The 57671-nt window shown below is 55.1% G+C and carries 51 protein-coding genes (2 of these 51 cut by a window edge); 31 read left to right on the forward strand and 20 right to left on the reverse strand.

What is annotated here, in order from left to right:
* Window positions 1-340, forward strand: the 3' portion of a protein-coding gene (locus ABLV08_RS04905; RefSeq protein ID WP_032712782.1) for a hypothetical protein. 104 nt of this gene lie to the left of the window's left edge; only the last 340 of its 444 coding nucleotides appear in the window; its start codon lies off the left edge, out of view; the stop codon is at window positions 338-340.
* Window positions 341-639: 299 nt separating this feature from the next.
* Here the strand turns inward: ABLV08_RS04905 and ABLV08_RS04910 are convergent, their stop codons facing one another.
* Window positions 640-996 (reverse strand): YidB family protein, encoded by a 357-nt coding sequence (locus ABLV08_RS04910; protein ID WP_020079424.1) that lies wholly within the window; start codon window positions 994-996, stop codon window positions 640-642.
* 429 nt (window positions 997-1425) lie between these two features.
* Between ABLV08_RS04910 and ABLV08_RS04915 the strand changes: the two genes are divergently transcribed.
* The 3 genes from ABLV08_RS04915 to ABLV08_RS04925 all read left to right on the forward strand — a co-directional run bounded on the left by ABLV08_RS04915 (window position 1426) and on the right by ABLV08_RS04925 (window position 3981).
* Window positions 1426-1791: a hypothetical protein gene (locus tag ABLV08_RS04915; protein ID WP_075208683.1), complete on the forward strand. Its 366-nt coding sequence runs from the start codon at window positions 1426-1428 to the stop codon at window positions 1789-1791.
* Window positions 1792-2684: 893 nt separating this feature from the next.
* The gene (locus tag ABLV08_RS04920; RefSeq protein ID WP_015704646.1) at window positions 2685-3605 is read left to right on the forward strand and encodes a Kdo(2)-lipid IV(A) acyltransferase; all 921 of its coding nucleotides are present in this window, start codon (window positions 2685-2687) and stop codon (window positions 3603-3605) included.
* Between the two features lie 103 nt (window positions 3606-3708).
* Window positions 3709-3981 carry a DUF1471 domain-containing protein gene (locus tag ABLV08_RS04925; RefSeq protein ID WP_015367862.1) on the forward strand — a complete coding sequence of 91 codons (273 nt, stop codon included), beginning with the start codon at window positions 3709-3711 and terminating at the stop codon, window positions 3979-3981.
* Between the two features lie 110 nt (window positions 3982-4091).
* Here ABLV08_RS04925 and ABLV08_RS04930 read toward each other — a convergent pair whose 3' ends face one another.
* Window positions 4092-5198, reverse strand: a complete 1107-nt coding sequence (locus tag ABLV08_RS04930; protein WP_348855621.1) for an alkene reductase — start codon at window positions 5196-5198, stop codon at window positions 4092-4094.
* 205 nt (window positions 5199-5403) lie between these two features.
* Between ABLV08_RS04930 and cadC the strand changes: the two genes are divergently transcribed.
* From cadC to lysS, 5 genes are all read left to right on the forward strand, one after another.
* Window positions 5404-6930 carry a lysine decarboxylation/transport transcriptional activator CadC gene (gene cadC, locus ABLV08_RS04935; protein WP_015704648.1) on the forward strand — a complete coding sequence of 509 codons (1527 nt, stop codon included), beginning with the start codon at window positions 5404-5406 and terminating at the stop codon, window positions 6928-6930.
* Between the two features lie 365 nt (window positions 6931-7295).
* Window positions 7296-8633 carry a cadaverine/lysine antiporter gene (cadB, locus tag ABLV08_RS04940; protein ID WP_015367859.1) on the forward strand — a complete coding sequence of 446 codons (1338 nt, stop codon included), beginning with the start codon at window positions 7296-7298 and terminating at the stop codon, window positions 8631-8633.
* Window positions 8634-8715: 82 nt separating this feature from the next.
* Window positions 8716-10863 carry a lysine decarboxylase CadA gene (gene cadA / locus ABLV08_RS04945; protein WP_015367858.1) on the forward strand — a complete coding sequence of 716 codons (2148 nt, stop codon included), beginning with the start codon at window positions 8716-8718 and terminating at the stop codon, window positions 10861-10863.
* A gap of 60 nt (window positions 10864-10923) precedes the next feature.
* Window positions 10924-12396 (forward strand): dipeptide permease DtpD, encoded by a 1473-nt coding sequence (gene dtpD / locus ABLV08_RS04950; RefSeq protein ID WP_047076211.1) that lies wholly within the window; start codon window positions 10924-10926, stop codon window positions 12394-12396.
* 204 nt (window positions 12397-12600) lie between these two features.
* Window positions 12601-14118, forward strand: coding sequence for a lysine--tRNA ligase (gene lysS, locus ABLV08_RS04955; protein ID WP_015704650.1), 1518 nt, complete (start codon window positions 12601-12603; stop codon window positions 14116-14118).
* 58 nt (window positions 14119-14176) lie between these two features.
* Here the strand turns inward: lysS and ABLV08_RS04960 are convergent, their stop codons facing one another.
* The 6 genes from ABLV08_RS04960 to ABLV08_RS04985 form a co-directional block, all read right to left on the reverse strand.
* Window positions 14177-15565: an amidohydrolase family protein gene (locus ABLV08_RS04960; protein ID WP_015704651.1), complete on the reverse strand. Its 1389-nt coding sequence runs from the start codon at window positions 15563-15565 to the stop codon at window positions 14177-14179.
* Window positions 15566-15582: 17 nt separating this feature from the next.
* A complete protein-coding gene (locus ABLV08_RS04965; RefSeq protein ID WP_020079420.1) occupies window positions 15583-16533 on the reverse strand; it encodes a carbamate kinase family protein in 951 nt (316 codons plus the stop codon).
* 127 nt (window positions 16534-16660) lie between these two features.
* The gene (locus ABLV08_RS04970) at window positions 16661-18079 is read right to left on the reverse strand and encodes a DUF1116 domain-containing protein (protein WP_015367853.1); all 1419 of its coding nucleotides are present in this window, start codon (window positions 18077-18079) and stop codon (window positions 16661-16663) included.
* Window positions 18079-19626, reverse strand: a complete 1548-nt coding sequence (gene fdrA / locus ABLV08_RS04975) for an acyl-CoA synthetase FdrA (protein ID WP_042893725.1) — start codon at window positions 19624-19626, stop codon at window positions 18079-18081. The genes ABLV08_RS04970 and fdrA overlap by 1 nt, the downstream gene beginning before the upstream one ends.
* A complete protein-coding gene (locus ABLV08_RS04980; RefSeq protein ID WP_032714014.1) occupies window positions 19616-20479 on the reverse strand; it encodes a DUF2877 domain-containing protein in 864 nt (287 codons plus the stop codon). Before ABLV08_RS04980 ends, fdrA begins: the two co-directional genes overlap by 11 nt.
* A 39-nt stretch (window positions 20480-20518) precedes the next feature.
* Window positions 20519-21124: an ankyrin repeat domain-containing protein gene (locus ABLV08_RS04985; protein WP_042893724.1), complete on the reverse strand. Its 606-nt coding sequence runs from the start codon at window positions 21122-21124 to the stop codon at window positions 20519-20521.
* 259 nt (window positions 21125-21383) lie between these two features.
* On the opposite strand from ABLV08_RS04985, the gene ABLV08_RS04990 reads away from it, so the two are divergent.
* The 7 genes from ABLV08_RS04990 (at window position 21384) to ABLV08_RS05020 (ending at window position 26430) form a co-directional block, all read left to right on the forward strand.
* A complete protein-coding gene (locus tag ABLV08_RS04990; protein WP_348855622.1) occupies window positions 21384-21878 on the forward strand; it encodes a DUF1097 domain-containing protein in 495 nt (164 codons plus the stop codon).
* Between the two features lie 101 nt (window positions 21879-21979).
* On the forward strand, window positions 21980-22918 hold the full coding sequence (locus ABLV08_RS04995) for a LysR substrate-binding domain-containing protein (RefSeq protein WP_020079416.1): 939 nt from the start codon (window positions 21980-21982) through the stop codon (window positions 22916-22918).
* Window positions 22919-23021: 103 nt separating this feature from the next.
* Window positions 23022-23678, forward strand: coding sequence for a helix-turn-helix domain-containing protein (locus ABLV08_RS05000; RefSeq protein WP_072207326.1), 657 nt, complete (start codon window positions 23022-23024; stop codon window positions 23676-23678).
* A gap of 93 nt (window positions 23679-23771) precedes the next feature.
* On the forward strand, window positions 23772-24107 hold the full coding sequence (locus ABLV08_RS05005) for a DUF3302 domain-containing protein (protein ID WP_042893723.1): 336 nt from the start codon (window positions 23772-23774) through the stop codon (window positions 24105-24107).
* Window positions 24107-25249, forward strand: coding sequence for an HlyD family secretion protein (locus tag ABLV08_RS05010; protein WP_032712793.1), 1143 nt, complete (start codon window positions 24107-24109; stop codon window positions 25247-25249). The genes ABLV08_RS05005 and ABLV08_RS05010 overlap by 1 nt, the downstream gene beginning before the upstream one ends.
* 115 nt (window positions 25250-25364) lie before the next feature.
* Complete coding sequence (locus ABLV08_RS05015) at window positions 25365-25790, forward strand: hypothetical protein (RefSeq protein ID WP_015367842.1); 426 nt, start codon at window positions 25365-25367, stop codon at window positions 25788-25790.
* Window positions 25791-25965: 175 nt separating this feature from the next.
* Window positions 25966-26430 carry an RcnB family protein gene (locus tag ABLV08_RS05020; protein ID WP_032712794.1) on the forward strand — a complete coding sequence of 155 codons (465 nt, stop codon included), beginning with the start codon at window positions 25966-25968 and terminating at the stop codon, window positions 26428-26430.
* A gap of 89 nt (window positions 26431-26519) precedes the next feature.
* Here ABLV08_RS05020 and ABLV08_RS05025 read toward each other — a convergent pair whose 3' ends face one another.
* Complete coding sequence (locus ABLV08_RS05025) at window positions 26520-27110, reverse strand: YSC84-related protein (RefSeq protein WP_348855623.1); 591 nt, start codon at window positions 27108-27110, stop codon at window positions 26520-26522.
* Between the two features lie 236 nt (window positions 27111-27346).
* Between ABLV08_RS05025 and ABLV08_RS05030 the strand changes: the two genes are divergently transcribed.
* The 3 genes from ABLV08_RS05030 to ABLV08_RS05040 all read left to right on the forward strand — a co-directional run bounded on the left by ABLV08_RS05030 (window position 27347) and on the right by ABLV08_RS05040 (window position 30405).
* Complete coding sequence (locus tag ABLV08_RS05030; protein ID WP_032707578.1) at window positions 27347-28525, forward strand: M20 aminoacylase family protein; 1179 nt, start codon at window positions 27347-27349, stop codon at window positions 28523-28525.
* A 19-nt stretch (window positions 28526-28544) separates the two neighbouring features.
* Window positions 28545-29321: an ABC transporter substrate-binding protein gene (locus ABLV08_RS05035; protein WP_015367838.1), complete on the forward strand. Its 777-nt coding sequence runs from the start codon at window positions 28545-28547 to the stop codon at window positions 29319-29321.
* Window positions 29322-29451: 130 nt separating this feature from the next.
* A complete protein-coding gene (locus tag ABLV08_RS05040) occupies window positions 29452-30405 on the forward strand; it encodes an aldo/keto reductase (RefSeq protein WP_015704664.1) in 954 nt (317 codons plus the stop codon).
* 114 nt (window positions 30406-30519) lie between these two features.
* Here the strand turns inward: ABLV08_RS05040 and ABLV08_RS05045 are convergent, their stop codons facing one another.
* From ABLV08_RS05045 to ABLV08_RS05060, 4 genes are all read right to left on the reverse strand, one after another.
* Window positions 30520-31311 (reverse strand): MoaF C-terminal domain-containing protein, encoded by a 792-nt coding sequence (locus ABLV08_RS05045; RefSeq protein ID WP_348855624.1) that lies wholly within the window; start codon window positions 31309-31311, stop codon window positions 30520-30522.
* Window positions 31312-31336: 25 nt separating this feature from the next.
* Window positions 31337-32113 carry an SDR family oxidoreductase gene (locus ABLV08_RS05050; protein WP_325895582.1) on the reverse strand — a complete coding sequence of 259 codons (777 nt, stop codon included), beginning with the start codon at window positions 32111-32113 and terminating at the stop codon, window positions 31337-31339.
* 88 nt (window positions 32114-32201) lie between these two features.
* Window positions 32202-33935, reverse strand: coding sequence for an arylsulfatase (locus ABLV08_RS05055; RefSeq protein WP_063410603.1), 1734 nt, complete (start codon window positions 33933-33935; stop codon window positions 32202-32204).
* 45 nt (window positions 33936-33980) lie between these two features.
* Window positions 33981-35168 carry an anaerobic sulfatase maturase gene (locus ABLV08_RS05060; protein ID WP_020079410.1) on the reverse strand — a complete coding sequence of 396 codons (1188 nt, stop codon included), beginning with the start codon at window positions 35166-35168 and terminating at the stop codon, window positions 33981-33983.
* Window positions 35169-35592: 424 nt separating this feature from the next.
* Here ABLV08_RS05060 and ABLV08_RS05065 point away from each other — a divergent pair, with 424 nt between their 5' ends.
* From ABLV08_RS05065 to ABLV08_RS05085, 5 genes are all read left to right on the forward strand, one after another.
* Window positions 35593-36276, forward strand: a complete 684-nt coding sequence (locus ABLV08_RS05065) for a LuxR family transcriptional regulator (RefSeq protein WP_015367829.1) — start codon at window positions 35593-35595, stop codon at window positions 36274-36276.
* A gap of 117 nt (window positions 36277-36393) precedes the next feature.
* Entirely contained in the window at window positions 36394-37587 is a 1194-nt protein-coding gene (locus tag ABLV08_RS05070; RefSeq protein ID WP_015367828.1) for an MFS transporter, read from the forward strand.
* Window positions 37584-38699 carry a class II histone deacetylase gene (locus tag ABLV08_RS05075; RefSeq protein ID WP_015367827.1) on the forward strand — a complete coding sequence of 372 codons (1116 nt, stop codon included), beginning with the start codon at window positions 37584-37586 and terminating at the stop codon, window positions 38697-38699. The genes ABLV08_RS05070 and ABLV08_RS05075 overlap by 4 nt, the downstream gene beginning before the upstream one ends.
* 116 nt (window positions 38700-38815) lie before the next feature.
* Complete coding sequence (locus tag ABLV08_RS05080) at window positions 38816-39118, forward strand: type II toxin-antitoxin system HigB family toxin (RefSeq protein ID WP_045393363.1); 303 nt, start codon at window positions 38816-38818, stop codon at window positions 39116-39118.
* 3 nt (window positions 39119-39121) lie between these two features.
* Window positions 39122-39481, forward strand: coding sequence for a helix-turn-helix domain-containing protein (locus tag ABLV08_RS05085; RefSeq protein ID WP_015704672.1), 360 nt, complete (start codon window positions 39122-39124; stop codon window positions 39479-39481).
* A gap of 18 nt (window positions 39482-39499) precedes the next feature.
* On the opposite strand, the gene ABLV08_RS05090 is transcribed toward ABLV08_RS05085, so the two are convergent.
* The 4 genes from ABLV08_RS05090 to ABLV08_RS05105 all read right to left on the reverse strand — a co-directional run bounded on the left by ABLV08_RS05090 (window position 39500) and on the right by ABLV08_RS05105 (window position 43586).
* Window positions 39500-40054: a DUF3156 family protein gene (locus ABLV08_RS05090; RefSeq protein ID WP_348855625.1), complete on the reverse strand. Its 555-nt coding sequence runs from the start codon at window positions 40052-40054 to the stop codon at window positions 39500-39502.
* Window positions 40032-41531, reverse strand: coding sequence for an APC family permease (locus ABLV08_RS05095; RefSeq protein ID WP_032712801.1), 1500 nt, complete (start codon window positions 41529-41531; stop codon window positions 40032-40034). The genes ABLV08_RS05090 and ABLV08_RS05095 overlap by 23 nt, the downstream gene beginning before the upstream one ends.
* Before the next feature lie 374 nt (window positions 41532-41905).
* Entirely contained in the window at window positions 41906-42271 is a 366-nt protein-coding gene (locus tag ABLV08_RS05100) for a cupin domain-containing protein (protein ID WP_047081047.1), read from the reverse strand.
* A 13-nt stretch (window positions 42272-42284) separates the two neighbouring features.
* Entirely contained in the window at window positions 42285-43586 is a 1302-nt protein-coding gene (locus ABLV08_RS05105; protein ID WP_020079404.1) for an FAD-binding oxidoreductase, read from the reverse strand.
* Between the two features lie 158 nt (window positions 43587-43744).
* On the opposite strand from ABLV08_RS05105, the gene ABLV08_RS05110 reads away from it, so the two are divergent.
* The 5 genes from ABLV08_RS05110 to pheP all read left to right on the forward strand — a co-directional run bounded on the left by ABLV08_RS05110 (window position 43745) and on the right by pheP (window position 52054).
* Window positions 43745-45229: an aldehyde dehydrogenase family protein gene (locus tag ABLV08_RS05110; RefSeq protein ID WP_042893702.1), complete on the forward strand. Its 1485-nt coding sequence runs from the start codon at window positions 43745-43747 to the stop codon at window positions 45227-45229.
* 328 nt (window positions 45230-45557) lie between these two features.
* On the forward strand, window positions 45558-46862 hold the full coding sequence (locus tag ABLV08_RS05115; protein ID WP_063410604.1) for an NAD(P)/FAD-dependent oxidoreductase: 1305 nt from the start codon (window positions 45558-45560) through the stop codon (window positions 46860-46862).
* Between the two features lie 368 nt (window positions 46863-47230).
* Window positions 47231-48313, forward strand: a complete 1083-nt coding sequence (locus ABLV08_RS05120) for an SMP-30/gluconolactonase/LRE family protein (protein ID WP_015704680.1) — start codon at window positions 47231-47233, stop codon at window positions 48311-48313.
* A 59-nt stretch (window positions 48314-48372) separates the two neighbouring features.
* Window positions 48373-50571 (forward strand): TonB-dependent siderophore receptor, encoded by a 2199-nt coding sequence (locus ABLV08_RS05125; RefSeq protein WP_015704681.1) that lies wholly within the window; start codon window positions 48373-48375, stop codon window positions 50569-50571.
* Between the two features lie 106 nt (window positions 50572-50677).
* The gene (pheP, locus tag ABLV08_RS05130) at window positions 50678-52054 is read left to right on the forward strand and encodes a phenylalanine transporter (protein WP_015367815.1); all 1377 of its coding nucleotides are present in this window, start codon (window positions 50678-50680) and stop codon (window positions 52052-52054) included.
* Window positions 52055-52095: 41 nt separating this feature from the next.
* Here pheP and ABLV08_RS05135 read toward each other — a convergent pair whose 3' ends face one another.
* Together ABLV08_RS05135 and ABLV08_RS05140 are read right to left on the reverse strand one after the other, a co-directional pair.
* On the reverse strand, window positions 52096-53340 hold the full coding sequence (locus ABLV08_RS05135; protein WP_015367814.1) for a mechanosensitive ion channel family protein: 1245 nt from the start codon (window positions 53338-53340) through the stop codon (window positions 52096-52098).
* A 77-nt stretch (window positions 53341-53417) separates the two neighbouring features.
* Window positions 53418-54845 (reverse strand): MFS transporter, encoded by a 1428-nt coding sequence (locus ABLV08_RS05140; protein WP_015367813.1) that lies wholly within the window; start codon window positions 54843-54845, stop codon window positions 53418-53420.
* Between the two features lie 109 nt (window positions 54846-54954).
* Here ABLV08_RS05140 and ABLV08_RS05145 point away from each other — a divergent pair, with 109 nt between their 5' ends.
* Both ABLV08_RS05145 and ABLV08_RS05150 read left to right on the forward strand, forming a co-directional pair.
* A complete protein-coding gene (locus tag ABLV08_RS05145; protein ID WP_020079399.1) occupies window positions 54955-55824 on the forward strand; it encodes a helix-turn-helix transcriptional regulator in 870 nt (289 codons plus the stop codon).
* A 24-nt stretch (window positions 55825-55848) separates the two neighbouring features.
* A complete protein-coding gene (locus tag ABLV08_RS05150; protein WP_020079398.1) occupies window positions 55849-56886 on the forward strand; it encodes a DUF2157 domain-containing protein in 1038 nt (345 codons plus the stop codon).
* A gap of 142 nt (window positions 56887-57028) precedes the next feature.
* Here ABLV08_RS05150 and nfsB read toward each other — a convergent pair whose 3' ends face one another.
* A protein-coding gene (gene nfsB, locus ABLV08_RS05155; protein WP_348855626.1) for an oxygen-insensitive NAD(P)H nitroreductase crosses the window boundary here: on the reverse strand, window positions 57029-57671 show its 3' portion. 11 nt of this gene lie beyond the right edge of the window; 643 of the gene's 654 nt are visible here — the last part of the coding sequence; its start codon lies off the right edge, out of view; the stop codon is at window positions 57029-57031.

Consider the following 57671-nt stretch of genomic DNA (forward strand, 5'->3'; position numbering starts at 1 on the left):
GGTTACCCTTCGCGAGTTTATGGTTTTACGACTTATTGCGGATGACGCTTTTATTAAGCAAAAGGAATTAGATTTATATGTTGGTCATTTTCATGAACCGATAAGAAAAACCCTGGATTCGCTTGAGAGCAAGTTGCTTATTAATAGGGAGCATAAACGACGCTGTGGCAAGAGGGTATCTCTGGCAGACGTTACTGAGAGCGGTATTGCACTGCTAAAGAAGGCTGATACCATTTTACGAAGACAAGAAGAGATTTTTCTGGGGCATCTGCCGAGAGCAACAAGAGTTGGTGTAAATTCCACACTCGAAAATGTACTGAAAAAAACGCTCACACACTGAAAAATAGAAAAGGGGAATGGTTGATTAAAACCATTCCCCGAATGCTTTAAAAATCAAGAAAATAATCCATGCGATTAGGGATGGAAGTGCGAAACCTAATCCAGAAACAAAAATTAACACATTGAAGTATCGAACATCATAAAATTCAAGCCAGACAATAATAAATGTACTCCAGTGAAGATAATGAAAAGAAAGTCCGCACCAAAGCAATACTGCAGCGCCACCGCTATAAAGTGAGATAACCAGAATAGCAAGCAGTAGTATTGTTGTTAGCGTTTTTTTGTGATGCCCCATTGTTGCTAAGCGTTATGGGGCGCTGTGCCAGAAGTGGCGGTATCCATCACCGCTTTCGGCGTAATCATAGGTAAAAACTGCGCTACCAGGTTTGCGGCGCCTAAAATATCGGTGCCACATTTCTCTGCAAGAGGCTGGAGCTCAGAAAAATCTATAAACTCAAGGACCTGAGCCGCATCAATGCTGAGTGCCTTGTTATTGCTTTGCCATGAAGAAACAACGTGGGTAAGGTTATGTTCATTCATTTTTTGTAAGATATGTTGTATTCCACCCAAACTATTTACCCATAAAGCCACATGCTCAAGATGCGATTCAGACTGTTCATAACCAAATAGCTTTTTAAGAAAAATAGCGAGGCGCATATTTACTCCATTTTTATTGTAAATGATATGTATTGTTTAGCGTCGATTGTTAAACAGGAAGCATTCAATTAAATTGGAAGACATATATAGGTGGCGGACACATCAGCGACGAAAACTACAACGGAGGAATTTGATGTGCCCGCCGTGTTTTGCATAAGTTAATCTAATAAAAATGTCTATGAACTCAATTATATTATTATTTTCAGTCCTGATAGACAATGCTAATTCATTTAAATGGTTATTTAATAATGTGAGTTCTTTAAATTTTATTTTTAAATTGTTTATGTTGCATGTTTGTATTATCAAGATACAATAATTGTTAAATCAATAAAAACTAATGCTATTCTAACATCACTTATTAGGCCACTTGATATGAGTGGCTTTTTTTATCATTGACAGCAATAATTCTTAAAATTACAAACGAGATTTATGATAATAAAAAATCTTATGGTTTCTTTAGTCATGCTTAACTCAGTAGCAGCAATGGGAAATTCCGGGGTTCGCTTATCGTGTCATTTCAGGGAAAATGTTTTAATATCACGCTTTAGTTATCATCTTAGTACTATGTTATGGGGGGATAACTTCGAAGTGGCTTCAGGTAGCCTCAAAGGACGGACCAATAGCGGACTTAGATTTGAAGTGACTGCATTTCGCAATGGTGATGATTTGGTTTATCTGGTGGATAAAAAACAATATCAGTTTTTCTATGGGGGAAAACCTCCGGCTGATAGATGTGAAATCATTGAGCGGGTCAGTTATCCCGTGACTAGCCTTCCTTATCATAGCGCGCGTTAATCGAAATGCCGGAGATATGAAGTGTATTCTCCCTTTTCTTATTCTCCTGGCACTCGATGTAAAATGAGGTCTCCGGAAGTTCTAAAAAAATAGACCAGCTATGATGATTACTAATCCACACCAAATGATTCCGCATAATGAAAATGCCATGACCCACACGGTTGCTCGGTATCCCATTATTAATTCCCCAATGATTTACATTCTTCTGGTGTAAATTTTCGTTACAGCAACTTGTAAATGATCTATCTATGATAGTAACTATATCTTTATATTTACTATGTAATGTTCGGTTATGGCAACATAAAAAATTCAATTGTTATTTTGTAATATCTTAAAAAGTTGTTGTTAAATATGGTGTTGTGAGCCTATTTAATAATTTTAAATAGAGTATATAAAATGATAGGATTCGCTAGCATAGCGTTTTCCACATCGAAATCTTCTTTCGGTTGTGACGGAGAGAGATAGTTCATGCATGAAGTTAAAAAAACAGTTAAATGAGGAGAGTGATTTTTGATATCAATTGTCAGTCAGAGTGATTGAGTGGGCTTGCTTAACCTTCTCACTGCCGGTACACACGGTTGTAATGGTTCAAATTTGGATGTGGCGAACTTGATGAAGCGTGAGTCTACAAACTAATGTTAGTAAGCGTTTATTTTCAAATGAGAAAAAATCTCATATAATCCTCCATATCACCATCAGGTTAATTAATAATAAATTTGTTACACAGTTCGTTTAATACCAGGGCAGTGTAGAGGTTATAGTCTACACTTGTATGCGTATTACCGCACGAATAGGAAAAAACTAAATGTTGTGGATCGGGTACCTTATCCGCAAATTCGGACTGAGGCCTCCCACTGGCATGTAAATCAAGGATCCTGAAGAGCAATAGTCAGATGTCGCATTTACCCAAATTCTCTCTTTCATTATTACACCCGCGTTACTGGCCGGCATGGCTGGGCATTGGCTTATTGTGGCTGGTGGTACAACTTCCTTATCCGCTGATCTATCGTCTGGGCCATGGTCTGGGGCGTTTATCTATGCATTTTTTGCGCGGAAGGGTACGTATTGCGCAGCGCAATCTTGAGCTCTGCTTTCCTCACCTCAGCCCGGCGCAGCGTCATGAAATGTTGGTTAAGAATTTTGAATCTTTGGGCATGGGGTTGATGGAAACCGGCATGGCATGGTTCTGGCCAACCCATCGCGTCGAGCGCTGGACCGAGACCAGTGGCGTCAATGAAGTCGTTGAACTGCAGGAACAGAAGCAGGGTATTTTGCTAATTGGTATTCACTTTCTGACCCTGGAACTCGGCGCGCGGATGTTTGGCATGTTCACGCCGGGGATTGGCGTTTACCGGCCAAATGATAATCCGCTGATCGACTGGCTGCAAACCTGGGGACGGCTGCGTTCTAACAAGACGATGCTGGATCGTAAAAACTTGAAAGGTATGGTTAAGTCGCTGAAAGAGGGCGAGATCCTCTGGTACGCTCCGGATCATGATTATGGTCGCGCCAGTAGCGTATTTGTTCCCTTTTTCAATGTGGATAATGCTGCGACCACCACCGGTACCTGGATGCTGGCAAGAATGTCAAAAGCCACCATCGTTCCTTTTGTTCCGCGAAGAAAGCCCAATGGTGCCGGGTATGAGCTGATTGCGCTGCAGCCAGAGGCGACGCCGCCGCTGGATTCCCCGGAAACTACCGCCAGCTGGATGAACAAAATTATTGAGCAATGTATCCTGATGGCGCCGGAACAGTACATGTGGCTGCATCGTCGTTTTAAGACCCGTCCGGAAGGGGTACCGTCGCGCTACTAAGCGCGGTGAACGGTGAAAAATAATCCGATAAATAGCGCGCTTATTAATCTAGTGTCTATACTGAAAGAGCCTCAATTAGGCTCTAATCCAAGGAGAATGTAGGATGAAAAAGGTATTAGTCGCTTTAGCTCTTTCTGCTGTTGCCTTTGGCGCCTCGGCAGCGCAATTAATTACTAAAGAAGAAGCTTCGCATTTCAAACTGACTCACGTGGGCAGTATTTCTGTGGGGCCGTCTGGCGGGCAATTCTCTTCACCTTCTGACCTGCACGACCAGCTTTCTAAGCTGGCAGATGAGAAGGGCGGTAAATATTATATTATTACCGCGGCGCGTGAACATGGGCCGAACTTTGAAGCAACGGCGGAAGTGTATAAATAATTAATCACATTGATTAATTATACATAAACGTCGAAAGTCTTATTTTTAACCCGGCATGCCACAGCGCTGCCGGGTTTTTTATTTAAGGACTATGAAGCGATTTGCTCCGTTTACTTCCCATCGACGGTAGGGTAGTCGAGGTAGCCCTCTTTACCACCGCCGAAAAACTGCTCTCTGATTGGCTGGTTCAGCGGCAGGTTGTGTTGCAGGCGATAGGGCAGATCCGGGTTGGCGATAAACGGGCGACCAAAACCAATCAGGTCGGCCCAGCCCTTAGCCAGCGCCTCTTCGGCACGTTCTACGGTGTATTTTCCTGAATAAATCATCGTGCCGCGGAACACCTGGCGCAGCGCTTCTTTAAAGGCGGCGGGCATCACCGGCGCGTCGTCCCAGTCGGCTTCGGCGATATGGATATAGGCGATGCCGATATCATTGAGGACGCTGGCCGCCGCCAGATAGGTGGCTTCCGGCGTATCGTCTTTCGACCCCATCAAGGTGGTCAGCGGCGCCAGGCGGATACCCAGTTTCTCTTTCCCAATCGCATCGGCAACGGCCTGCGCGACTTCTTTGAGGAAACGCAGGCGATTGGTTAACGAACCACCGTACTCATCGGTGCGCTGGTTTTCTCGTGAATCAATAAACTGATTAATCAGATAGCCATTCGCACCGTGTAGTTCTACGCCATCAAAACCGGCGGCCATAGCGTTACGCGCGGCCTGCGCATATTGTTCGATGATAGTCGGGATCTCTTCGCGAGTCAGAGCGCGCGGCATCGAGTGCTGCACCATTTCACCGACGCCGTTTTCCGGGCCGCGGCCTTCGACATCGACAAAGACCTTCACCCCTTCAGCCTGAATAGCAGACGAGGAAACCGGCGCGGCATTGCCCGGCTGCAGTACGGTATGGGAGACACGCCCTACGTGCCAGAGCTGGGCAAAAATTTTGCCTCCCGCCAGGTGTACCGCAGAGGTGACTTTTTTCCAGCCGGCGATCTGCGCTTCATTATAGATGCCCGGCGTCCAGGCATAACCCTGTCCCTGTTGGCTAATCTGCGTGCCTTCGCTGATAATTAAACCGGCGCTGGCGCGTTGGGCGTAATACTCCGCCATCTGATCGGTAGCGACATCACCGGCTCCGGCGCGGGAACGCGTCATCGGCGGCATCACGATACGGTTGTTTAACGATAGGGCCTGCAAGGAATAGTGGTCGAATAACATAATGCGTCTCCTTAACGACTTGATGGACGCAGCATAGACCCTGGCTATTTTGGATTAAATGACAACGATGTTCATAGACTGTTAACTGATTTGTATATAAAGGGAGTAGCTTATGCCAAACGTGTGGGGTATTGACCACCCGCATAATTAGGTAGGCGAAATGTGGTATTATCGCGCCTTTCCCTTTTCGTCCTGGGGTTTTTTTATGCAACAACCTGTTGTTCGCGTTGGGGAATGGCTCGTTACTCCTTCTGTAAACCAAATTAGCCGGAACGGACGTCAGCTTACTCTCGAACCGCGTTTAATCGATCTTCTGGTCTACTTTGCTCAACATCCTGGCGAGGTACTTAGCCGGGACGAGCTTATCGATCACGTCTGGACGCGCAACGTGGTGACCAGCCATGTCGTCACCCAAAGTATTTCCGAGTTGCGTAAGTCACTGAAAGACGGCGATGACGGCAGCATGGAATATATTGCGACGGTGCCCAAACGCGGCTACAAGCTGACGGTCCCGGTAATTTGGTGTACGGAAGAGGGCGAAGAGTTGGCGCCGGTTGTCCCGCCAGTGGCCCCTGTCACCGTTCCTGAAACGTCGCCACCGACTATTTCTCCTTCATCTGCTGCGCCAGCGGCGGCGGCAGTGCCGGAAAAACGTAAACGGATCACCACCTTTTGGGTATGGACGCTATTCCTGCTGGCGTTGGGCAGTTGCGTCGCGTTAGTCGCTTTGTCGTCGATAGAATCGCGGCCGCCGGAAACCAAAACTCGCCTGCTGCTCAACCCGCGCGATATCGACATACACCTGGTAAACGGCAGTTCATGCAACAACTGGGCATCGCAGCATGCCTATGCGGTAGGGTTGGGCAGCCTGGTAACCACCTCGCTCAACACTTTCTCGACCTTTATGGTCCACGATAAAACCAACTACAACATCAACGAGCCCAGCAGTTCGGGTAAAACGTTAACCATCGAATTCGTTAATCAGCGCCACTATCGCGCCCAGCAGTGCTTTATGTCGGTGCAACTGGTCGATAACGCCGACGGCTCGACGATGCTCGATAAACGCTACTTTATTACCATGGATAACCAGCTCACCATTCAGAATGACCTGCTGGATAGTCTGTCAACCGCGCTAATGCAGCCATGGCCGGATCGCATGAAAGCGATGCTGAAACAGTATCAACCCGCGCAAAGCCCTTCATTAACCCGTCTTTATCAGGCCCATCAGCTGTTAATGAAAGGTGATGTTGATTCATTAGGTAAAGCCAGCGATATACTTGATGACGTCATTAAACAATCGCCGGACTTTATTTATGCATACGCCGAAAAAGCGCTGGTGGATGTATTACGTCATTCTCAGCAGCCGTTGGATGAAAAACAATTAGCGACGCTGTATGCCGAGGTTGAAAAAGTAGGTGAAATGCCCGGCATTAAAGATATGGCGATTTTCTACCAGATAAAAACGGTAGATATGTTAGGCAAAGGGAAAATAGATGAAGCGTACAGCGCGATCAACACGGGCATTGATTTAGAAATGTCGTGGATGAATTACGTGCTACTCGGAAAAGTCTATGAGATGAAAGGACAGAACCGCGAAGCTGCCGATGCCTACCTGACGGCGTTTAATTTACGCCCTGGCGAAAACACCTTGTACTGGATTGAAAACGGAGTATTCCAGACCTCCGTCACCCGCGTAGTACCGTATCTCGACAATTTCCTCGCTTCAGAATAAGTAAACCCTCATCATGCTCATGGTTTTGAGTATGATGAGGTTAAATTTATGTATCTCATGAGCACTCTGATTGTTACCTGAAATAAGCGTTATTTTCCTGCCTGGTAACACAATTTCAACACCGGAATGTCTCTCTAACTCTTTGTAAGTAGGCGATGTTTATCTTTTTTTGATATCAACATGTCATGTTTATATGTTAATCGAAAAAGGTCAAAATATCATTTGTCTGATGTTTGTAGTTATTTCACTTTATCTTTAGGATTTATCTCGTACGAATCAGTAATCTTGTTGGCAGTTGGTCGGGTCAATAAATGGTTCTCTATCATGATCTGTACCTCCCAAATAAACTTAGGAGAAAAACAACCATGAGTTCTGCCAAAAAGATCGGGCTATTTGCCTGTACCGGCGTAGTCGCCGGTAATATGATGGGGAGCGGTATTGCACTATTACCTGCGAACCTCGCCAGCATCGGTGGTATTGCCATTTGGGGTTGGGTGATTTCTATTATTGGCGCGATGTCTTTGGCTTATGTTTATGCCCGACTGGCGACCAAGAACCCGCAGCAGGGTGGCCCAATTGCGTACGCAGGGGAAATTTCTCCGGCCTTCGGTTTCCAGACCGGCGTCCTTTATTATCATGCAAACTGGATTGGTAACCTGGCAATCGGTATTACCGCCGTCTCTTATCTCTCTACGTTCTTCCCAATTTTAAATAACCCGGTGCCAGCAGGTATTGCCTGTATTGCCATCGTGTGGATCTTTACTTTCGTTAATATGCTCGGCGGGACCTGGGTAAGCCGTCTGACCACTATTGGTCTGGTACTGGTGCTTATTCCGGTGGTGATGACAGCGGTCGTCGGCTGGCATTGGTTTGACGCGGCAACTTATCAGGCGAACTGGAACACCTCCAGCACCACTGATAGCCACGCGGTCATTAAAAGTATCCTGCTCTGCCTGTGGGCCTTCGTTGGCGTAGAATCCGCCGCAGTGAGTACCGGGATGGTGAAAAACCCGAAACGTACCGTACCGCTGGCAACCATGCTGGGTACTGCGATGGCTGGTATCGTCTATATCGCCGCGACTCAGGTTATCGCCGGTATGTATCCTGCTTCTCAGATGGCCGCATCCGGCGCGCCGTTCGCGATTAGCGCTTCTACCATTCTCGGCGGCTGGGCTGCTCCGATGGTTTCCGCTTTTACCGCCTTTGCTTGCCTGACTTCTCTGGGCTCGTGGATGATGCTGGTTGGCCAGGCCGGCGTACGTGCCGCCAACGACGGTAACTTCCCGAAAGTGTATGGCGAAGTCGATAGCAACGGTATCCCGAAAAAAGGCCTGCTGCTGGCGGCGGTGAAAATGACCGCGCTGATGGTGCTGATTACCCTGATGAACTCCGCCGGTGGTAAAGCTTCTGACCTGTTCGGCGAACTGACCGGTATCGCGGTACTGCTGACCATGCTGCCTTACTTCTACTCCTGTGTTGACCTGATTCGTTTCGAAGGCATCAACATTCGTAACTTCGTTAGCCTGATTTGTTCGGTACTGGGTTGCGTGTTCTGCTTCATCGCGCTGATGGGCGCAAGCTCCTTCGAACTGGCCGGCACCTTCATCGTTAGCCTGATTATCCTGATGTTCTACGGTCGCAAAATGCACCAGCGCCAGCAGAACAACGCAACGGATAACAACAGCCCCGCTAACGCGCACTAATCAGTAACCCTTTTTCCTGAGGCTCCTTCCATCACCTGTCACATCGAGACGGGAGGGGCTTTCTACATCTGGAGATTTGACTATGAACGTTATTGCAATCATGAATCACATGGGTGTTTACTTCAAAGAAGAACCCATCCGTGAACTGCATCGTGCTCTCGAACGCCTGGACTTCCGTATTGTCTACCCGAACGACCGTGACGACTTATTAAAACTTATCGAAAACAACTCTCGTCTGTGCGGCGTGATCTTCGACTGGGATAAATACAATCTCGAACTGTGCGAAGAAATCAGCAAAATGAACGAGTACATGCCGCTGTACGCTTTCGCTAACACCTACTCCACGCTGGACGTTAGCCTGAACGATCTGCGCATGCAGGTTCGCTTCTTCGAATATGCGCTGGGCGCCGCTGAAGATATCGCGAACAAAATCAAACAGAACACTGATGAATACATCGATACCATTCTGCCGCCGCTGACCAAAGCGCTGTTCAAATATGTACGTGAAGGCAAATATACTTTCTGTACCCCAGGCCACATGGGCGGTACCGCGTTCCAGAAAAGCCCGGTAGGCAGCATCTTCTATGATTTCTTTGGTTCCAACACCATGAAATCCGATATCTCCATTTCGGTTTCTGAACTGGGTTCACTGCTCGACCACAGCGGCCCGCACAAAGAAGCGGAAGAGTATATCGCTCGTGTGTTTAACGCTGAACGCAGCTACATGGTGACCAACGGTACATCTACCGCTAACAAAATCGTCGGTATGTACTCCGCGCCTGCCGGCAGCACCGTACTGATTGACCGTAACTGCCATAAATCGCTGACTCACCTGATGATGATGAGCGACATTACGCCGATCTACTTCCGTCCGACCCGTAACGCCTACGGTATCCTCGGCGGGATCCCGCAGAGCGAGTTCCAGCACGCGACTATCGCCAAGCGTGTGAAAGAGACGCCGAATGCGACCTGGCCGGTACACGCGGTTATCACCAACTCAACCTATGATGGTCTGCTGTATAACACCGACTTCATCAAGAAAACCCTGGATGTGAAATCCATCCACTTTGACTCCGCATGGGTCCCTTACACCAACTTCTCGCCGATCTATGAAGGCAAATGCGGGATGAGCGGCGGTCGCGTTGAAGGGAAAGTGATCTACGAAACCCAGTCCACGCATAAACTGCTGGCGGCATTCTCTCAGGCTTCGATGATCCACGTGAAAGGCGACGTTAACGAAGAAACCTTCAACGAAGCCTACATGATGCACACCACCACTTCTCCGCACTACGGTATCGTGGCTTCCACCGAAACCGCGGCGGCGATGATGCGCGGTAATGCCGGTAAACGCCTGATCGACGGTTCTATCGAACGTTCTATCAAGTTCCGTAAAGAGATCAAACGTCTGAAAGGCGAGTCTGAAGGCTGGTTCTTCGATGTATGGCAGCCGGAACATATCGATGGCGCTGAATGCTGGCCGCTGCGTTCCGATAGCGCATGGCACGGTTTCAAAAACATCGATAACGAGCACATGTACCTCGACCCGATCAAAGTCACGCTGCTGACTCCGGGGATGAAGAAAGACGGCACCATGGATGATTTCGGTATTCCGGCAAGCATCGTGGCGAAATATCTCGACGAACACGGCATCGTGGTTGAGAAAACCGGTCCGTACAACCTGCTGTTCCTGTTCAGCATCGGTATCGATAAGACAAAAGCGCTGAGCCTGCTGCGTGCGCTGACCGACTTCAAACGCGCGTTCGACCTGAACCTGCGGGTGAAAAACATGCTGCCGTCTCTGTACCGTGAAGATCCTGAATTCTATGAAAACATGCGTATTCAGGACCTGGCGCAGAACATCCATAAACTGGTTGAGCATCACAACCTGCCGGACCTGATGTTCCGCGCATTCGAAGTGCTGCCATCCATGGTGATGACCCCGTATGCCGCGTTCCAGAAAGAGCTGCACGGTCAGACTGAAGAAGTGTACCTCGAAGAGATGGTAGGCCGCGTCAACGCCAACATGATCCTGCCGTATCCTCCGGGAGTACCGCTGGTCATGCCTGGTGAGATGATCACCGAAGAAAGCCGCCCGGTGCTGGAGTTCCTGCAGATGCTGTGCGAAATCGGCGCTCACTACCCGGGCTTCGAAACCGATATCCACGGCGCATATCGTCAGGCGGATGGTCGTTACACCGTTAAAGTGCTGAAAGAAGAAAACAACAAGTAATAGACGCACACAAGGGAAGTGGCTTGCCACTTCCCTTTTTTCACGCTGCAAGGAGAACCTATGAAAACACCCTCACAGCCGCGCGCGATTTACTACATCGTAGCGATCCAGATCTGGGAGTACTTCAGCTTTTACGGCATGCGCGCCTTACTCATCCTTTATCTCACCCACCAACTTGGCTTTGATGATAGCCACGCCATCAGTCTGTTCAGCGCCTACGCATCTTTAGTTTACGTAACCCCCATTCTCGGCGGCTGGCTTGCCGACCGCCTGCTCGGCAACCGCACGGCGGTGATTGCCGGGGCGTTGTTGATGACCCTCGGCCACGTGGTGCTGGGCGTCGAATCTGATTCCACCTGGAGCCTCTATCTGGCGCTGGCGATCATTATCTGCGGCTATGGCCTGTTCAAATCCAATATCAGCTGCCTGCTTGGCGAACTGTACGCCGCTGACGACCATCGTCGCGATGGCGGTTTCTCGCTGCTGTATGCCGCCGGTAACGTCGGTTCGATCGCCGCGCCCATTGCCTGCGGGCTGGCGGCGCAGTGGTACGGCTGGCATATCGGCTTTGCGCTGGCGGGGATCGGCATGTTCATCGGCCTGATGATTTTCTTAAGCGGCAGCCGCTATTTCCGTGACACCCGGGGTGTCGATAAACAGGCGCTGTGCGCGGTGAAATTCGTGTTGCCGACCTGGGGCTGGCTGGTGGTGATGCTGTGCCTGGCGCCGGTGTTCTTCACCTTGCTGTTAGAAAACAACTGGTCCGGTTATCTGCTGGCGATTGTCTGCCTGTTCGCCGCGCAGATGGTGGCGCGGATCATGATCAAATCGCCGCAGCATCGCCGCGCGCTGTGGCAAATCGTTCTGCTGATGTTGACCGGAACGCTGTTCTGGGTACTGGCGCAGCAGGGCGGCAGCTCGATTAGTCTGTTTATCGACCACTTTGTTGATCGCCGGCTGTTCAATATTGAAGTACCAACCGCGCTATTCCAGTCGGTTAACGCGGTAGCGGTGATGGCGGCTGGCGTGATCCTGGCGTGGCTTATCCGCCCGGAAGGGCGTACCCGCTCGGTGTTAAAAGTATGGCTGAAATTCGCATTCGGCCTGCTGCTGATGGGCGGTGGATTTATGCTGCTGGCGCTAAATGCCCGCCACGGCGCGGCTGACGGTCAGGCCTCGATGGGCATGATGGTCGCCGGGCTGGCGATGATGGGCTTTGCCGAACTGTTTATTGACCCGGTGGCGATGGCGCAGATAACCCGTCTGAACATGCCCGGCGTCACCGGCGTATTAACCGGCATTTATATGTTGGCCACCGGCGCGGTCGCCAACTGGCTGGCCGGGGTGGTGGCGCAGCAAACCACCGAATCGCAAATCAGCGACACGGCGATTGCCGCCTATCAGCATTTCTTTTCGCAGATGGGCGAATGGACTATCGGCTGCGTAGCGGTGATTGTCATTGTCGCCTTTGCCGCGATTTGCAGCCCCGGCCAGCGCAGCGCGACCGGGGACATTAACTCAACAGCCAAGTGAACAGGAGGTGGATATTCTGGCAGGCGCGGAAGCCAACGATAAAAAATACCGTTAGTGAAGCCATAGCTGAGTGAGATCAGCTTGTAGTGAATCCAGAGTCGTTAAGATTGTTCTCTGGTGTGTTACCAGAGACAGGCCGCGCTGAATGGTGACCTGGTTCAATTTATCGAAGCTAGTTTGAAAGCAGGGTTATGAGGAACCAACATGTCTGAACAACAAGCACAAGGTGCCGATGAGGCAATTGACCTTAATAATGAACTGAAAACTCGTCGCGAAAAATTGGCTGCGCTGCGTGAGCAGGGCGTCGCTTTTCCGAACGATTTCCGTCGCGATCATACCTCTGACCAATTGCACGCTGAATTCGATGCGAAGGATAACGATGAACTCGCTTCCCTGAACGTTGAAGTCTCTGTTGCAGGCCGTATGATGACCCGCCGCATCATGGGTAAAGCCTCTTTCGTCACCCTTCAGGACGTCGGCGGCCGCATTCAGCTGTACGTCGCGCGGGATGACCTGCCGGAAGGCGTCTACAACGAACAGTTTAAAAAATGGGATCTCGGCGACATTATCGCCGCCCGCGGCAAGCTGTTCAAAACGCAAACCGGCGAACTCTCCATTCACTGCACCGAGCTGCGTCTGCTGACCAAAGCCCTGCGCCCGCTGCCGGATAAATTCCACGGCCTGCAGGATCAGGAAGTCCGCTATCGCCAGCGCTATCTGGATCTGATCGCCAACGAAGAGTCGCGTCATACGTTCCGTATCCGTTCGCAGATCCTCGCCACCATGCGTCAGTTCATGGTTGCTCGCGGCTTTATGGAAGTCGAAACCCCGATGATGCAGGTGATCCCAGGCGGCGCTTCCGCCCGTCCGTTCATCACCCATCACAACGCGCTGGATCTGGATATGTACCTGCGTATCGCGCCGGAACTGTATCTGAAACGTCTGGTGGTTGGCGGCTTCGAACGCGTCTTCGAAATCAACCGTAACTTCCGTAACGAAGGGATCTCCGTACGCCATAACCCAGAGTTCACCATGATGGAACTGTATATGGCGTATGCGGATTACAAAGACCTGATCGAACTGACCGAGTCGCTGTTCCGCACTCTGGCGCAGACGGTGCTGGGCAAAACCGAAGTACCGTATGGCGACCAGGTGTTTGACTTCGGCAAGCCGTTTGAAAAACTGACCATGCGCGAAGCTATCAAGAAACACCGTCCGGAAACCAACATGGCGGATCTGGATAACTTCGACGCGGCGAAAGCGCTGGCGGAATCTATCGGTATTCAGGTAGAGAAAAGCTGGGGTCTGGGACGTATCGTGACCGAGATCTTCGATGAAGTGGCGGAAGCGCATCTGATTCAGCCGACCTTCATCACCGAATACCCGGCGGAAGTTTCCCCGCTGGCGCGCCGCAACGACGTGAACCCGGAAATCACCGACCGCTTCGAGTTCTTCATCGGCGGCCGCGAAATCGGTAACGGTTTCAGCGAGCTGAACGATGCGGAAGATCAGGCGCAGCGTTTCCAGGATCAGGTCAACGCCAAAGCGGCGGGCGATGACGAAGCGATGTTCTATGACGAAGACTACGTCACCGCGCTGGAGTACGGCCTGCCGCCGACCGCCGGCCTGGGTATCGGTATCGACCGCATGGTGATGCTGTTTACCAACAGCCACACCATCCGCGACGTTATCCTGTTCCCGGCCATGCGTCCGCAGAAGTAATCGTGTTTGGTAAATGACAAAACCCCGGCTTGCCGGGGTTTTTTGCATTACGGTGGCATCAGGCGCCGACGCTGCCCCAGACCATCTTACCGTTATGGAAGGTGGCGGTGCGCGGCGAAATTCGCGCCACGGCTTCGGCGGAGCAGGAGGCATCGACCAGCACAAAGCTGGCGTCGTCCTGCGCTTTTGGCCATACGCGCTCGCCCTTGTCATTCAGCGGCAGCACCTCGCCGGTAGCGATGGCCAGCGCGCGCGACAGGGTCTGCTCATTGGGGCGGATATACAGCTGGGCGTAGAGATTGGCTTTCTCCAGCATGTCGCCCAGTCCGTACGGCGACCAGTGGTCAATCACGCTATCGGTACCGGTCATCACGAAGACGCCTTTTTCGCGCAGTTGTTTGAGCGGCATGTGCAGAGTGCCGATCGGCACGGTGGAGGCGATGGTGATCTGCTGCGCCGCCATGCGGGTCGCGATGGCATCGACCTGCTGCTCGTTGAGCGTCGCCAGCGCAAAAGCGTGGCTGATGGTCAGCTTGCCTTTCAGCGCCGGGGTCTTCTCCACGGTTTCCACCATATAGTTCACCGCCGCCACGCCCGCCGGGCTGGTTTCATGCAGGTGAATATCCACCCCTTTGTCGTAATCGAGCGCAATCTGGAACATGGTATCGAGCGATTTCTCCATCGCGCCATCGACGTTAGTCGGGTCGAGGCCGCCGACATAATGGGCGCCGGCCTGCATCGCTTCGCGAACCAGTGATTCCGATTTCGACAGCAGCAGCCCGTGCTGCGGAAAAGCGACGATTTCGCAGTCAAAGCCTGGCTTACGCCGCGCCAGTACTTCCTGCAGATTCTCAAGGTTCTTCAGCCCGGACACCGGCTCAATATTGCAGTGGCTGCGGGCGATGGTCGAGCCTTTGGATTGAATCAGGTCGATAAGCTTCTCGGCGTGCGCCTGCGTATAAGGCTGGAGTTCCGGCAGCAGTTTCTGCTCAAGCTTGATCATATCCTGAATGGTGGTGCCCGCCGGGCGGTTCAGCGAGCGCCACGGGCCGCCGTAAAACGTTTTGTCCAGATGGATATGCATGTCGCGCATGGCAGGCAGCATCAGTTTACCACCCGCGTCATAGCGCGGCAGCGTGGCGTCCGGGTGGCTCAGATTGCTGCGCAGGGCGACGATTTTGCCGTCTTTTATTTCCAGCGTTTGCCGCTCGGTCCGGGTGTGAACCACCACGCCGTTTTCATATTCGAAGCCGCTTTCCAGCAGCACGTTATCAAGGTAGTAATGTTTATCGGCGACGTTGACCGCGCCTTTATTATCGCAGGTGGCCGCGGATGGCGGGTTGCTTGCGGCATACGCCGCCGGCGCGCCTGCCGCCAGCAGGGCAGCGGCGGTGACCATTTTTCCGCTTTGGGTAAGAAATTCGCGACGGCTGTTGTCTTTATTCATCCTTTTTTCCTTTTGTGTCAGTCATGCACAATATGAGTTCCCGTTTCGCCGCGTAGCGCGGCTGGTAGACATTCCGGCGTAGTGATGATCACCCGCTTGCCGCCGTGTTGCAGGAACGCGAGGCTGGCGACGATTTTTGGCAGCATGCTGCCAGCCGGGAAATGTCCTTCTTGCATATAGCGGCTCATCTCGTCGATACCGACGCGACCCAATGCCTGCTGATTAGGCTTGCCGAAATTCACGCACACTTTCTCCACCCCGGTGGTGATCACCAGAATATCAGCATCAATTTCGCGGGCCAGCAGGGCGGTTGAGAGATCTTTGTCGATCACCGCATCCACGCTCTGGTAGTCGCCCTGCGGGCTGCGCACCACCGGGATCCCGCCGCCGCCGGCGCCGATCACCACAAAGCCTTGCCGGGTCAGCGCTTTAATAGCTTCCGCTTCGACAATGCGTTTCGGCTCCGGCGAGGCGACCACCCGGCGATAGCCGCGGCCCGAATCTTCCACAAAGCGCCACTCAGGATGCGCCTGTTGTAGTTCATCGCGCTGGCTTTCGCTAAAGAACGCGCCGATAGGCTTGGTCGGATAGGCAAAGCCGGGATCGTTTTTATCCACTTCAACCTGGGTGACGACGGTAACCGCCTTTTGCTCGCCGCGCTGGGCGAGGCGGTTATTCAACGCCTGCTGGATCAGGTAGCCGATACCGCCCTGGGTATCGGCGACGCAGTTAGCCAGCGGCGTCAGCGGCAGACCTTCTCGTTCGTGGGCTATCTCCGAGCGGCGTAAATCCAGCCCAACCTGCGGGCCGTTACCGTGGGTTAGCACCACGTTATAGTCCGATGCCAGCATCTCCAGCACCGTACTGGCCACCGCTTTGACCGCCTCGGCCTGATGCTCGATCGACTGGCTGGCGTTATCTTTGATAATGCTGTTGCCGCCAATGGCAACGACGATAAGTTCTTTCATATCCGGCTTCCGCTACAGAAGGTGATGTGGTTATTGTTATTGTGTGGTCGTGGTAGTCGCCCGGCCAGGCGTAGGGCTGCCGGGGATTTCCCGGGGTCGGCGTAAACGCCTCGCCCGGGCTACAACGCTAAACGTCGTAACGATCGCACCAGCTGAGGATCGCTTTTTCGAAACAGGCGAACGGCGGATGAACGATCCCGGCGCCGATCATGCCGATCCCGGCGTCTTTGTGGGCGATAGCGGTGTTGATCACCGGTAAAATACCGCTGCTGCCGACGCGGGTGATGTCGATTGCGGTCGGGATCCCCATAAAGCCGAGCAGCGGAATGGTGACGTTCGGGTTTTCGCCAAGGGTGATTTCACGCATCTGGCGCGAGAAATCGACCGCTTCTTCTACCGTTCCGCCGACCAGCGCGACGATAGCCGGCGCCGTCGCCATGGCGAAACCGCCGATGCCATAGGTTTCGGTAATCGCGCTGTCGCCGATATCAAGGCCGGAGTCCTCCGGTTTAAAACCGGCAAACATCGGGCCTATCACTTGCTGCGCCGGGCCGGTAAACCATTGTCCCGGCAGGCCGCTGACCCGCAGTCCGAACTCGACGCCGTTACGCGCCATGGTGGTCACCACGGTGCTGTATTCAATACCGTGGGCTGCGTCCATCGCCGCTTTGCACATCGCCATCCACGTCGGCCCGGAGAAGTAATCGCTGCTGGCGACAAATTCGAACACTTCGCGCTGCTGCTCTACCGGATAACCGGCCTGAATAATCCCCGGCGTGAGCGCCTGAATCAGCAGGGTGGTGCCGGCGTTGTTGCGGTTATGGCACTCATCGCCCATGTGTAGCGCCTGCGCCAGCATTAAGCGCAGATCGATTTCGCCGATGATCTTCATGGCGTCGCGCAGCATGGGGCCCTGCACGTCGCGCATCCAGTTCAGACGATCGATCACGCTCTTATCGTTAGCTCCCATGCGCAGGATCTTCGCCATCTGCTCGCTCATGTTGGTATAAGCGATATTGCCGTAGGTTTTGTTCTCGACGATGTGCATGAACATCGACGCCGACGTCACGCCCGCCATCGAACCCACGCAGTCGTGTTCGTGACAGGGTGAGAAGGTAATTTCACCGGAGGCGGCAAGCTCGGCGGCTTCATCCAGATCTTTCGCCAGCCCTTCAAAGACCAGCGCGCCGGTGACCGCGCCTTTCATGGCGCCGCACATGTTTTGCCATTCCACCGGCGGGCCGGCATGCAGAATGGTTTTTGGCGTCATGCCCGGCACGACGTTAATGGCCTGATCAAAGCCGATGAGTACCGGGTGCGACTGAATAATGCGCTCCAGCGCCTGCTGGTTGGCGGCGGCGATTTTATCCGCCAGCGGCGAGTCGGCGATGCGATCCAGCGCCTCGACCACCTGCATATTGCCCTGGCCCGGCGGCGTCCAGTCGAGCTGGGTGACGGCGGTGTGCTGCTTTTTCAAATCGTCGCTGAACATGGCGATACCGACGTTAATCACGTTCAACGGCTGGTTAAATAGCGACTGGCTCATCAGGCTTGCTCCCCTTTGCAGATAAATTCACGCGCCAGCAAACCGGTATTGGTACTGCTGCTGGCCAGAATGACGCCAGCGTCAAGCAGCATCTGGCGCTGTTGCTCCAGCGACGGCGTATCGATGTCGGTGCCTAACACGTAAGCGAGAATCGCTAATGGGCGGCCATCGGCGGCGGCAATGGCTTTGGCCTCTTTGATCGCCGCGATCGTCGAACCCACCGGATCTTCATGCGCTCCGAAGCCCAGCACGAAGTCCATGACGATGACCGCCACTTCGGGATCGCGCGCTTCTTGCAGCAGGCGACTGATACGGTTGGTTGGGTCGATCATCGGGTGCGGCTTACCGTTGGTGAAGTCGTCATCGCCGAAATCGAGGAAGGTGTGTTTGATGCTGCGATTGATATCGCTCAGGCGATAAGCCGGATCCGGCTGAATGTTGCTATAAACATCCGCGTGTTTTTCCAGTACCGCGAACATGGTTTCATCGCACAGGGTACCGCCGCAGAACAGGCCGCGAATGTACTTTTGCTGTGGCGTGAGCTGCGCGCGAACGTCAGCAATCAGCGGCTGGTTCAGCGGATGTACATCGAGATTTTCCTGCTTAATACCGCTCAGCAGGACGGCCTTCAGCGCCGCGTCTTTAGTGCCGCGGGCGAACTGCAGGCCTGGCTCATCGGCGGGAGGCTCGGCGCGGCCGAGGAAGCACGCCACCACCGGTTTACGGCAGGCGCGAGCGCGTTCGAGCACTTTTTTCGCCACCGCTGGAGCCGGTGGTTTAGAAACAAGGACGATAATTTCTGTTTGCGGATCGGCTTCCAGCATCTGAATGGCGTCGAGCATCATCAGGCCGCCGATTTTCTCACTCAGATCGCGGCCTCCGGTACCAATCAGCTGCGAGATGCCGCCGCCGAAATCATGGATACGGACGCTCAGCTCCTGGCTACCGGTGCCGGAGGCGCCGATAATACCGATGTTGCCACGGCGAACCGCGTTACCGAAGCACAGCGCCGCGCCGTTAATAATGGCGGTGCCGCAGTCTGGTCCCATCATCAACAACCCCTTTTCGTGAGCCAGCTGTTTCAGCGCCAGTTCGTCGTCAATAGAGACGTTATCGGAAAACAACATCACGTTAAGATCGTTTTGCAGCGCCTGACGCGCTTCGCGAGCGGCAAATAGGCCGTTGACCGAAATAATCGCGAAGTTACTTTGCGGAAGATGTTTTTTGGCGCTGGCGAGGGTAGCGTAGCGCGCTTCGTGCTGGCCGCTTTCGGCCTTTTTGCTGAACAGCGCTTCTATTTCACTGAGTATCTGTTCGCAATCGGCGCCGTCTTTACCCTTGATGACGATCATCAGGTCGCCGTTTTTCGCTGCTTCCAGCTCCGGCGTCAGCAGCCCAAGGTTATTCAGCACCCCTTTATTCATTTCCGTCGCCATCGCCACAAATGCCTGCTCTACGCCATCGAGCTTATTAGCGCGGGTGGAAATCGACATTAATGAGACGGAATCAAAATAGGTATTCTTCTTCACCACTATTTTAACTGACATTATTCCCTCCATACGTTTGGCTCAGCGCGCAGGCATCCGCCATGCCCAATAGCATGTCGCTGCCGGAACTTGAGCCAATATTTTTAATATCGGCAATAGCCTCAATAGAAAAGGTTGTCGATTGATTAACCATCAGATTAATCAACACGGCGATACTTTCGCGATAACGTTGGTTTATCGCTGCCTCCAGCGTTATCGCGCTGAGCGGCGTAGTATTTTGTCGGGCGCTCTGCAGCGCGGTTATAAATGCTTCCCGGTATTGATTAGCCGGGTGCCCCTTTATGAATAAAATAACGCTTAGACCTAGCAAATAATCATCCGCCGATGGCGTCAGGCCAATGCCTAATCCGATCATGTTCGCCACGGCGACGCTGATATTTTTATTTTCGCCAAGCGCTTTAAATAAGGTTTCCCGTCGCTGCTGGAGTTCATGACGCATCGCGTGATAAAAGGGATTGTCGCCGCGATAGAGAAATAACGTGTCATCCTCATGTAACTGCGTAACGATAATGTTGCGCCATCGTCGCCAGGCTATCTGGCTAAATGTTGCCGCGTTTAATACTGCCTGCGGCGTTTGCCAGCGCTCACAACGGTGGATGTCTATCCATGTATTATCGCCAATGTAAATCCCTGAATCGGTAAACCGGACGCTTTCCCCTGGCCGGAGCAGGTTGTCAAAGTGGGTGAGTGCTAACCTACAGCTATTGGGCGCATTATCAGAGGTTTCACACAACAGCGTCAGAAGCCCTGGTTTGCCGGGGATGAGCAGGTTCACCGCATGAGTGAAAACCTGCTCGACCTGTCCGCCGCCGCGCTGCGAGAGAAAGCTCTCATCCGCAGTTAGCGCTTGCACACACCGCCAGGAGGAGGTGTTAATGGCGATTCTCCTTCCTCAGGCTCCGGCGGCGACCAGCAGGTGGGCGATTTCACTGAATCCCTTATCCCATGCCAGCTCCAGCGGCGATTTACCGTACTTATCGGTCATATGCGGGTTGGCGCCGTGGTCCAGCAGCAGTTTGACGATCTCCTGCTGCGTCGCACCGCCGTCGTTTAAGACAATCGCTTCCAGTAGCGGTGTCCAGCCAACGAAATTGGTGTGGTTAACGTTAATATTGGTTTCCGTCAGCAATATTTTCACGATCTCAAGATGGCCTTTTTCACAGGCCGGGGTCAGGCCTACACCACCGAAACGCGTTAATCGTTCGAGGTCGGGATTTGCCGGCAAAATTAAGCGCAGTAGTTCGACGTCGTTATTCAGGCAGCTAATTAAAAACGGGTTAAAACAGGTCTGGTCCTGCTTATTAATATCCGCGCCAGCGGCAATAAGAACCGAGACACAAGCATAATGTTTATTCAGGCTGGCGAGGGCAATGGCGGTTCGCCCCTGACGATTACTGGCATTAATATCGACGCCACTTGCCAGGCAGGCTTTTAATTTCGTGATATTTCCCTGCTCTGCAGCCAAAAAATAGTCAGCAATAATATTTTCCGTGGCCATCATCTTGCTCCTGTTGTTGCGGCTTAGACTTTCTCGATGGCTTGAGCATAGCAACCAGAAATAGATAAAAGAACCCGCTTAAATTTTATTCGCCATAATCCGGTAGATTATTGAATAACTTTCAACAATCGATGCAGACTGTGCGGCAGAGCAATGTTTACTTCTTTACGCTTATACCCCTTAACGCAATCGGGTTTTCTTTCGATATAGTTGCCGTCAGAAAGCAACGTCATCAATCTATTTTTCAGAGGGGAAAGAGATGAACGGACTCACCGCTACGGGGATCACCGTCGGTATTTGCGCAGGCGTTTGGCAGCTCATTTCCTCGCACGTCGGGCTGCAGTACGGTTGGGAATTATTGGGAACCATCGGCTTCGTCGCGTTCTGTAGTTTCTATGCGGCAGGGGGTGGCCAATCCGGCTTTGTCAAAAGCCTGTGCGTTAACTATTCCGGGGCAGTGTGGGCGTGGCTGGCGGCGCTGGCCGCCGGCGCTCTCGCTTCAGCCAGCGGTATGTCGGGGTTCTGGGCAAGCGTCATTACCACGGTGCCGTTTTCGGCAGTCATCGTCTGGCAGGGGCGCTTTACGCTAACCTCGTTTATTCCCGGCGGCTTCCTCGGCATGACGCTTTTTTTCGCTACCGGTTTGAACTGGACGGTGACATTGCTGGGACTTCTGGCGGGCAACTGCGTCGGCTTTATTTCAGAATATAGCGGGCGCAAACTCAGCGAGGCGACCAGTAAGGAACGAGCCTGAAGTCGCTACGGGTATTAAGCATTGTTCAAAAATGATTGCCCCACGCCCCGGTAACCAATACATTCAGCTCAGGTATGGTTTAGCGGAGGCGGGAAGGGCGCATGAACTCGATTTTTACTGAAGAAAATCTGCTGGCATTCACCACCGCGGCGCGTTTTGGCAGCTTCAGCAAGGCGGCCGATGAGCTGGGGTTAACCACCTCAGCCATCAGCTATACCATCAAACGGATGGAAGCCGGGCTGGACGTGGTGCTGTTTACCCGCAACACCCGCAGCATTGAACTGACGGAATCCGGCTACTATCTGTTTCGCAAGGCTACCGATCTGCTTAATGATTTCCACGCGATAAAGCGCAGCATAGATACTATCTCGCAAGGCATCGAAGCGCGGGTGCGCATCTGCATCAATCAACTGCTATACACGCCTCGCCATACCGCCCGCCTGCTGCAGGTGCTGAAAAAACAGTTTCCCACCTGTCAGATAACCGTTACCACCGAGGTATACAACGGCGTCTGGGATTCGATCATCAATAACCAGGCGAATATTGCTATCGGCGCGCCGGATACGCTACTTGACGGCGGCGGAATCGATTATACCGAGATCGGCGCGATCCGCTGGGTGTTTGCTATTGCCCCGGATCATCCGCTGGCGTTTATGCCCGAACCTATTTCAGAAAGCCAGTTACGCCTCTATCCCAATATCATGGTTGAGGACACCGCCAGTACGATCAATAAAAAGGTCGGTTGGCTGCTGCATGGCCAGGAGGCGATCCTGGTTCCCGACTTCAATACCAAATGTCAGTGTCAGATCCTCGGCGAAGGGATCGGCTTCTTACCCGACTATATGGCTCATGAAGCCATTGCGGAGAATCTGTTGGTGATCCGCCAGATCCACAACCCGCGCCAGGATTCCGGCATGTTGCTGGCCACCCAGCACGCGGCTACCGGCCAGGTGACGCAGTGGATTAAGAAGCAATTCCGCCCCGGCGGGATTTTAACGGCGATATATGCTGATTTATTGCATCGTGGAGAAGCGAAATAGTCTTGCCACACATATCTTTACGCCAAAACTCCAGCTGTGGACTTTTCCCCTCGCTTTGCCTTATATATATTTGATGACGTCGGTGATACGGGAAAGTACGGCAATGGATACGGGGAAGTTGAATAGCAGTTTTGGTCGTATTCATGCGTGCTACCAGAAGCTGCAGTTAAATGCGCATCTCCCACACGTCATCGCCTGTAGCGAAAACGTCGAGTGCGCCGCCGGCGAGCGTTTTCAGCCGCAGGATGGGTTCATTTACTTTCTGCTGTCCGGGCAAATCACCCTCGCAGTCAACGACCCTGATAACCTGTTGGGGATTGTGATCGAGCATATGCCGCTGGGCCTGCTTGAGCACTACTGCCCGGCGGTAGAGCTACTATATCAATGCCTCGATCGCTGCCGTTTTGCCAGAATCAGCGTGGAGGATTTCGAGCGTATCTTCTTTTACTCTTCGCCGGAGTATATGAAAGAGCTGACGACTATTCTGGCCTACATGGGCATTTTTGCTCTCGATGCGCACAACGAGCGCGGCAACCTGTCCGGTTTTCAGACCATAAAATCGATGCTATCGCGTTATCTGTACCGTAACGAGATCGATTGTGGAAAACGTGAAAGCCTGTCCGCTTTTATTATTAAACGGACCAATCTTTCGCGCAGCTATGTATATCAGGTTTTAGCGGCGTTAAAAGAAGGCGGTTATATCACGGTGAAAAAAGGTCAACTCATTTCTATCGACCGAAAAATACCGGATAAATTCTGATTAATATGGTCAGTTGTCAGGGCGATTATGCCCGGCTTGCTGACGCCTGTATAAAGTGAATGTGAAATACGTCACACATTCTGGAGTTATTTTATGACCCTGGATTATATTGCTTTAGCCATCCTGATTGCGGTGGCGCTGATTTTATTTTATGGAATTATCATGATCCACGATATTCCGTATGAAATAGCCAAAAAAAGAAATCATCCGCACCAGGATGCGATTCATTACGCTGGCTGGGTGAGCTTGTTTACCCTGCACGTGCTGTGGCCGCTGCTGTGGATCTGGGCCACGCTGTGGCGAGAAGACCGCGGCTGGGGAATGCAGCAGTTAAAGACCGACCAGCACGATTTACATCAGCGTCTGGATGCGATGCAGGCGGAATTAAACCGTCTGAAAAATAGCGCCGTCAATCAGGAGGGTAAATAATGGAAACGTTATTACTGCTGTGTTATGCCGCCTTGTGTATCGTGATATTTAAAGTATTCCGTATTCCATTAAATAAATGGACGGTTCCCACTGCGGTATTAGGTGGCGTGATACTGATTGGCATGTTAATCCTCGGTATGAATTATAACTTCCCCTATAGCGAAGTCGGGAAGCAGGTTTATCGCACGGTGCCCATTGTTTCGCAAACCCGCGGTCGAGTCACCAGCGTGCCGGTGAAACCAAATCAGATGCTGCATGAAGGCGACATCTTGTTCACCATCGACCCAACCCCATTCCAGGCGAAGGTGGACGACCTGACAGCGCAGGTGAAAGCGGCCAGCCAGGATGCGTTGTCGCTGGATGCGGGGTTAACCAGCGCGCAGGCTGATTTAAGCAAAGCGGTCGCCGAGCGCGACCGGGCCCAGCGTGAATACGCCCGCTTCCAGGCAGGTCATGATAAAGGGGCTTTTTCCGATCAGATGGTCGATACCCGTCGCCAGAACTGGAAAGCCTCGCAGGCGGCGGTGGACGCCGCCCGGGCAAAGGTCGTACAGGCGCGTAACGATCTCAATTCGGTGGTGCACGGCGAGAACACCAAAGTCGCTTCGCTGCTGGCGCAGCTGCGCGAGGCGCAATTTAAGCTCGATAACACGGTGGTACGCGCGCCGTCTGACGGCTATGTCAGTACCGTCGGCCTGCGTCCTGGGACCATGTCCACCGCGTTGGGGCTGAAGCCGGTAATGACGTTTGTGCCAACGGATAATGCGAATTCACGTGAATACGTCGCCGCATTCCGCCAGAACGCGCTGCAGCGTTTGCAAAAAGGTGAACAGGCTGAATTACTGTTCCCCTCTATTCCGGGAACCGTATTTAAAGCGCAGGTCGCGGAAGTGCTGCCGGCGATTGGCGAAAGCCAGTTTCAGGGTCAGGGGACGTTGCTGACGGCCAACGATCTGGCGGCGCGCGGCCGAGCGCTGGTGGTATTAAAAGTGACCGACGATCGTCTGGCAAATTATCAGCTGCCGCAGGGCGCGGATGTCGAAGCCGCCGTCTATTCGGAACATTTTGAGCACCTGTCGCTGATAAGAAAGATCCTCATCCGTATGAAAAGCTGGGAAAGCTATCTCTATCTCGATCACTAAAACGACGGAATAGCGGTCAGGCAGTTTTAAGAACTTTTCCTAATGCCAAGCGCAGAAGCTTATGCCATGCTGAATGTGACTCGTAACATAAAGCACGCGTTAAGAGAGGAAAAATATGAAAAAAGCAATGATTGCACTATCCGCTATTCTGGTCGCTTCTCCGGTATTCGCGGCAACCACTACACATGCAACCGATGATACCGTGGCCGCAGCCCACGAAAATGCCAACACGGCAAAAGAAAAACTGCACCAGGCGCAGAATCAGGGCGAAGAGATGAAGCTCAAGTCCAAACATGCTGCTGAAGGGAAAAGCGATAGCGTCGGCAGCCAGATAAGCGAAGGCACGCAGAAAACCTGGAATAAAACCAAAGAAGGCGCCGAGAAGGGCTGGGATAAGACCAAAGAAGGCACTGAGAAAGGCTGGAACGCCACTAAAGAAGGCGCCAGCAAAGGTTGGGATAAAACCAAAGAAGTCAGCGAGAAAGGCTGGGATAAAACCAAGCAAGGCGCTGAAGAGTTAAAGAATAAAGTCTCTGAGTAATACTGACTCGCTGAGAACAAAAAAGGTCGCGTTAGCGGCCTTTTTTACGTCTGGCGCTCGCTGAAATTATTGTTTGCTTTCCTCCTGAATTAGCCAGGAATAGTCCTGGATAGGTTGCTAATCACTATTTCTCCACATTTGCAGGGTAAAAAAGAGATATATCAGGAGGTGTACTATGAAAAAGATGATTTCTCTGGCGGTTATTTTATCCTGTGTGCTGAGCGCTCAGGCTTTTGCCGATGGCCCAAATGACGGTCATCGTCCGGGGCAACAGCAGGTATGGCAGAATGGCCCGAAGCAGGGTGACCAGAATGGACACCACCAGCCGGGCGGTCCTGGCGATCACCATCAGGGCAACAATGATAGCCGCGGCCCGGACCGAAGAGGTCATGACGATCGTCACCAGGAACGCCATGAACAGGACCATTTCGCCTGGAGGGGTAACGATTTCCGTAAAGGCCATCCGGCGCCGGAGCATTATCGCGGTGATGAATATCGCGTCAGTAACTGGAACGAACGTGGCCTGCCGCGCCCCCCGGAGGGGCATCACTGGTCTTATATCGATGGCAATTACGTGCTGATCGCCGCAGCGACCGGAATTATTACTTCAATTCTGGTAAGCGGCGCCCTCGGTCATTAAATAATGATACTTGCGGCATGGCATTCGCGCCGGGTCAGGCTAACGTCTGACCCGGATTATGGATGCTAACTTGTACGGACCGCAGTGGATCACCTTTTATTCAGTTCGTCATCCGGCCAGTATTTATAACCGTTGACCATTGCCTGAGCCGCCAAACCTTTCTCGGTGATTTCATAAACGTTGACTTTTGACGGCAGCGAAGAGGTATCTTTCGCCACGCCGTTGGCTGACGCGCCTATCGGGGCGATGCCGCTGTCGTCATATTTCGCTGCCGCGTTGGCATCCGCGCCGACCATATAGCCTTTAGTAATGAAAGTATTCAATGCGTCTTTATCGTGGAATACCAGTACGGTACGCAACTGTTTCACGCCCATACCCACACCGGCGCCGCCCTGGGCCATTTTCATATAGGTATCTTTGCCGGTGGCGCTATTTTTCACCACGCCGTAACCGCTACCGAATCCAAAGACTAATATCTTGCTGCTGTTACTGGCGAAGACCGCGTAGCCCTTTGAATGCTGGATATCGCTACGCGCTTCCGGGTACAAGCTATAGAGTTTACCGAGCGTGTTGGTACGCATCTTTTGGATGCTGGCGCGTTGCTGGCTGGCGGTGTCGCCCTCAGCGCTGCAGCCTGTTAGCGTCAGCGCGCAGGCAAGTAAAAGTAAATGATATTTCATGGCTGTTTATTTTTATTTAAAACTGAATTAAAGCGGGGATAGTAGAGTAAGTGTTGGTGTGTAACCCATAAAATAAACGTTTATATTTAAATTTTGCCAGTTTTAATGGTTATTGTTCTGCGATTTGTCTGTATTAAAAATATGATGGATGGTGTTCCAGCAATTAGAAATGCTACTTGCATAAACTTTGCGCCAGGATAACTTGTTAAGTTCTTAATCTATTCCCGGAGAACGGCATGTCTGATTGTGTAATTCCAGAAATTAAAGCCACGGAAGATGAAATGATTTCTATCCGTCATTATTTACATGCCAATCCGGAATTAAGTCTGGAAGAGTTTAATACCAGCGAGCTGGTTGCTGGTAAGCTGACAGAATGGGGCTATCAGGTGACCCGCGGCCTCGGTAAAACCGGCGTCGTCGGCAGCCTGAGCAAAGGCGACTCGCCGCGCACTATTGGCCTGCGCGCCGATATGGACGCATTACCGATTTATGAAACCACCGATTTACCCTGGGCCAGTACCGTACCCGGAAAAATGCACGCCTGCGGCCATGATGGCCACACCACGATTTTGCTCGCGGCGGCGAAATATATCGCCTCGCCGGCCTGCCAGTTCAACGGCACGGTGCATCTGATTTTCCAGCCCGCGGAAGAAGCCATCGGCGGCGCGGATCTGATGATTAAAGATGGCCTGTTTGAGCAGTTCCCCTGCGAACGCATCTTCGGCCTGCACAATATGCCGGGGCTACCGGTTGGCAAGCTGGGCTTCTATGCCGGCAACTTTATGGCCTCGGCGGACACGGTCAAAATCACGATTACCGGCTACGGCGGCCACGGCGCGCATCCGGAACGCACCGTCGACCCTATCGTGGCCGGCGCGGCGCTGGTGATGGCGCTGCAGAGCATCGTCGCGCGCAACGTGCCGCCGGGTGAAACGGCGGTCGTCAGCGTGGGGACTTTCCAGGCCGGCATCGCCTCGAACGTGATTCCTGAGAGCGTGGTGATGGAGCTCAGCGTGCGGGCGATGAAACCGGAAATTCGCGATCTGCTGATTAAGCGTATTCAAGAGCTGACCGAGTTTACTGCCAAAAGCTATGGCGCCAGCAGCGAAGTCGAGATTTACGACTCTTACCCGGTATTAACCAACAGTAGTGAAGAGACCGATTTCGCCCAGGCGCTGGCGCTGGAAGTCTTTGGCCGCGAAGGGGTGCTGGAGTCGGTATCGCCAATGAACGCCAGCGAAGATTTCGCTTTTATGCTGCGCGAGCGTCCGGGCTGTTACTTCCTGCTCGGCAACGGTGAAAAAGGCGAGAAGGGCGGCTGCATGGTGCATAACCCCGGTTATGACTTTAACGATGACATTATCTGCACCGGCGCGACGCTGTTCGCGCGTTTAGTGCAAGCGCACTGCCGTTAATCCCTGGAGAAGACTTCGAATGAAAAAATCACTGTTGTTGTGTTTGGCATTAATGGCGTCGACGTCGGCGCTGGCCGCCGGGGCGAAAGAGATCCGTTTTGGCGTTGACCCGACCTTCGCGCCGTTTGAATGGAAAGATCCGCAGGGCAAGCTGGCGGGATTTGATATCGATTTGGGCAACGCGATATGTCAGCAACTGCAGGCGAAGTGCGTGTGGGTGGAAAGCAACTTCGACGGCATCATCCCGGCGCTGAAGGCGCGTAAATTCGACGCGATCCTCTCAGGGATGTATATGACCGAGAAGCGTAAAGAGCAAATTGCTTTTAGCGATAAGCTGTACAACGGGCCGGTGTTTCTGGTGGCGCGCAAAAATACCCTCAAAGGCAATACGCCAGAGCAACTGAAGGGGAAAACTATCGGCGTCGAGCAGGGGTCGGCACAGGAAACTTATGTGAACCAGTACTGGCGGCCGCAGGGGATTAACATTGTCGCCTATCAGGGCGCCGATAGCGTCGTTCGCGACCTTGAATCAGGTCGTCTCGATGGCGCGGTACTCTCCGGCATGATGGCCGATTACAGCTTCCTGCAGCAGCCGCAGGGCAAGGATTTCGCCTTTGTTGGCGGACAACTGCAGGATAATAAACTGTTCGGCGCCGGGGCGGCGATTGGCCTGCGTCAAGGCGACGATGCGCTGCGCGAAGAGATAAATGGCGCGATTGCGAAAATGCTTGCCGACGGCACCTACAAAAAACTGGCCGGGAAATATTTTAGCTTTGACGTTTATTCCGGGACATAATGTCAGAGTGTACCCTGCGGGCATGGACTGCCCGCCGCAAGATTCCTTTTCTGATTATCCACTCGACATCCTCTTCAGACCCCCTGCGGTTATCTGAGGGAAACAGAATATAAGCTAAGGAGTAATCGGCATGATGACACGTCCATTGGGCAAAAGCGGATTTTCCATCGCCCCATTAGTATTTGGCGGCAACGTCTTTGGCTGGACCATCGATGAGAAAACCAGTTTTGCCATTCTTGATGCTTTTGTTGACCACGGTTTTGATGCTATCGATACGGCGGATGTGTATTCCCGCTGGGCGGAGGGCAATCAGGGCGGCGAATCCGAAACCATTATTGGCCGCTGGCTGCAGGCGCGCCCTGGCATACGCGATAAAGTCAAAATCTTCACTAAAGTTGGCTCTGATATGGGGCTACCCGGCCATAAAGGATTGAAAAAAGCCTGGATCCAGCAGGCGATTGACGACTCGTTGCGCCGCCTGAATACGGATTACGTCGACCTCTATTTCGCCCACTGGCCGGATCCTGAAACGCCAATCGATGAAACGTTAGAAGCATTCCAGGCGCTGCAGCAGGCCGGCAAGGTGCGGGCGATTGGCGCTTCAAACCTCGACGCCGGACAGCTGTCATCGGCGCTGGAAGTGGCGCGTAAAGGCGGCCTTCCTGCCTGGCAGGTGCTGCAGCCGGAATATAACCTCTATCACCGTTCCGCCTTTGAAGGGGCGCTACGCGATCTCTGCGTCAGCCGCGATATAGGCGTGGTGACCTACTACAGCCTGGCTTCCGGCTTCCTGAGCGGTAAGTATCGCCAGCCGTCCGATTTAGCGCAAAGCCAGCGCGGTAGCGGCATCGCTAAATATCTCAATCCACGCGGAATGCGGATTATTGACACGCTGGTCGCGGTGGCGGAAGAACAGCAGGCGAAGCCCGCAGAAGTGGCGTTAGCGTGGCTGATGAGCCGGGAAGGCGTTACCGCGCCGATTGCCAGCGCCACCAGCCTGGCGCAGGTGGAAAGCTTCGCCCGCGCGGCGGCGCTGAGCCTTAGCAGCGAGCAGTTGGCGCGGCTCGACAGCGCCAGCGCCTGAGTCAGCCCCTCTCCCCGGAGGCGGCGCGTTGCGCCTTGTCCGGGCTACCAAATCGCACAGTGCCGTAGCCCCGGTAAGCGGTAGCGCCACCGGGGATTTTGCGGCCACGCAATATTATTCCTGATGGCGGGTGACGTTGAGGATCTTCGCGCTCGCGCCGACCGGGAAATTACTCAAGGCGCCAAAATCACTGCCCTGATAACCCATGATCTTACCATCGGTACGCATCTGCTGAAGATCGATCAAGATAGCCCCCAACGTGGGAATGATTTTCTCCCGCCAGACGAACAAATAGAGATCCTCAGCCACCTGCACGTAATGGCAGCGATCGACATCCGCCAGCCCCTTTTCCACGCCATCCAGACACTGCCAGGCGTAAAAATTATCGTTGAGATAGATGTGTTCATAACGCTCGGTCGGGCTATAGGTGTACTGATTGCGCATGCCGACCAGCGCGGTGGTAAAGTCCGGCAGCGGTCCCGGCTGGGTATCCAGGCGGGCGAAGACAAATCGCGCCTCGACGGCGGTCAGCGGCAACCCTTGCTCTACCCGGCTGAAGGCGTCCAGCCGCGCGGCGGCTTCGTCCGGTAGCTGGCCGTATACCAGCGTGGCGTTGCGCTGCGTCAGGTTGCATACCGCGCTGATACTGGCGTTATCGCGCTCCGGGTCAAGAAAATCGATAAACAGAATATCGGGGCGCAGGGCGGTTGCCCGCCAGGGCGCGCGTTTGCCGTTCCAAAGCAGTGTCTTGTCATTTTCGATAACCAACTGCTGCGGCTCGCTCCCGTCGGCATAAAAGGTAAAGCGTTCGCCTGCGGGCAGACTGGCGGTGGCCAGCAGGTTGCCGTGCGGGGCGAAACCATCGGCCAGCGCGCCGACCTGGATGAATACGGCTTCTGAAGTCATGTGAGCTCCTGAGTAGAGTAGGGCGTTAAGTGAACGCCAGCGTTGGAACATCGACGATGCTGGAACCGCCATCGGCGACCAGCGTCGCGCCGCTGATGATGGCGGCTTGCGGAGAGCAGAGAAACTGACAGGCCTGGGCTATCTCCTCGGGGCTGGCGGGGCGGCGTAGCGGAACGTCGCGGCACACTCGTTGATAGGCTTCGGTAAGCGACAGCCCGTGTTCCTGCATCAGTGGGATCATCTCTTCATCCGCCATCGGAGTGGTGACCCAGCCGGGACAAATCGCATTGGCGCGGACGCCCTGCGGGCCGTAATCGCGGGCGATGGAGCGCATCAGGCCAATTAACGCGTGTTTGGCGGTGACATAGCCACAGGCCTGCGGCCCGGCGGCGAGCGAGGCGATGGAGGCGACAAACAGCACATTGCCGCGGCAGGCAATCAGTGAAGGCAGGCAGGCGCGCACGCTGGCAAAAGCGCTGTTTAAATTCGCGTCCAGCGCCTCGCGCCATTGGCGATCGCTGGTATCGGCGGCGGCGCTATTGCCCATGCCGCCGGCGCTGCAGATGAGTACATCAATACCGTGAGTCTGGTCGAGAATCGGCGGTAACAGCCGTTCCCGCCAGACGTCGCCGTCGGCGGCATCGCCCACCAGCGCCGACGCACCGGTTTCAACGGCGATCTTGTGTAGCGGCGCTTCACGTCTGCCGGTAATAAACACCCGATCGCCCGCCGCGCTCATCAACCGCGCGCAGGCGGCACCAATCCCGCTTCCGCCGCCGGTAATCACCACGACTCTCGCCATCCGCTCTCTCCTGTAATGGGGTTCAGGATTACCTTAGAAAGCGAGTCTACTTCCGGCTATCGCCCGGAAGAACGATAGCCGGGTTCGTTTATTTGCCCTCGCTCACAGGAATGGCTTGCGGCGCGGGCACCGGCTTCATGGTCGCCGGATCGACCGCCAGGTAGCGTCCGGTTTTGCTATCGATGCCGACATAATCGATCATCTTGCCCTGCGCTTTGGTAACCATGGTGCGCTTAGCAAATGCCTCGTAGGCGTCGCTCATGGCTTTGACCCGGTCGGCATGTTGGGCCGCGATATCGTGCGTTTCCAGCGGATCGTCATGCAGGTTAAACAGCTGCCACGGCGCGTCGCCGGCGCTGAGGCCACGAGGTACCAGCCGTCGCAGCTTCCATTCGCCATCGACCCAGGCCGCCTGATTATGCAATTCGACCCCGTAGTTGCCGCGCGGCGGCTGCTGGACTTCGCCGGTCAGATAGCGCTTAAAGCTGACGCCAATCATCGGCAATACGGGTTTCTTAGCCAGCGATTTGTTGGGATCGATGCCGGCGAATTCATATAGCGTCGGCGCCACGTCGTACACCGCCATCGTTGAGGCGTCGATTTTACCGCGCCGGGTAATGCCGGGGCCGGAGATCATAAAGTCGGTATTGATGCCGCCCTGGGCGCTGGTGGTTTTGTGATAATTGGCGTAGGGGGCGTTGCTGACGTTGGCCCAGTGGGGGCCGTAGGAGACAAAGGATCCTTTGCGGCCCACGTTGTCATAGCTGTTATCGAACTGCTTCCAGAATTCGGGAGTAGATTCGTAATAAAAACCCTGTGCCGGGTTGGCGCCGTTATCGGTTAAAAACACCAGCAGGGTATTTTTATCGCGCCCGGTTTGTTTCAGTGTCTCCATCAGCGTGCCGATTTGCGCGTCCATATTGGCGATCATCGCCGCATATACCTGCATCACTTTCGCCGTATATTTCTGCTGCTCTGGCGTTAGCGCTTCCCACTCTTTATCCAGCTCCAGATGCGGCAGCGGGGTGTCGTCATGAATAATTCCCAACGCTTTCAGGCGGGCGATGCGCTGGCGATAGACCTCGGCGTAACCCTGCTCATACTGGCCTTTAAAGCGCTTAATCCACTCGTCCGGCGCCTGCAGGGGGTCATGAGGGGCGGTGAAAGCCAGCCAGGCGAAGACCGGCTGCTCGTTCGGCGTCGCTTTAATCCAGCTATTCATCTGGCGGGCGTAAGCTTCGCTGGAGTAAAAATCATCTGGCAGGGAGACGCGCTCGCCATCGCGGGTATAGTAAGTGTGGAACGCCTCGACGGTTCCGAGCGGTATTGCATCGTTAAAATGGCTGGTGCCGCCGCCCATAAAGGCGAAGGAGTGGTTAAAGCCGCGATCTTTCGGCGTGGCGCCGGGAACAAAACCGAGATGCCATTTGCCGGCCATCAGCGTGTTATAGCCGGCATCTTTAAAGCGCTCGGCCATGGTGGTGACGCGGTCGGTCAGCCGCAGCTCGTAACCCTCCTTGCCAATGGTGCTGTCGTACCACCACATGCCGCCCATCCCGGCCTGCTGGTTACTGTTGCCGGTCAACAGCATCGAACGCGCCGGGGCCGACATCGGTGAGGTGTAATACTGGCTCATGCGGATACTTTGCTCCGCCATGGCCTGCAGGTTGGGGGTGGGGATCTCACCGCCGAAGGGGCTGATATCGGAATAACCCATATCATCGGCGATAATCACGATGACGTTTGGATGCTCATTCTGCGCGCCGTGCGCGCCGCCGGCGAGGATCATGCTGACCGCCGCGGCCATGGCTTTTTTGTTCACGACTGACTCTCCTGTTCATAGTGGGACAACCATCAGGGCAAAGGGCTACGCGGGATGCGCGGCCCCAACAAACGCGGCCCGCCAGGCTTTCAGGCCGTTAAGGTCGCGGGAAAAGGGGCGTACTGGCGCGAGGATTTCGCTAAAGAAACGGTAATAACCGCCGCAGAGGCGGTTGTTGCCAGCGGCGTTGAGATGCGCGGGGCAGCCGCCCTGGCAGACCATTTTTACGGAGCAAGTCTGACATTCGCGGCGCTGGCTTTTTTGCTGGCCGAAAGGGAGCTGAACTGAAGCGTCAACTGCGGCGGCAAGCGTCTGCTCGTCAAGGCGACCCAGCCGATGTTCGGCATTGATCAGATGATCGCAGGCGTAAAGTTGTCCATCCGATTCCATCACCAGATTGCTGCCGCAGCGGGCGCTATGCACGCAGCTGCCGCTGGTATGGGTAAAGTATTGCGCCCACGCCTGTTCGATATTGATGACGAACACCCGCCCCATATCGCAGCGCTTTTGCCACTGTCGCCAGATACCGACCATAAAACGCCCCCAGTTATCGGCGCTGAGCTGATAACCCTCACGCAGCGCGGCGCCTTCGCTCATTAGCGGCTGGAACTGCAGATAGCGCGCGCCAAGCGTGACCACCCGGTCATAAATCGCCGCCGCGTGGGCGGCGATTTCGTTATGCACCACTACCAGCAGATTAAACTCCACCTGATGCTGGTGGAGCAGGGCGATACCGCGCAGCGCAGCCGGCCAGGAAGCCTGCCCGCGTTTATCAGGACGATGGTGGTTTTGCAGCGCTTCGCTACCTTCGAGGCTGACGCCGATAATAAAGCCATGTTCGCGGAACAGCCGGCACCAGGCGTCGTTGATCAGCGTCCCGTTGGTCTGCAGGCTATTGCTGATGGTTACGCCATCAGGGGCGTAGCGCTGCTGCAGGGCGAGCGCTTTTTTATAAAAACTTAACCCGGCCAGTAGCGGCTCGCCGCCCTGCCAGACAAAGTTGATTTCCCGCGCGCTGGCGGGCTGGGCGGCAATATAGCGGCGGATAAACTGCTCCAGCCGCGCCTCGTCCATCTTCCTGACCGGCGTTTCATCCTGCGGGTAGTAGCAGTAGCGGCAGGCGAGGTTGCAGGCGGGACCAATCGGTTTCATCAGAATATGAAACGGCAGCGATGAGCGCGGTTCAACGGCCAGCGGAATTTGCTGCTGGCGTAAGGCGGCGATATTCAGCATCGGCTTATCCTCTATTAATTGCTGGCCTGGGCGGCATATTTGGGCAATAGCAAGTCAGGCGTAATCCGTTGATTAAGCCGCGGCGTTAAATTATCGACATCCTTTTTAGGGTATAAATGAAAAAATGCAAAAAACTATCGTTCTTAAGGATGAGATCGGACCTGCCAATATAAGGGTTTTTAATCCTTGCCGGAAAATAACGCGTAATGTTAATAACTTTTGTTTATGTTTTAACGCCGCTACGTTAACAGATAGCAGGGGGATTTTTAAATGCTTTAAATAACAATGTATTGATGAAAAATTTGTAATGGATATCACATTGTTAACATGTTAATGATTGTGTTACTTAAATGTGAAATGTATGCTTCATCTTACTCTGGTAATCCGCGTGTTACGCACCACCACCTTGACGGGGGGAAATATCATGTCTGCTTTATTAAAAGCCAGTCGTAATGATGCGATAATAGCCCGTTGTTTACAGACTATTTCACAGTTAATTCCACTGTCTTCAGCGGTTTTTTATCGAGTAAATAATCGTTTAAAACCTGAAAACTATATATTGCATAATATTTCGGATAATACACACCAACAATATCTGGAGAGCTTCCAGCCGTTGGATCCACACCTGCCGGCGCACTTTAGCCACCAGAGTACGACCATGGCAGCGATGACGCCGCGACTCTGTGACCGCAACCGCCATTACTATCATGAATTTATGTTGCCGAATAACGTACGCGACATGACCGAAATCTTTATTCGCCGCGAACGGCGGATCGTTGCCGGTATCTCGCTGATGCGCGACGTGCCTTTTTCCAGCGAGGAACGACTGCGGGCCCAGGCGGTACTGCCTTTGGTGGAACTGGCTATTCGCGATTTCCTGCAGGAAGAGGATGAACTCCCTGCCATCCTGACGGCCAAAGAGCGCGAAATCGTCGGCATGGTGCGTGAAGGCGCCAGCAACAAGCTGATTGCCCGCCAGCTGGATATCTCGCTCTCGACGGTGAAAACCCACCTGCGCAATATTTTCGCCAAGACCGAAGTCGTCAACCGGACTGAACTCGTTTCCCGAACCTGGATGCCTGCCGCTCAGCGTACGCTGCATCTGTAATCTGACTATCGCATCCCGCGCGCGCCGTGGCAGCACGGCGTTTTCCTGATGCCTGTGGGTATCACTCCCTGGATAACCGTCCGGGGGGAGGCTTTTTTGACTGGAGCACGCCCTACGATGTCGAGTACACCTCTTTCTGAAAATACCCTTTCCCGGCCTGACGGGCTGGTGGTGTCGCTGCGTTTGCTGGCGGCGATTGTTATTTTCGCCGCCATTGCGCCGGGGATTTTAATGACCGCGCCGGCGGTGGCGGCGCAGCTGGCCAGCGAATGGCACCTTAAACCAGGACAGATCGGCTGGCTATTTTCGGCGGAGCTCGGCGCGATGAGCCTGGCGACGCTCCCGGCGTGGTGGTGGATGAACCGCCTCGACTGGCGGCGGGTGGCACTCGTCGCCTGCGCGGTATTTCTGCTCGCTAACCTTGCTTCGGCGGTGGTAACTCAGTATGCGTCGCTGCTGGCGGTACGCTTTATTGCTTCCCTGGCGGGCGGCACGCTAATGATTTTGTGCATCAGCTGCGCGGCGGGAACGCCGAATCCATCGCGGGTGTACGCATTCTGGGTACTGGGGCAGCTGCTGTTAGGCATGCTTGGCCTGCTGGTGTTGCCCGGCCTGTTCGTGACCTTTGGCCTGAAGGTTGTTTATCTGATTCTCGCCGCCATCATGCTCTGCTGTTTGCCGCTGGTTTCCGCCTTCCCGTCGTGTTTTCAAGCGCGATCGGCTTCCCATCGCCAGCCGCCTGCGGCGTCGTGGCGAAAGGCGCTGGCGGTGCTCGCAGTTCTCACCTTCTATATCAGCCTCAGCGCGGTATGGACCTTTATCGGCACCATCGGCAGCGGGGCGGGGTTGAGTCCGACACAGGTCGGTCTGGTGCTGGCGGCGGCGACGGTGTTCGGCATTATCGGCGCAGGCGGCGCGGCGCTGCGCGGTACTCATCGCCCGGACCGGCTGGCGGTGTGGCTGGGATACGCGCTGCTGATCGCCAGCGTGCTGTTACTGACGGGCCATCCGCTGCTGGTGCGTTACGCCATTGCGGCGCTGCTGTTTAAGTTCACCTGGACATTCGTGCTGCCCTTTATCCTCGCTCGCGTGGCCGCGCTCGATAATAACGGCCGGTTGATGAACAGCATCAATCTGGTGATCGGCGGCGGAATGGCCGCCGGTCCGGCGCTCGCGGGGGCCTTACTGCAACACTTCGCCAGCGCCAATCCGCTGCTGGCGGCGGCAGGCGCCTGCGCGCTGCTGTCGCTGATTTTGATTGCGGCGGCGTCGTCCGCCGGAAAAGGTTTAGCCAACGGGAGGATAGAGTGAAAAGAAAAACCGGTTTCTTCTTTGATGAACGTTGTTTCTGGCACAGTACCGGCCTGCACGCGGTAACGCTGCCGGTCGGTGGTTGGGTGCAGCCGCCGGCTGGCGGCGGCCATGCCGAGTCGCCGGAGACCAAACGGCGGATGAAAAACCTGATGGACGTCTCCGGGCTGACGCCGCAGCTGGAACTATGCAGCGCGGCGGCGGCGAGCCTTGAGGACCTGCGGCGGATCCATCCCGATAGCTATCTTGAGCGTTTTAAGGCAATCAGCGATAACGGCGGCGGCATGCTCGGCAAAGAAGCGCCGCTGGGGCCGGGGAGTTATGAAATCGCCTGCCTTTCCGCCGGACTGGCCTGTGCCGCCGTGGAAGCAGTGTTGAAAGGGGAGCTGGATAACGCCTATTCGCTGTCGCGGCCGCCAGGACACCACTGCCTGCCGGATCAGTCGATGGGGTTTTGTTTCCTCGCCAATATTCCCATTGCCGTTGAACGGGCGAAAGCGTTGCTGGGGCTCGGCAAGGTAGCGATTATTGACTGGGACGTTCACCACGGTAACGGTACACAGCATATCTATCTGCAGCGCGATGATGTGCTGACTATCTCATTGCATCAGGATGGCTGCTTCCCGCCGGGCTACTCCGGGGAGGACGATCGCGGCGTTGGCGCGGGCGAAGGTTACAACATCAATATTCCGCTGCTGGCCGGGGCGGGCGACGACAGCTGGCGCTATGCGCTGGAAACTATCGTCATTCCCGCGCTGGCGCGTTTTGAACCGGAGTTGATCATTGTCGCCTGCGGCTATGACGCCAACGCGATGGATCCATTAGCGCGGATGCAGCTACATAGCGACAGCTTCCGCGCGATGACCGAACAGGTCCAGCAGGCGGCGGATCGCCTGTGCGGCGGGAAACTGGTGATGGTGCACGAAGGCGGCTACGCCGAGTCCTACGTGCCGTTTTGCGGCCTGGCGGTGATGGAAACGCTGAGCGGGGTGCGCACCGAGGTTCAGGATCCGCTGCTGGAATTTATTCAGCAGCAGCAGCCGCGCGCCGCATTCGCGCAGTTCCAGCGCCAGGCCATCGATCGGCTGGCGCAGCAGTTTGGTCTGCTATAAACCACCTCAGCTTCCCCGCGGTGATGGCGGGGAAGGGCAAGACGCAATGTGGCTCAAAAGTCCCGTTTCGGGACTTTTTTCTTTACCTGGTCCCGAATTGGGACTAATATCCGTCCATGAAGATAATCTCAGTGAAAGTACTCAGGGATTTCTGGGCGGAGAATCCCGACGCGGAACAACCGCTAAAGGCTTGGGTGGACGAGGCAATAAAGGCTGACTGGAAAACCCCGGCGGAGATTAAGGACCAATACCGCAGCGCAAGCATATTGAAAAATAAGCGGGTGGTATTCAACATAAAGGGAAATGATTATCGGTTAATTGTAGCTGTTGCTTATCTGCGGGGATGGATGTTCGTTAAGTTTATCGGAACGCATAAGGAATATGACGTGATAAACGCTGAGACGATAGAGAGGAAGTAAATAATGAATATTAAGCCTATCCGCACTGAACAAGATTACGAAGCCGCGTTAAGCGCGGTTGAACCTTTTTTTGATAATGAACCAGCACCTGATACGCCAGAGGGCGATTTTTTTGAGGTGATGTGCTTGCTCATTGAAGAGTATGAGAAAAGGCACTATCCCATCGAGCCGCCCACCCCCGTTGAAGCCATAAAATTTCGCATGGAGCAGCAGGGGCTTACCGTAAAAGATCTGGAACCAGCAATTGGTAAATCTAATCGCGTCTATGAAATACTCAATGGCACGCGGAACCTGACGCTCCCGATGATTCGCCGGCTTCATGCACAGTTCGGCATTCCTCTGGAGAGTCTGATCGGCGCGTGATGTCATGGAAATAAGGTCTTAATCATTGATCTTCTCAACCATCCACTGACTTACCGCCTGATTAATCATCGCCAGCACGCTGAGCAGCAGCATCCGCTGCTGCGCTTCGAGTTTCAGATAACGGCGCAGCGGCGGCATTTTACAGGCCACTTCGCTGGCGGCCCAGGGTTCAATGCAGCAGCGCCAGCCGCTATCGTCAAAGGTCAACGAAAAGCGGCGGTAGTCCAGCTCGCTTAAGGTCTGCTGGAGATTAGGAAAACCGTTGAGATAGCCGGCGAGTTCCGCGCTCTCTTTACTGCCGATAAAGCGGATGGGCTGACGTTTCAGCCAGCCCGATTGGTGGGCGCGGATCTTGCCGCGAGCGGGCCGGGTAACCGGCCCCTCGACGACAAACTCGCAGCTGTGAATGCTGGCCATAAATAGCCGCTTCTGGCGCACGCTGAAGGTGACGGCGGTGACGTCGTTTAGCCGCAACATCGCGCTGCTTTCGCTCAGTTTTTCGCTCGGCCAGCCCGCTAAGCCGCGCTGCACCGCGTTCATTAATGGCGTTTCAAACCAGGGGACGGAGGACATCAGGCGTCATCTCCCCGCGGGTCTGTTTCTCGTAATTGCCGATAGCGCGCTCGACCACCTCTTCCACCTCCAGCGGCTTGAACGGATTAACGCGCTGTACGCACAGCGTCCAGAACAGGGCATAGGCAGCGGTCAGGCCGAGCATAATCCCGAACGGCACCAGCACCTCGCGGCTGTCCATTCCCGGTGGGGTAATATTCACGATCGCGATGATAATTCCGACGCTGGAGATAATCTGCGGTAGCGGGAACCACGGCGAGCGGTAGGCGCGCGGCAGGTCCGGGCGGCGAATGCGCAGCATCACCACCGACAGGGTGACCAGCAGATAGGCTACGCCCCAGGCGCAGACCGCGGCGAGGATCAGCGGCACGATGCGGTCCAGATCGCCGTTCAGGTACCAGGCGTGCAGGCAGGGGATGGCCACGCCGATGGCAATCGCGATCACCGGTGTTTTGAAGCGCGGATGCAGCCAGGTAAGAAAACGCGGCAGCGCGCCGTCCAGCGCCATACCGTAAATAATACGCGGCACCGCGGCCATCAAAGTATTAATCGTCGCGCAGCCCGCCAGCAGCAGGCCGACCCCGAGCCAGTACTGGCCGGCGTGGCCCATCACCCGCTCGGCGAAGGCCGGGATCGCCATCGGCGTGTCCAGCAGATGGATGTTATTCGCCGCATCGATCACCACGTTTTCCACCTGGCGGTTAATCGCCGCGCCGTAGATAAACATGCAGCTGGCGACGCCCAGTAAACCCAGCGCCATCGCCCGCGGAATGGTGCGGTGGGCTTTTTTGATTTCCGGCGCCATCGGCGTCACCAGTTCGCAGCCGACGAACATAAACATCGCCATGCCGATATAGCCGAACAGGCCGGAGATATCGCTAACGTTTAGCGGTGTGCCGAACCAGCCGGAAAGGTGAGTCACCGGCGCCATAAAAATGCCGCACAGGCCGAAAATGGTCAGCGTCGTCCACATGCCAAAGGTGAGCACCACTTCAACCTTGCCGAAAATTTCCACGCCAATGGCGTTCAGCAGGCCGAAAATGACCACCATACCGACGCCGACCATCCAGGTGTTTTGATGGGCGGCCATCTGCGCGTTGACCGATTCGAAGTTCACCAGCGCCATAATGCCGGCGAGAATGGTCTCCGCGGTGCCGGCGAAGATATGGACGATAAGATAGGCGCACAGCGCGCCGGTAATGGCGAAGAAGCGGCCCATACCGCAGGAGATATAGTCGTACACCGAACCGGTGGTGGGGATTAACGTCGCGGCTTCAGCGAAGGTAGTGACCTGCGCCTGCATCATAATAAAAGCCAGCAGTACCGCCAGCGCGAAGGTGTCGCCGCCCATGCCGAATCCGCTGGTGACCGTCAGGATCACCGGGCTTGCCATAATCAGCCCAACCGAGCTGGCGAGGGTCGTCGGAAAGCCGACGACGCCGCGTTCAAGATGGCTGGCGAGTCTGTTACTAAACATAGTCAACCTCTGCACAATGTAGGGGAGGGCAGGGAATAGCCAGCGCCACTCCCGGATAGTCATAATTTAGGCGGGCATCCTGCTCAACGAATATCGTCCGGAAGGTGGAGAGCAACGGGTGAATCTGTGACGTAGTCCATGAATGTGGCGGTTGATAAATAAAATAGCCCCAGAAAGCGGGGCCATCTGTCTTGCCACGTTGCGCGTATTTCTGCCGGGCGGCGGCTAGCGCCTTACACGGCCTACGGTCCGTGCGGCCTGCCTTTAATTTGGCCTCAAAATCCCCGGTGGCGCTGCCGCTTACCGGGGCTACAGCGCTGTGCGATTTGGTAGCCCGGAGAAGGCGTAATGCGCCGCCGGGCATTATCAGCGTGTTAGCGCGTCTCGACGTTCGCCAGGTAGTGTTTGACGAAACGCGGGGTGAGGATTTTCCATTCCACTTCGGTACCCTGTTTGACAAACCAGCTGTCCCCCGGCGCGAAGCGCTGCGGCTCGCCGCCGGCGACGGTCAGTTCAACTTCGCCCTCCAGCACGGTGGCGTGTTCGGTAAACGGATAGGTCATGGTAAAGCTCCCTTCGGTGGACGAAAACAGTCCGCAGGTAAAGGCGTCCTGCGGCTCGCCGTAGATCATCGTGCCCGCTACCTGCGGGTCGCCGACGGTCGGCGTCGCGCCGAGCAGGCTGACGCTGCCGATCGGCTGCAGTTCAGGTACCGGGTGTTTGAGTTTAAAAGCGTGCATAGTGTTCTCCTGATTAACTCCGGCCTTTCCAGAAACCGGCGGTTTGATGCATCAGTTTTCCGGCGGTGACTAATAACAGACGTAGGCTGTCACGGCCGTGGATGGTCGCGTGGGGAATGCTGCTTAGCAGACGATAGCGGTCGGAACCGCCATTGATCCCTTCGGCGAGGATTTTGCACACGATGTGCGAGGGGGTGACGCCGAAGCCGGAGTACCCCTGGACGTAAAAGACGTTGTTATGGTCGCGTAAGGTGCCAATCTGCGGGAACAGGTTGGCGCTACAGGCCATCGGCCCGCCCCAGGCGAAATCGATCTTCACATCTTTAAGGTACGGGAAGACCTCCGCCAGCAGCGTACGATTCCAGGCGGCGAAATCGTTCGGCGTATACTCCAGGAAACGGGTGGCGCTACCAAACAGCAGGCGGTTTTCGCGGGTGACGCGGTAGTAGTTAATCACCGGGCGAATATCGCTGAAGGCGCCGCGCAGCGGGCTGATGCGCTCGATCAGTTCATCGGAGAGCGGCTCGGTTGATACCTGATAAGAGTAGGTGACCAGCGTTTTGTTGTAGATCTCCGGCTCCATATTGTTGAGGAAGCTGTCGCAGGCCCACAGCAGTTTGGCGGCTTTAACGCTGCCCATCGCGGTGCGCACCTGCACCTGTTTGCCGTAATTCACCTCTACTACCGGTGAGGATTCGAAAATCTTCACCCCCAGAGAATGCGCGGCCTGTGCCGAACCAAGCAGCATATTGAGTGAATGGATCTGCCCGCCGCCCATATGTTTCAGCGCGCCGCAGTAGACCTCGGAGCCGACCACCTGCTGTACCTCTTTCCCGGTATACAGTTCAATCTCTTCATCCGGGGTAGCGGCTTTAAACTCCTTTTCCCACTGGCGCAGCGTTTTAAGCTGCCGCTGGTTATAGGCCAGGTAGCCGTAGCCGGGGACGAAATCGGCGTCGATGTTGTATTTGCGGATGCGTTCGCGAATGATACCCGCGCCGAGATTGGCGATTTTAAACAGCGTTTCCAGCCCCTCTTTGCCGACGTGTTTTTTTACCGCTTCGATATCGTGGCCGATCCCGGCCATCACCTGGCCGCCGTTGCGCCCGGTGCCGCCATAGCCAAGATGGCGCGCTTCCAGCACCACCACGTTGGTGATCCCCTGTTCCGCCAGTTCCAGCGCGGTGTTAATGCCGGAGAAGCCGCCGCCGATAATCACTACATCGGCTTCGATATCTTCCCGCAGCGCCGGAAAATGGAGCTGGTATTTCTTCGTCGCGCCGTAGTAGTTCAGCGCATCGATTTTAATATTCATCGCGTTACCCTGTCGTCTTGCCTGGCTCAATGTCCTCATCACAGCACGCCGCGCGGGCGTTGAATATCGTCCGGAAGAATGACGTTCTTTAGAACGATGGGCGTCGCGGAACAACCGTGCTGTGATGGGCTAACTTTGCTGAAAAACGAGTGCTGACGATGAGCGAAATAACCTTACTGGCGGAAGTGACCGCCTTTTTACGCCAGCCGCACGGGCAGTTTATTGCCGGTCATCGGGAGGCGGGCCACGGCGCGCCGTTCGCGGTGATAAACCCGGCGACCGGAGAGGCGATTGCCGAAATCACGGCGGCGGATGTCGGCCAGGCGGACCGCGCCATGGAAAGCGCCCGCCAGGCGTTTAATCAGTGGCGCGAGATGCCGACGCTGGCGCGCGGCGCGCTGCTACTAAAGCTGGCGGACACGCTGGCAGAGCATCGCGAAGAGCTGGCGCAGTTGGAAAGCCTTTGCTCCGGTAAAACCATCATGCTGGCGCGGATGCTCGAGCTGGATCAGTCGGTGGCGTTTTTGCGCTACTTCGCCGGCTGGGCGGGAAAAATCACCGGCGAAACCCTGGATGTCTCGCTGCCTTCGATGGCCGGGGAGAAATATACCGCCTTTACCCGCCGCCAGCCGTTGGGCGTGGTGGTCGGCATCGTACCGTGGAACTTCTCGATTATGATTGCCATCTGGAAGATGGCGGCGGCGCTGGTCTGCGGCTGCACTATCGTCCTCAAGCCGAGCGAGTATACGCCGCTGACGCTGCTGCGGGTGGCGGAACTAGCGAAAGCGGTAGGTATCCCGGATGGCGTCATTAACGTGGTCAACGGCGCCGGCGGCGAAATTGCCCAACGCCTTATCACGCATCCGGCCTGCGCCAAGGTGAGCTTCACCGGCTCGGTGGCGACCGGGGAAAAAGTCCAGCAGTCGGCCAGTGCGTCAGGTAAACGGGTTACGCTGGAGCTGGGCGGTAAAAACGCCGCGCTGTTTCTCGATGACCTGACGCCGGAGGCCATGGTGAACGGCATTATCGAAGCCGGTTACCTCAACCAGGGGCAGATTTGCGCCGCCGCTGAGCGCTTTTATCTGCCGCAGGGCAAACTGGATGCGGTGCTGGCGCTGCTGAAAGACAGGCTCAGCGCTTTCGCGCCGGGGTCGCCGCTGGATGAACAAACGCTGATGGGGCCGCTGGCCAACCGCCAGCAGTATGACAAGGTCTTGCGGCTCATTCAGACCGCACGCGAAGAGGGGGATACCATCATCTGCGGCGGCGAAGCGCTGCCCGGCGAGGGCTATTTCCTGCAGCCGACGGCGGTTAAGGTGCGCAGCGAAGAGAGCACCCTGATGCGCGAGGAGACCTTCGGCCCGGTATGCAGCTTTATTGGCTATCGCAGTGAAGAAGAGGCGCTGGCCCGAATTAATGCTTCGCCGTATGGACTGGCGGCCAGCGTCTGGTCGGATAATATCCGCCAGGCGCTGCGCTATTCTCAGGCCATTGACGCCGGGATTGTCTGGGTCAATATGCATACCTTCCTCGACCCGGCGGTGCCGTTCGGCGGCATGAAAGGATCGGGTATTGGCCGTGAGTTTGGTAGCGCGTTTATTGATGATTATACTGAACTTAAATCGGTGATGATGCGTTATTAAACCGCAGGAATACCGGGATGCCGCTAATCACCATTAATTAGTGAAATATAAGACTTGCTGGTTATTATTGTCTAATCCACCACCAGGCCGCCAAATAATAATTTGGTGGCCTTTTTGTTTACCTCGAATATACGTGCAGGAAAATTACCCGGAAACTTGTACAATAATATCCCGATTAAAAATTGCCGCCAATTAAATTTGCGATTACCAATATGCACCGCGTCATCATCTAATGGATGTCTGGCATTTTATTGTTTGGATTATTGTTAACTAAAAATTATTTAGAGTGTTTTTAATTAACATTTAATTAATTATTTTGGAGGTCACATTGACTACGCCATTAAAAGAGATCGTTATTGTCGGCGGCGGCGCCGGTGGGCTGGAGTTGGCGACCCAACTGGGACGTAAATTAGGGCGCCGAGGGAAAGCGAATATCACTCTCGTAGACCGCAGCCAGAGCCATCTGTGGAAGCCGCTGCTGCACGAAGTCGCCACTGGTTCGCTGGATGAAGGCGTGGATGCGTTAAGCTTTCTTGCCCATGCCAGCAAACACCACTTTTCCTTCCAGCACGGTTCGGTAATGGATATCGATCGGCAGAATAAAACGATTACTATCGCCGCGCTGCGGGATGAACAAGGCGAGGTGTTGGTGCCGGAGCGTAAATTATGTTGGGACACTCTGGTAATGGCGCTGGGCAGTACTTCCAATGATTTCAATACGCCGGGTGTTAAAGAGCACTGTATTTTTCTCGACAGTTCTGAGCAGGCAAAAGTATTTCATCAGCAAATGCTGAACCAATTTCTGCGCTATTCTGCCGACCCTCAGACGTCAGGTAAGGTCAATATTGCCATTGTTGGCGGGGGCGCTACCGGGGTTGAATTATCTGCCGAATTACATAATGCGGTAAAAGAACTGCGTAGCTACGGTTATAAAGATCTGACCAACGAAGCGTTAAATGTCAGCCTGATAGAAGCCGGCGACGGTATTTTACCTGCGCTGCCAAAACGGATTTCCAGCGCTGCGCACGAAAAGCTGACCCAACTTGGCGTGAATGTGATGACCAATACCATGATCACCGGCGTTGAAGAAGGCGGCCTGCATACCAAAGATGGCCAGTTTATCGAGGCGAGTTTAATCGTCTGGGCGGCGGGGATAAAAGCGCCGGACTTCATGAAGGATATTGCCGGGCTGGAGACCAACCGTATTAATCAACTGGTGGTGACCCCGACGCTGCAAACCACGCGCGACGCTGATATTTTTGCTTTCGGCGACTGCGCGGCGTGCCCGCGTCCGGAAGGTGGATTTATTCCACCGCGCGGCCAGGCGGCGCATCAAATGGCGCTCTTCACTGCCGACAATATTATCGCCCGGATGAAGGGGCATAAGTTGAAATCGTTCTCCTATCGCGATCGCGGTTCGCTGGTTTCGCTCTCCGGCTACACGACCTTTGGCAGCATCATGGGGCATCTACCGATCGGCCCGATGATGGTCGAAGGCCGTATTGCGCGGATGGTTTACGATTCGCTGTATCGGATGCACCAGGTGACGCTGCACGGTTATTTAAAAACCGGCCTGATGATGTTGTCCGGCGGGATTAACCGGATTATTCGCCCGCGCCTGAAATTGCATTAAGCGTGCTAAGCCGCCCTTCGCAAGAAGCGTGCGGCATAGCCTCCTGTCGCCCGGATAAGGCGTAGTGCCCCGCTATCCGGGTATGTATCGATCCCGAAGTTTCTTTCTTCCCCTATCAATCCGCTATTCCACGTTAAATAATCAGCAGATTATCTTTTTTGCCCGCCGGGGGTTGCCTGACACCTGATAATGCGTATAGTTCTCATTCTCTTTTTTGTTCGCAGGCTAAGCAGGGATCGATCTGCGCCAGTGAGTCGTTCACAAGGAACAGCAAAGGCGTAGGGTGACGCAAAGACAGCAGGCCGGAAACACACAATATCGGCCACTGCGCGACCACCGGGTCATTGATTTTTTATAGGGTTGTTCCAATGAAATACACTCTTCCGGCGTTGGCGCTGGCCATCAGCGCGACGTTAGGCGGCTGCGCGACTCACCATTCCGCTGCCGTCGCGCAACCGGTTGTTAACTCTCCTGCGGCTAACGTGGCGCAACCGCTGCAGCGCCAGCTAGCGGAAGGGTTGTACGAGATGGCGCTAAGCCCGCAGGGTGATGCGCTGTACGTCGCCAGCGCCGAAGGCTTTAAAGATGTGCAGGGCGGGGCGGTTTACAAGCTGGATCCGCAAACCCTTAATACCATCGGCCTGACGCATACCGATCTGAAAAACTTCGCTTTGCAGCTCTCTGCGGATGGTAAAACGCTATACGTCAGCAATTCGCTTGACGGCGGCATCAGCGCTATCGACACCGCCACCGGCAAGGTAAAAAACCGCCTGCTGTTCAGCGAGCGCAATGAAAAAGGGTTCCCCTATGGGGCGCGTCAGCTACTGCTGTTAAATAATACCCTCTACGTTGGCGCGGTCGCCGACCCGGCGCAAATCTGGGTGGTTGACGCCGCTACCATGAAGCTGAAAACGCGGATTAAAAACACCGGTAAATGGATGACCGGCCTGCACTATTCCGCACAAACCGGGCGCGTATACGCCGCCAACGGCAGCGGTGAAATTCTGGTGATTAACCCGCGTAACCAACGCATTGAACAGCGCTGGAAGCCGCTGGGCGACAAGCCGGCGCTGCTGCTTAATATGGCCGAAGATAGCGACACCGGTCGTCTGTTCGTGACCGATAACTCGAAAGCGAAAACCACCCTGGTGCTGGATATCCACAGTGGCAAACTGCTTAAACAGCTCGAGGTCGGCGATTCGCTGGCGGTGCAGTTCAATGGGAAACGCCACGAAATTTATATTTCACAGCGTGAATCCGGCAAGGTTATCAGCCTTGACGACAGCCGCTACACGCTGAAGAAAAGCTGGGCGCTGCCGGCCAATCCCAACAGCCTGCTGCTTTCCGCCGATGGTCAGACGCTGTTTGTCACCGTCAAACAGCCCTTCAATAAAGACCACTCCACTAAAGGCCCGGACAGCGTCGTACGCATCGACCTGAACGAGCAATAAAAATAACTGGCCCGGCGACGGGCCCTTTGATCCATTTATCCTCATCCATGGGGCAAATTATGCACACCACGCACTATTCATCCTTCCCGCTGCGTAAAACGCTGTTGGCCTTAGCCATCGGCGCCGCCAGTCAAACGGCGATGGCCGCGGACGCTACCGCCGCGAAGCAACCTGGCGAAGAGACCCTCATCGTCGAGGCTAACGAAACCAGCGATTTTAAATCCGGCGGCGACCTGGTGGTTCCGGCATTCCTCGACGGGCAGATCGCCCACGGCGGCCGTCTGGGGATGCTTGGCGAACAAAAGGCGATGGACGTCCCGTTTAACGTCATCGGCTATACCTCGAAGCTGATTCAGGATCAGCAGGCGAAAACCATCGCCGATGTCGTCAGTAACGACGCTGGCGTGCAGGCCGTACAGGGCTACGGCAACTTCGCCGAGACCTATCGAATCCGCGGGTTTAAGCTCGATGGCGATGACATGACCATGGGCGGTCTGGCGGGCGTGGTGCCGCGTCAGGTGATGGACACTCAGATGCTGGAGCGCGTTGAAATTTTCAAAGGGGCTAACAGCCTGCTTAACGGCGCGGCCAGCAGCGGCGTCGGCGGGATGATTAACCTCGAGCCGAAACGGGCGGAAGATCTGCCGACCGCACGTGTTGGCGTCGACTATACCTCTGATTCGCAGGTTGGCGGTACCCTCGACCTGGGACGCCGTTTCGGCGATAACAACCAGTTCGGCGCCCGGGTCAACCTGGTGCATCGCGAGGGCGAAGGCGCTATCGATAACGATAAACGCCGTACCACGCTGGCTTCGCTGGGGCTTGATTACCGTGGCGATCGTTTCCGCTCCTCGCTCGATTTCGGCTATCAGAAGAAAACGTTCCACGGCGGTACGATGGGCGTCAATATCAGCAGCGTAGATTTCATCCCGGCGCTGCCGGACAACAGCAAAAACTACAGCCAGAAGTGGGGCTATAGCGATATTGAAAGCGAGTTCGGCATGGCGAAGGCGGAATATGACCTGAGCGATAGCTGGACGGTATACAGCGCCCTCGGCGGTCAGCATTCGCATGAAATCGGCACCTACAGCGCGCCGAAGCTGCTCAATAAAAACGGCGATGCAACGGTTGGCCGCCTTGATACTAACCGCATCATCGACGCGATCAGCGGCATGGGCGGGGTACGCGGCGATTTCAATACCGGTGCGATTTCGCATAAGGTGAATCTCGGCTATGCGGCGCAGGTGCATACCGATGCGACCGCCTGGCGGATGTCGGCGAAGAATCCGACCACCAATATCTATGACAACCGCGATGTGGCAATGCCGGATAACGCCTATTTTGGCGGCAACTACCACGATCCGCTGGTCACCTCGCGCAGCCGTACGCAGGGCTGGCTGCTGAGCGACACTCTCGGCTTCTTTAACGATAAGGTGCTGTTTACCGCGGCTGCTCGTCATCAGAAAGTGGTCGTGCGCAACTACAGCAACGCCACCGGACTGGAAGATACCTCTTCGCGTTATACCCAAAGCCGCTGGATGCCGACGTTTGGCCTGGTGTACAAGCCGTGGGAGCAGCTGTCGCTGTATGCTAACCATACCGAAGCGCTGCAGCCGGGCTCTGTGGCGCCGACTACGGCGGCCAATGCCGGGCAGAGTACCGGGATCGCGCACTCGAAGCAGGACGAAGTGGGCGTCAAGATCGACTACGGAACGATCGGCGGATCGCTGGCGCTGTTTGAAATCAAAAAACCGAACGCTATTTCCGATACCGCTGGCAATTACGGCCTCGACGGCGAGCAGCGTAACCGCGGCGTAGAGATGAACGTCTTCGGCGAGCCGATGCTGGGGCTGCGTCTTAACGCCAGTACGGTGTGGCTGGATGCCAAACAGACTAAAACCGCTAAAGGCGCAACCGATGGTAAAGATGCCATCGGGGTGGCTAATTTCTACGCGGTGCTCGGCGCCGAGTATGATATTAAGCCGGTGGAAGGCCTGACCGCGACAGCGCGTGTCAATCATAGCGGCTCGCAGTATGCCGATGCGGCCAACACCAAGAAGCTGGATAGCTACACCACCCTGGATTTAGGCCTGCGCTATCGTATGCGCCTGAACGCCGACCAGAACGAAATGACCTGGCGCATCGGGGTGACCAACGTGACCAACGAGAAGTACTGGTCCGGCATTGACGATACCGGAACCTATCTGTTCGAAGGCGATCCGCGTACCGTTCGCGTCTCAATGAGCTACGACTTCTAACGCTAAAAAAGCGGGGCGGACGGCTGATGCTTGCCCCGCGCAACTTGCGACAATCCCCCCTAAGTGATAAAAGGTGCCCCTTCACAAAAACACACAGGGGAACGACGTGAAAGACGCGTCAACGTCGTCGGATGCCGTAGAAGAGAGCGGCCCGACGCTTCATCGCGGTTTACAGAACCGACATATTCAACTTATCGCCCTTGGCGGCGCGATTGGGACCGGCCTGTTTCTTGGCATTGGTCCCGCGATTCAAATGGCTGGCCCGGCGGTGTTGCTGGGTTACGCCGTGGCCGGTATTGTCGCTTTTCTGATTATGCGCCAGCTTGGCGAGATGGTGGTGGAAGAGCCGGTATCCGGTTCTTTTGCCCACTTTGCCTATAAATACTGGGGCCCGTTCGCCGGTTTCCTGTCCGGCTGGAACTACTGGGTGATGTTCGTGCTGGTAGGAATGGCGGAACTGACTGCCGCCGGGATTTATATGCAGTACTGGCTCCCCGATGTTCCCACCTGGGTTTGGGCGGCGGCTTTCTTCATCATTATTAACGCCGTCAACCTGGTCAACGTACGCCTGTACGGCGAGGCGGAGTTCTGGTTCGCGCTGATAAAAGTGCTGGCGATTATCGGCATGATCGCCTTTGGCCTGTGGATGCTGTTTGGCGGCCACGGCGGCAGCAAAGCCGGTTTTGATAACCTGTGGAAGCATGGCGGCTTCCTCGCCACCGGCTGGCACGGCCTGGTGCTATCGTTGGCGGTGATTATGTTCTCCTTCGGCGGCCTGGAGCTTATCGGCATCACCGCTGCGGAAGCGCAAAATCCGGAAAAGAGCATTCCGAAAGCGGTCAACCAGGTCGTTTACCGTATCCTGCTGTTTTATATCGGTTCGCTGGTGGTGCTGCTGGCGCTCTACCCGTGGGTGGAGATTAAATCCGACAGCAGCCCGTTTGTGATGATTTTCCATAATCTTGACAGCAACGTGGTGGCCTCCGCGCTGAACTTCGTCATTCTGGTGGCATCGCTGTCGGTCTATAACAGCGGCGTCTATTCCAACAGCCGGATGCTGTTCGGCCTGTCGGTACAGGGCAATGCGCCGAAGTTTCTCGCCCGCGTCAGCAAACGCGGCGTGCCGGTGAATTCGTTGCTGCTGTCAGGCGTTATTACCTCGCTGGTGGTGGTGCTCAACTATCTGCTGCCGCATGAAGCGCTGGGGCTGCTGATGGCGCTGGTGGTGGCGACGCTGCTGCTGAACTGGATCATGATCTGTATGGCGCACCTGAAGTTTCGCGCCGCGCAGCGTCGTAAAGGCCGCGAATCGAAGTTCAAAGCGTTACTGGCGCCAGCCAGCAACTACTTCTGTATCGCCTTTCTCGGTTTGATTCTGGTGCTGATGTGCACCATTGACGGGATGCGTCTATCGGCGATACTGCTGCCGGTGTGGATTATCTTCCTGTTTGCCGCTTTCAAACTGCTGCGCCGCCCGGCGTAAGGCTTATCGCCCCGCGGAATGGCGGGGCGACATTACAAATGCTATGACGACAGCGCGCCCGACAGTGAACGAATGTCGTTGCCGGTTGGCGTCTGGTGAATACGCAGGCCGAACTCGTCAACCACCGCAAAGATATGGTCGAAGATATCCGCCTGAATGCCTTCATACTCCGCCCACACCACGGTATTGGTGAAGCAGTAGATCTCAATCGGCAGGCCGTTAGCGTCCGGCGCCAGCTGGCGCACCATCATGGTCATATCCTTACGTAGCCGCGGATGGTTACGCAGATACTCCTGCAGATAGGCGCGGAAGGTGCCGATATTGGTCATTTTGCGCAGGTTAAGCACCGACGGTTCATTAGCGTGCTGTTGGTTCCACTCGTTAATTTCCTGATGGCGCGAGTCCATATAGGGCTTCAGCAATTTGGCCTGAATCAGCCGCTGCTGCTCCTGCTCGTCAAGAAAATGGATGCTGGTGGTATCGATGTTCAGGCTGCGCTTAATGCGACGACCGCCGGAGGCCGACATCCCGCTCCAGTTTTTAAACGAATCCGAGACCAGCGACCAGGTGGGGATCGTGGTGATAGTGTTATCCCAGTTGCGCACTTTTACCGTCGTCAGGCCGATATCAATAACCGCGCCATCGGCGCCGTATTTTGGCATCTCCAGCCAGTCGCCGAGTTTGAGCATGTCGTTGGCGGAAAGCTGGATCCCGGCCACCAGGCCAAGAATCGGGTCTTTAAATACTAACATCAGCACGGCGGCCATCGCGCCAAGACCGCTAATCAGAATCGCCGGCGACTGGCCAATCAGCAGCGATATGATCAGGATGCCGATAATAATCGCCGTGACCAGCTTAATCCCCTGGAAGATACCTTTAAGCGGCAGCTGCGAGGCGGTGGGGAATTTTTGCGCCAGGTTGAAAATCACATCCAGCAGCGAGAAGAAAGAGAGCATGGCGTAAACCATGACCCACAATTGCGCGCAGGTAGATAAGATTTCCGCCGCTTCGCTGCCTTTCTGCAGCCAGAGCACGGCCTGAACGTTGACGATAATCCCCTGCAGGGTGAACGCCAGGCGGTGGAAGAGTTTATTTTGCGTAATGATCTGCAGCCATAAATGGCTGCTGGCCTGCGCCCGCTTTTCAAAGGTGCGTAGAACCACTTTGTGCAGAATGAGATGAACGACAATCGCCGTCAGAAAAATAATGCCAAAAGTAATGATGAGCGAGGTGGTAGGGGTGATTTTGATGCCTAATGCGGCGATTTGCGATATTAATTCCTGCATAACGTCTCCTGTACATCCAGCGGTTATGATGACCGCTGGATGACTATTATGCAAATCAGAGGTTACACAGTTGTGAATCAGGACGCCGTCGCCGCCGGCTGCAGGTTCAGGTGATGGCGCAGCCAAAGGGCAATAGCGCCCAGCAGCAGCATCATTGCCACCTCGACCAGCAGGAAGACGATCAGCGCCTGCGTATAGTCACCGCCGCCGCGCTGGGCCAGGGTTAAGAACAGTGAGCCGAGAATGGCCGGCCCCAGCCCCAGCGTCGCCTGCTGCAGGGTGCTGAGGATGGCGCTACCGGCTCCGGCGTCGCAGGCGCGAATGTCCCGCATCCCGATACGATAGAAACTGTTGACGATTAACGCCTGACCATAGCCGATCAGCGCGGTGGCGGGCACCAGCGCCAGCGTCGTGGTCCGCAGGCCAAGTTGATAAAAGGTGAGGCTTAGCAGCAGCAGGCCGCTAATCTGCACCGCCAGACCGATCAGCAAAATCCGTCCCATGCTGTAGCGAGCGATAAGCTTTGGCGCGTACAGCGCGGAGATAAAATAGGCCACCCCGAGAGCGATAAAACTGTTGCCGGACTGCCACGGCGCCATCCCCAGCCCGGCCTGCATGGTCAGCGCCATACAAAACATAAAGCCGGACCAGGCGCTGAAGAACAGCAGCGCGATAGCCATACCAAAACGGATGCTGGTGAGCTTCAACAGCCGCGGCGGCAGCAGCGGTTGCTCGCCGCGCTGCTGCTTACGCAGCGCGCTCAGGCGCATCCAGCCGAGCAGGGGGAGTACGGCCAGCAAAAGCAGCTGTAGCTCCCATGGCCAGTGCAGTTCCGGCCCCAGCGCCATCGGAAACAGCAGGCTGCAAAGGATTAACGCCAGGCTGAAAGTTCCCTGCCAGTCGATGCTGGAATGGCTTTCGCGGCGGGTTTCCGGCACATAGCGGCGGCTAAAGGCCAACACCAGCAGGCAGATAGGCACGTTGATAAAGAAGGCGTTGCGCCAGCCGAGCCCGGCGATATCGGCGGAGACCAGCCAGCCGCCGCCCATCTGGCCGACGATAAACGCGATGCCGCCGATGCCGCCGTACAGGCTGATCGCCCGGGCGTGAGCGGTGCCTTTCAGGGTGACGTGCAGGGTGGCGAGGATTTGCGGCACGATCAGCGCCGCGCCGGCACCTTGCAGCGTTCGTGCGGCGAGTAGGGCGTTAATGGAGTTAGCCATTCCGCATAGCAGTGAGGCGATACCGAATACCGCCACCCCCCACAGAAACAGGCGGCGGCGCCCATAGTTATCACCCAGTTTGCTGCCCATCGCCAGGCAGACGGCAAAGGCCACGCCGTACAGCGCGACGATAAGCTCCAGTTGAGTGGCGCTGGCGTCGAGGGAGTGGGTGATCGAATCCAGCGCCACGTTGGTTATCGAGGTATCAATTAACGGCAGCATCTGGCCGGTCAGTAATAGCAGTAAGCCGGCGCGGCCGGGTGAAACAGCAGACGAATTCATCGGATCTCTCCATTGCGTCATTCAGCGGATGGCCGTAGCATCTCCGATTAATTAAACGGGTACCAGTTCCTGTCTATACTGGTATTGGTACTACCATGCTGGAGGAACAATGACGCTAATGCTGCAACGTGAGGCGCTGAATCTCGCGCCCGATGATAGCCGTAAACAGCTGGGAGCATTTCTGCGCGCCCGCCGCGAAAGCCTTGACCCGCAGCGTCTCGGCCTGCCGCGCGTCGGGCGGCGGCGGACGCCGGGGCTGCGCCGGGAAGAGGTGGCGATGCTGGCGGACGTCGGCGTGACCTGGTACACCTGGCTTGAGCAGGGGCGGGAAGTGAATCCGTCGGCGGCGGTATTAAGCGGCGTGGCCAGCGCGCTGCAGTGCAGCCCGCTGGAAACCCGCCATCTGTTCGTACTGGCCGGCTTAACGCCGCCGGAGAATACGCAGGCCACGGTTTGCGAGGGGATCAGTCCCGGAACCCGACGCATGCTTGATAGCCTGATGCCGCAGCCCGCCAGCATTCAGAAACCGAACTTTGATATCGTCGCCTGGAATGACAGTTTTTGCCGCCTGATGGGCGTTGATTTCGCGACGATTGCCGAAGAAGACCGCAATTGCATCTATCTCTATCTCACCTGCGAAGCCTGGCGTAGCCGCATTGAAAATCGCGATGTGTTGCCGACTTTTGTTTCCTATTTTCGCGCGGCGATGGCTGAGCATCGCGGTTCGCCAGAGTGGGAAGATAAGCTGGCGCGCTTTTTCGCCGCTTCAGCGGAGTTCGAAGCGCTATGGCACCAGCGCTATGAGGTGCGCGGCGTCGAAAACCAGGTGAAAAATTTTAACCATCCGCAGCTCGGGCGCTTTAGCCTGCAGCAAATGTACTGGTATTCCGCGCCGCGCAACGGTTCGCGTCTGCTGGTCTATTTACCGCTGGATGAAACCGGAGAACAGGCGCTGGCCTGGTTGGATCAACAGGGCTAAGCCCGCAATGGACAAGGAACGCTTATGAACGTCACCCGCAAGCAGCAGCGGATTCTTCAACGCGCTATTGAGCAATGGCAGCAGGAGGGGGTCCTGAACAGCAGCGACGGCCAACGGCTGTCAGCGTCGCTATCTGTCCGTACTTTCGACTGGCAGCGCCTGAGCCGCTATGCCTTCTGGACCGCGATAGCCTGCGTCTTGATTGCGCTGGGGAGTCTGTTCGCCGACGCTGAATTGATTGCGGCGATTATCAATCTGTTCAGCGATTCCGCTGTCGCGCGGATTATTCTGCCGACGCTGCTGGCCATCGCATTTTACTATTGGGGGTTCCGCCGCCAGCGGCGCGAATCCCAGTGGCACTACAGCACCGAGGCGATTTTGTTCCTCGGCGTCGTCTGTACCGCCATTGCCTTGTGGCAGCTAGGCGATCGGCTGGACGACGGCAGCGGCCATGTGGCGCCGCTAATACTGCTCGGCTGCGCCATTTACGGCCTGATAGGGTTTTTCGCCCGCTCCGGGCTGGTGTGGCTGTTCTTCCTGCTGGCGTTAGGTAACTGGTTTGGCGCGGAAACCGGCTATGTATCAGGTTGGGGCGCCTACTGGCTGGGGATGAGCTTCCCGATTCGTTTCGTGCTGTTCGGCGGCGTGCTGCTGGCGCTGTGCTACTTGATGCAAAATGTATTACGCCAGCGGCAGTTGTTTACCGTTAGTAAGGCGATGGGGCTGACCTGGCTGTTTGTCGCGCTGTGGATCCTGTCGATTTTCGGCAACTACGATTCCGATAGCTGGTATGGGGTGAGCCAGGCGCAACTGCTGCCGTGGGGGCTGCTGTTTGCGCTGGCGGCGGCGATCTGTATTTATATCAGCCTGAAAACCGACGATGGCATGCTGCGTGGATTTGGCCTGACGTTTCTTGCCATCAACCTCTACACCCGCTTCTTCGAATTCTTCTGGTATAGCCTGCACAAGGTGGTGTTCTTCCTTATCCTGGCGGTATCGCTGGCGATGATTGGTCGCTACGCCGAGCGGATCTGGCACGCCGGCGAGGGGGAGAAAAAGTAACGGTTTTTCCCTGCTAAGCGTAAGCGATCGCCGCAGCCCTCCCCGGATGGCGGCGCGTTGCGCCTTATCCGGGCTACGATCCGGCACTCGGTTGGTAGCCCCGGTAAGCGTTAGCGCCACCGGGGAGGGATGCGCGCGGAGATTAGATCTCGGTGATGGTGGTGGACTGCGGCAGGCGGGATTTCGGCAGCGCGGCGTTGAAGTCTTCCACGCTGTGATGACCGACCGGCACCACGACCACGCTGGTATAACCTTGCGCTTTCAGGCCAAATTCTTCGTCGAGGATAGCGAAATCGACGCCTTCGATAGGCACCGCATCCAGACCCATTGCCGCCACGCCGAGCAGGAAGTTGCCCACGTTAAGATAAACCTGCTTCGCCATCCACTGATCGTCATCCTTCAGCTCTTTGCGGTGCATATCGGCAAAGAAGGTGCGGCCTTTGTGGTTACCGGCTTTGGCTTCCGGAGTGGCAAAACGGCCATCGGTATCTTCCTGATCAACGACTTTTTCCAGCCACGCATCGTCCATCGCGGTTTTCGCACAGAACACGACAACGTGGGAAGCGTCGAGGATTTTACGTTCGTTGAACACGTAGGTGCCGCTGGCTGCTTTCGCGACGCGAGCTTTACCTTCATCGCTGCTAGCGACGATAAAGTGCCACGGCTGAGAGTTGGTGCTCGACGGGCTATATTGCAGCAGCGTTTTCAGGTTTTCCGCCTGTTCAGCCGTCAGTTTTTTCGCCGGATCAAAAGCCTTAGTGGAGTAACGTTTTAAGGCAACTGAG

This window comes from Klebsiella sp. CN_Kp088 (assembly GCF_040064335.1).
Lineage (GTDB): Bacteria > Pseudomonadota > Gammaproteobacteria > Enterobacterales > Enterobacteriaceae > Klebsiella > Klebsiella aerogenes.

Bases quoted from the DNA above. Each gene is read 5' to 3' on its own strand.
- ABLV08_RS04910 (WP_020079424.1), bottom strand. From the start codon at position 996: ATGCGCCTCGCTATTTTTCTTAAAAAGCTATTTGGTTATGAACAGTCT.
- ABLV08_RS04915 (WP_075208683.1), top strand. From the start codon at position 1,426: ATGATAATAAAAAATCTTATGGTTTCTTTAGTCATGCTTAACTCAGTA.
- ABLV08_RS04920 (WP_015704646.1), top strand. From the start codon at position 2,685: ATGTCGCATTTACCCAAATTCTCTCTTTCATTATTACACCCGCGTTAC.
- ABLV08_RS04925 (WP_015367862.1), top strand. From the start codon at position 3,709: ATGAAAAAGGTATTAGTCGCTTTAGCTCTTTCTGCTGTTGCCTTTGGC.
- ABLV08_RS04930 (WP_348855621.1), bottom strand. From the start codon at position 5,198: ATGTTATTCGACCACTATTCCTTGCAGGCCCTATCGTTAAACAACCGT.
- cadC (WP_015704648.1), top strand. From the start codon at position 5,404: ATGCAACAACCTGTTGTTCGCGTTGGGGAATGGCTCGTTACTCCTTCT.
- cadB (WP_015367859.1), top strand. From the start codon at position 7,296: ATGAGTTCTGCCAAAAAGATCGGGCTATTTGCCTGTACCGGCGTAGTC.
- cadA (WP_015367858.1), top strand. From the start codon at position 8,716: ATGAACGTTATTGCAATCATGAATCACATGGGTGTTTACTTCAAAGAA.
- dtpD (WP_047076211.1), top strand. From the start codon at position 10,924: ATGAAAACACCCTCACAGCCGCGCGCGATTTACTACATCGTAGCGATC.
- lysS (WP_015704650.1), top strand. From the start codon at position 12,601: ATGTCTGAACAACAAGCACAAGGTGCCGATGAGGCAATTGACCTTAAT.
- ABLV08_RS04960 (WP_015704651.1), bottom strand. From the start codon at position 15,565: ATGAATAAAGACAACAGCCGTCGCGAATTTCTTACCCAAAGCGGAAAA.
- ABLV08_RS04965 (WP_020079420.1), bottom strand. From the start codon at position 16,533: ATGAAAGAACTTATCGTCGTTGCCATTGGCGGCAACAGCATTATCAAA.
- ABLV08_RS04970 (WP_015367853.1), bottom strand. From the start codon at position 18,079: ATGAGCCAGTCGCTATTTAACCAGCCGTTGAACGTGATTAACGTCGGT.
- fdrA (WP_042893725.1), bottom strand. From the start codon at position 19,626: ATGTCAGTTAAAATAGTGGTGAAGAAGAATACCTATTTTGATTCCGTC.
- ABLV08_RS04985 (WP_042893724.1), bottom strand. From the start codon at position 21,124: ATGGCCACGGAAAATATTATTGCTGACTATTTTTTGGCTGCAGAGCAG.
- ABLV08_RS04990 (WP_348855622.1), top strand. From the start codon at position 21,384: ATGAACGGACTCACCGCTACGGGGATCACCGTCGGTATTTGCGCAGGC.
- ABLV08_RS04995 (WP_020079416.1), top strand. From the start codon at position 21,980: ATGAACTCGATTTTTACTGAAGAAAATCTGCTGGCATTCACCACCGCG.
- ABLV08_RS05000 (WP_072207326.1), top strand. From the start codon at position 23,022: ATGGATACGGGGAAGTTGAATAGCAGTTTTGGTCGTATTCATGCGTGC.
- ABLV08_RS05005 (WP_042893723.1), top strand. From the start codon at position 23,772: ATGACCCTGGATTATATTGCTTTAGCCATCCTGATTGCGGTGGCGCTG.
- ABLV08_RS05010 (WP_032712793.1), top strand. From the start codon at position 24,107: ATGGAAACGTTATTACTGCTGTGTTATGCCGCCTTGTGTATCGTGATA.
- ABLV08_RS05015 (WP_015367842.1), top strand. From the start codon at position 25,365: ATGAAAAAAGCAATGATTGCACTATCCGCTATTCTGGTCGCTTCTCCG.
- ABLV08_RS05020 (WP_032712794.1), top strand. From the start codon at position 25,966: ATGAAAAAGATGATTTCTCTGGCGGTTATTTTATCCTGTGTGCTGAGC.
- ABLV08_RS05025 (WP_348855623.1), bottom strand. From the start codon at position 27,110: ATGAAATATCATTTACTTTTACTTGCCTGCGCGCTGACGCTAACAGGC.
- ABLV08_RS05030 (WP_032707578.1), top strand. From the start codon at position 27,347: ATGTCTGATTGTGTAATTCCAGAAATTAAAGCCACGGAAGATGAAATG.
- ABLV08_RS05035 (WP_015367838.1), top strand. From the start codon at position 28,545: ATGAAAAAATCACTGTTGTTGTGTTTGGCATTAATGGCGTCGACGTCG.
- ABLV08_RS05040 (WP_015704664.1), top strand. From the start codon at position 29,452: ATGATGACACGTCCATTGGGCAAAAGCGGATTTTCCATCGCCCCATTA.
- ABLV08_RS05045 (WP_348855624.1), bottom strand. From the start codon at position 31,311: ATGACTTCAGAAGCCGTATTCATCCAGGTCGGCGCGCTGGCCGATGGT.
- ABLV08_RS05050 (WP_325895582.1), bottom strand. From the start codon at position 32,113: ATGGCGAGAGTCGTGGTGATTACCGGCGGCGGAAGCGGGATTGGTGCC.
- ABLV08_RS05060 (WP_020079410.1), bottom strand. From the start codon at position 35,168: ATGCTGAATATCGCCGCCTTACGCCAGCAGCAAATTCCGCTGGCCGTT.
- ABLV08_RS05065 (WP_015367829.1), top strand. From the start codon at position 35,593: ATGTCTGCTTTATTAAAAGCCAGTCGTAATGATGCGATAATAGCCCGT.
- ABLV08_RS05070 (WP_015367828.1), top strand. From the start codon at position 36,394: ATGTCGAGTACACCTCTTTCTGAAAATACCCTTTCCCGGCCTGACGGG.
- ABLV08_RS05080 (WP_045393363.1), top strand. From the start codon at position 38,816: ATGAAGATAATCTCAGTGAAAGTACTCAGGGATTTCTGGGCGGAGAAT.
- ABLV08_RS05085 (WP_015704672.1), top strand. From the start codon at position 39,122: ATGAATATTAAGCCTATCCGCACTGAACAAGATTACGAAGCCGCGTTA.
- ABLV08_RS05090 (WP_348855625.1), bottom strand. From the start codon at position 40,054: ATGTCCTCCGTCCCCTGGTTTGAAACGCCATTAATGAACGCGGTGCAG.
- ABLV08_RS05095 (WP_032712801.1), bottom strand. From the start codon at position 41,531: ATGTTTAGTAACAGACTCGCCAGCCATCTTGAACGCGGCGTCGTCGGC.
- ABLV08_RS05100 (WP_047081047.1), bottom strand. From the start codon at position 42,271: ATGCACGCTTTTAAACTCAAACACCCGGTACCTGAACTGCAGCCGATC.
- ABLV08_RS05105 (WP_020079404.1), bottom strand. From the start codon at position 43,586: ATGAATATTAAAATCGATGCGCTGAACTACTACGGCGCGACGAAGAAA.
- ABLV08_RS05110 (WP_042893702.1), top strand. From the start codon at position 43,745: ATGAGCGAAATAACCTTACTGGCGGAAGTGACCGCCTTTTTACGCCAG.
- ABLV08_RS05120 (WP_015704680.1), top strand. From the start codon at position 47,231: ATGAAATACACTCTTCCGGCGTTGGCGCTGGCCATCAGCGCGACGTTA.
- ABLV08_RS05125 (WP_015704681.1), top strand. From the start codon at position 48,373: ATGCACACCACGCACTATTCATCCTTCCCGCTGCGTAAAACGCTGTTG.
- ABLV08_RS05135 (WP_015367814.1), bottom strand. From the start codon at position 53,340: ATGCAGGAATTAATATCGCAAATCGCCGCATTAGGCATCAAAATCACC.
- ABLV08_RS05140 (WP_015367813.1), bottom strand. From the start codon at position 54,845: ATGAATTCGTCTGCTGTTTCACCCGGCCGCGCCGGCTTACTGCTATTA.
- ABLV08_RS05145 (WP_020079399.1), top strand. From the start codon at position 54,955: ATGACGCTAATGCTGCAACGTGAGGCGCTGAATCTCGCGCCCGATGAT.
- ABLV08_RS05150 (WP_020079398.1), top strand. From the start codon at position 55,849: ATGAACGTCACCCGCAAGCAGCAGCGGATTCTTCAACGCGCTATTGAG.